This is a genomic window from Allokutzneria multivorans, assembly GCF_039537405.1.
GTDB classification, from domain to species: Bacteria; Actinomycetota; Actinomycetes; order Mycobacteriales; family Pseudonocardiaceae; genus Allokutzneria; species Allokutzneria multivorans.
The window spans coordinates 1-56910 of sequence record NZ_BAABAL010000006.1; the positions used below are offsets into that span (position 1 = coordinate 1).

At 69.9% G+C, this 56910-nt stretch carries 54 protein-coding genes, 1 tRNA gene and 1 pseudogene (1 of these 56 only partly in view); 33 read left to right on the forward strand and 23 right to left on the reverse strand.

Going from position 1 to position 56910, the window contains the following annotated elements; translation table 11 throughout:
• Positions 1-315: 315 nt before the first annotated feature.
• The 6 genes from glpX (at position 316) to ABD798_RS09725 (ending at position 5982) form a co-directional block, all read left to right on the forward strand.
• Entirely contained in the window at positions 316-1362 is a 1047-nt protein-coding gene (gene glpX, locus ABD798_RS09700; RefSeq protein ID WP_086819498.1) for a class II fructose-bisphosphatase, read from the forward strand.
• A 144-nt stretch (positions 1363-1506) separates the two neighbouring features.
• On the forward strand, positions 1507-2268 hold the full coding sequence (locus ABD798_RS09705) for a S1 family peptidase (RefSeq protein WP_344872973.1): 762 nt from the start codon (positions 1507-1509) through the stop codon (positions 2266-2268).
• Between the two features lie 172 nt (positions 2269-2440).
• Entirely contained in the window at positions 2441-3205 is a 765-nt protein-coding gene (locus ABD798_RS09710; protein ID WP_344872975.1) for a S1 family peptidase, read from the forward strand.
• 220 nt (positions 3206-3425) lie between these two features.
• Complete coding sequence (locus ABD798_RS09715; RefSeq protein ID WP_344872977.1) at positions 3426-4190, forward strand: S1 family peptidase; 765 nt, start codon at positions 3426-3428, stop codon at positions 4188-4190.
• Positions 4191-4389: 199 nt separating this feature from the next.
• A complete protein-coding gene (locus tag ABD798_RS09720) occupies positions 4390-5178 on the forward strand; it encodes a S1 family peptidase (RefSeq protein ID WP_344873950.1) in 789 nt (262 codons plus the stop codon).
• Positions 5179-5361: 183 nt separating this feature from the next.
• Complete coding sequence (locus ABD798_RS09725) at positions 5362-5982, forward strand: L,D-transpeptidase (protein ID WP_344872979.1); 621 nt, start codon at positions 5362-5364, stop codon at positions 5980-5982.
• 48 nt (positions 5983-6030) lie between these two features.
• Here ABD798_RS09725 and ABD798_RS09730 read toward each other — a convergent pair whose 3' ends face one another.
• On the reverse strand, positions 6031-6978 hold the full coding sequence (locus tag ABD798_RS09730) for an NAD(P)/FAD-dependent oxidoreductase (protein WP_344872981.1): 948 nt from the start codon (positions 6976-6978) through the stop codon (positions 6031-6033).
• Between the two features lie 65 nt (positions 6979-7043).
• On the opposite strand from ABD798_RS09730, the gene ABD798_RS09735 reads away from it, so the two are divergent.
• Positions 7044-8441 (forward strand): class II fumarate hydratase, encoded by a 1398-nt coding sequence (locus tag ABD798_RS09735; RefSeq protein WP_344872983.1) that lies wholly within the window; start codon positions 7044-7046, stop codon positions 8439-8441.
• Here ABD798_RS09735 and ABD798_RS09740 read toward each other — a convergent pair.
• On the reverse strand, positions 8380-9306 hold the full coding sequence (locus tag ABD798_RS09740; protein WP_344872985.1) for a DMT family transporter: 927 nt from the start codon (positions 9304-9306) through the stop codon (positions 8380-8382). The genes ABD798_RS09735 and ABD798_RS09740 overlap by 62 nt on opposite strands.
• A 46-nt stretch (positions 9307-9352) precedes the next feature.
• Between ABD798_RS09740 and pdxR the strand changes: the two genes are divergently transcribed.
• The 6 genes from pdxR to ABD798_RS09770 all read left to right on the forward strand — a co-directional run bounded on the left by pdxR (position 9353) and on the right by ABD798_RS09770 (position 15513).
• A complete protein-coding gene (gene pdxR, locus ABD798_RS09745) occupies positions 9353-10753 on the forward strand; it encodes a MocR-like pyridoxine biosynthesis transcription factor PdxR (protein WP_344872987.1) in 1401 nt (466 codons plus the stop codon).
• A 46-nt stretch (positions 10754-10799) separates the two neighbouring features.
• Entirely contained in the window at positions 10800-12314 is a 1515-nt protein-coding gene (locus ABD798_RS09750; RefSeq protein ID WP_344872990.1) for an ATP-dependent DNA ligase, read from the forward strand.
• 123 nt (positions 12315-12437) lie between these two features.
• Complete coding sequence (locus tag ABD798_RS09755) at positions 12438-13316, forward strand: DUF4097 family beta strand repeat-containing protein (protein WP_344872992.1); 879 nt, start codon at positions 12438-12440, stop codon at positions 13314-13316.
• Positions 13313-13522, forward strand: a complete 210-nt coding sequence (locus ABD798_RS09760; protein ID WP_344872994.1) for a hypothetical protein — start codon at positions 13313-13315, stop codon at positions 13520-13522. Before ABD798_RS09755 ends, ABD798_RS09760 begins: the two co-directional genes overlap by 4 nt.
• Before the next feature lie 13 nt (positions 13523-13535).
• Positions 13536-13835: a DUF4288 domain-containing protein gene (locus tag ABD798_RS09765; protein WP_344872996.1), complete on the forward strand. Its 300-nt coding sequence runs from the start codon at positions 13536-13538 to the stop codon at positions 13833-13835.
• Between the two features lie 238 nt (positions 13836-14073).
• On the forward strand, positions 14074-15513 hold the full coding sequence (locus tag ABD798_RS09770) for a GuaB1 family IMP dehydrogenase-related protein (protein WP_344872998.1): 1440 nt from the start codon (positions 14074-14076) through the stop codon (positions 15511-15513).
• Positions 15514-15570: 57 nt separating this feature from the next.
• On the opposite strand, the gene phoH2 is transcribed toward ABD798_RS09770, so the two are convergent.
• The 4 genes from phoH2 to ABD798_RS09790 form a co-directional block, all read right to left on the reverse strand.
• Positions 15571-16848 carry an RNA 5'-3' helicase PhoH2 gene (gene phoH2 / locus ABD798_RS09775; protein ID WP_344873953.1) on the reverse strand — a complete coding sequence of 426 codons (1278 nt, stop codon included), beginning with the start codon at positions 16846-16848 and terminating at the stop codon, positions 15571-15573.
• Positions 16849-17303: 455 nt separating this feature from the next.
• Entirely contained in the window at positions 17304-18236 is a 933-nt protein-coding gene (locus tag ABD798_RS09780) for a PfkB family carbohydrate kinase (RefSeq protein WP_344873000.1), read from the reverse strand.
• A complete protein-coding gene (locus ABD798_RS09785; RefSeq protein ID WP_344873002.1) occupies positions 18226-19461 on the reverse strand; it encodes a DUF885 domain-containing protein in 1236 nt (411 codons plus the stop codon). The genes ABD798_RS09780 and ABD798_RS09785 overlap by 11 nt, the downstream gene beginning before the upstream one ends.
• Positions 19462-19476: 15 nt before the next feature.
• Complete coding sequence (locus ABD798_RS09790) at positions 19477-20265, reverse strand: isoprenyl transferase (RefSeq protein WP_425549203.1); 789 nt, start codon at positions 20263-20265, stop codon at positions 19477-19479.
• 61 nt (positions 20266-20326) lie between these two features.
• Between ABD798_RS09790 and ABD798_RS09795 the strand changes: the two genes are divergently transcribed.
• The 3 genes from ABD798_RS09795 to ABD798_RS09805 all read left to right on the forward strand — a co-directional run bounded on the left by ABD798_RS09795 (position 20327) and on the right by ABD798_RS09805 (position 22252).
• The gene (locus ABD798_RS09795) at positions 20327-20743 is read left to right on the forward strand and encodes a CoA-binding protein (RefSeq protein ID WP_344873006.1); all 417 of its coding nucleotides are present in this window, start codon (positions 20327-20329) and stop codon (positions 20741-20743) included.
• A 486-nt stretch (positions 20744-21229) separates the two neighbouring features.
• Complete coding sequence (gene trhA / locus ABD798_RS09800) at positions 21230-21904, forward strand: PAQR family membrane homeostasis protein TrhA (RefSeq protein ID WP_344873956.1); 675 nt, start codon at positions 21230-21232, stop codon at positions 21902-21904.
• 18 nt (positions 21905-21922) lie between these two features.
• Positions 21923-22252 (forward strand): hypothetical protein, encoded by a 330-nt coding sequence (locus ABD798_RS09805; protein ID WP_344873008.1) that lies wholly within the window; start codon positions 21923-21925, stop codon positions 22250-22252.
• On the opposite strand, the gene ABD798_RS09810 is transcribed toward ABD798_RS09805, so the two are convergent.
• Positions 22253-22852 carry a hypothetical protein gene (locus tag ABD798_RS09810; protein WP_344873010.1) on the reverse strand — a complete coding sequence of 200 codons (600 nt, stop codon included), beginning with the start codon at positions 22850-22852 and terminating at the stop codon, positions 22253-22255.
• Positions 22853-22963: 111 nt separating this feature from the next.
• Positions 22964-24970 carry a thioredoxin domain-containing protein gene (locus ABD798_RS09815; protein WP_344873012.1) on the reverse strand — a complete coding sequence of 669 codons (2007 nt, stop codon included), beginning with the start codon at positions 24968-24970 and terminating at the stop codon, positions 22964-22966.
• 100 nt (positions 24971-25070) lie between these two features.
• Here ABD798_RS09815 and ABD798_RS09820 point away from each other — a divergent pair.
• Positions 25071-25787 (forward strand): annotated as a pseudogene (locus tag ABD798_RS09820) (metallophosphoesterase); the annotation flags it as partial.
• Between the two features lie 23 nt (positions 25788-25810).
• Here ABD798_RS09820 and ABD798_RS09825 read toward each other — a convergent pair.
• Both ABD798_RS09825 and mca read right to left on the reverse strand, forming a co-directional pair.
• Complete coding sequence (locus ABD798_RS09825) at positions 25811-26092, reverse strand: hypothetical protein (protein WP_344873014.1); 282 nt, start codon at positions 26090-26092, stop codon at positions 25811-25813.
• Complete coding sequence (gene mca, locus ABD798_RS09830; protein ID WP_344873016.1) at positions 26089-26970, reverse strand: mycothiol conjugate amidase Mca; 882 nt, start codon at positions 26968-26970, stop codon at positions 26089-26091. The genes ABD798_RS09825 and mca overlap by 4 nt, the downstream gene beginning before the upstream one ends.
• 157 nt (positions 26971-27127) lie before the next feature.
• Between mca and ABD798_RS09835 the strand changes: the two genes are divergently transcribed.
• Positions 27128-27565: a DUF4307 domain-containing protein gene (locus ABD798_RS09835; protein WP_344873018.1), complete on the forward strand. Its 438-nt coding sequence runs from the start codon at positions 27128-27130 to the stop codon at positions 27563-27565.
• Positions 27566-27744: 179 nt separating this feature from the next.
• Complete coding sequence (gene greA, locus ABD798_RS09840) at positions 27745-28242, forward strand: transcription elongation factor GreA (protein WP_344873020.1); 498 nt, start codon at positions 27745-27747, stop codon at positions 28240-28242.
• A gap of 130 nt (positions 28243-28372) precedes the next feature.
• On the opposite strand, the gene ABD798_RS09845 is transcribed toward greA, so the two are convergent.
• Complete coding sequence (locus ABD798_RS09845) at positions 28373-28864, reverse strand: Lrp/AsnC family transcriptional regulator (protein WP_425549195.1); 492 nt, start codon at positions 28862-28864, stop codon at positions 28373-28375.
• Positions 28865-29013: 149 nt separating this feature from the next.
• Between ABD798_RS09845 and hppD the strand changes: the two genes are divergently transcribed.
• Entirely contained in the window at positions 29014-30213 is a 1200-nt protein-coding gene (hppD, locus tag ABD798_RS09850; RefSeq protein WP_344873022.1) for a 4-hydroxyphenylpyruvate dioxygenase, read from the forward strand.
• 300 nt (positions 30214-30513) lie between these two features.
• Here the strand turns inward: hppD and ilvA are convergent, their stop codons facing one another.
• Complete coding sequence (gene ilvA, locus ABD798_RS09855; protein WP_344873024.1) at positions 30514-31725, reverse strand: threonine ammonia-lyase; 1212 nt, start codon at positions 31723-31725, stop codon at positions 30514-30516.
• A 115-nt stretch (positions 31726-31840) separates the two neighbouring features.
• Here ilvA and ABD798_RS09860 point away from each other — a divergent pair, with 115 nt between their 5' ends.
• The gene (locus tag ABD798_RS09860) at positions 31841-32095 is read left to right on the forward strand and encodes a hypothetical protein (RefSeq protein WP_344873026.1); all 255 of its coding nucleotides are present in this window, start codon (positions 31841-31843) and stop codon (positions 32093-32095) included.
• 58 nt (positions 32096-32153) lie between these two features.
• Here the strand turns inward: ABD798_RS09860 and ABD798_RS09865 are convergent, their stop codons facing one another.
• The 3 genes from ABD798_RS09865 to ABD798_RS09875 all read right to left on the reverse strand — a co-directional run bounded on the left by ABD798_RS09865 (position 32154) and on the right by ABD798_RS09875 (position 36307).
• Complete coding sequence (locus ABD798_RS09865; protein ID WP_344873028.1) at positions 32154-33293, reverse strand: cystathionine gamma-synthase; 1140 nt, start codon at positions 33291-33293, stop codon at positions 32154-32156.
• A 323-nt stretch (positions 33294-33616) separates the two neighbouring features.
• Positions 33617-34825: a hypothetical protein gene (locus tag ABD798_RS09870; protein WP_344873030.1), complete on the reverse strand. Its 1209-nt coding sequence runs from the start codon at positions 34823-34825 to the stop codon at positions 33617-33619.
• 111 nt (positions 34826-34936) lie between these two features.
• Positions 34937-36307: a cystathionine beta-synthase gene (locus ABD798_RS09875; RefSeq protein WP_344873032.1), complete on the reverse strand. Its 1371-nt coding sequence runs from the start codon at positions 36305-36307 to the stop codon at positions 34937-34939.
• Between the two features lie 246 nt (positions 36308-36553).
• On the opposite strand from ABD798_RS09875, the gene ABD798_RS09880 reads away from it, so the two are divergent.
• The 3 genes from ABD798_RS09880 to ABD798_RS09890 all read left to right on the forward strand — a co-directional run bounded on the left by ABD798_RS09880 (position 36554) and on the right by ABD798_RS09890 (position 39162).
• The gene (locus tag ABD798_RS09880) at positions 36554-37495 is read left to right on the forward strand and encodes an SGNH/GDSL hydrolase family protein (protein ID WP_344873034.1); all 942 of its coding nucleotides are present in this window, start codon (positions 36554-36556) and stop codon (positions 37493-37495) included.
• A gap of 52 nt (positions 37496-37547) precedes the next feature.
• Positions 37548-38768, forward strand: coding sequence for an acetyl-CoA C-acetyltransferase (locus tag ABD798_RS09885; RefSeq protein ID WP_344873036.1), 1221 nt, complete (start codon positions 37548-37550; stop codon positions 38766-38768).
• 64 nt (positions 38769-38832) lie between these two features.
• A complete protein-coding gene (locus ABD798_RS09890) occupies positions 38833-39162 on the forward strand; it encodes a hypothetical protein (RefSeq protein WP_344873038.1) in 330 nt (109 codons plus the stop codon).
• 138 nt (positions 39163-39300) lie between these two features.
• On the opposite strand, the gene ABD798_RS09895 is transcribed toward ABD798_RS09890, so the two are convergent.
• The gene (locus tag ABD798_RS09895; protein ID WP_344873039.1) at positions 39301-40083 is read right to left on the reverse strand and encodes a Bax inhibitor-1/YccA family protein; all 783 of its coding nucleotides are present in this window, start codon (positions 40081-40083) and stop codon (positions 39301-39303) included.
• A 387-nt stretch (positions 40084-40470) separates the two neighbouring features.
• On the opposite strand from ABD798_RS09895, the gene ABD798_RS09900 reads away from it, so the two are divergent.
• Together ABD798_RS09900 and ABD798_RS09905 are read left to right on the forward strand one after the other, a co-directional pair.
• Positions 40471-41895 (forward strand): hypothetical protein, encoded by a 1425-nt coding sequence (locus tag ABD798_RS09900; RefSeq protein WP_344873040.1) that lies wholly within the window; start codon positions 40471-40473, stop codon positions 41893-41895.
• Entirely contained in the window at positions 41895-42641 is a 747-nt protein-coding gene (locus ABD798_RS09905; RefSeq protein WP_344873041.1) for a class F sortase, read from the forward strand. Before ABD798_RS09900 ends, ABD798_RS09905 begins: the two co-directional genes overlap by 1 nt.
• A gap of 46 nt (positions 42642-42687) precedes the next feature.
• On the opposite strand, the gene ABD798_RS09910 is transcribed toward ABD798_RS09905, so the two are convergent.
• The gene (locus ABD798_RS09910; protein ID WP_344873043.1) at positions 42688-43668 is read right to left on the reverse strand and encodes a PQQ-dependent sugar dehydrogenase; all 981 of its coding nucleotides are present in this window, start codon (positions 43666-43668) and stop codon (positions 42688-42690) included.
• A gap of 225 nt (positions 43669-43893) precedes the next feature.
• Here ABD798_RS09910 and pqqA point away from each other — a divergent pair, with 225 nt between their 5' ends.
• The 5 genes from pqqA to pqqB all read left to right on the forward strand — a co-directional run bounded on the left by pqqA (position 43894) and on the right by pqqB (position 47018).
• On the forward strand, positions 43894-43983 hold the full coding sequence (gene pqqA / locus ABD798_RS09915) for a pyrroloquinoline quinone precursor peptide PqqA (RefSeq protein ID WP_086819453.1): 90 nt from the start codon (positions 43894-43896) through the stop codon (positions 43981-43983).
• Positions 43984-44061: 78 nt separating this feature from the next.
• A complete protein-coding gene (pqqC, locus tag ABD798_RS09920; protein ID WP_344873046.1) occupies positions 44062-44766 on the forward strand; it encodes a pyrroloquinoline-quinone synthase PqqC in 705 nt (234 codons plus the stop codon).
• Positions 44753-45031: a pyrroloquinoline quinone biosynthesis peptide chaperone PqqD gene (gene pqqD / locus ABD798_RS09925; protein ID WP_344873048.1), complete on the forward strand. Its 279-nt coding sequence runs from the start codon at positions 44753-44755 to the stop codon at positions 45029-45031. The genes pqqC and pqqD overlap by 14 nt, the downstream gene beginning before the upstream one ends.
• The gene (gene pqqE / locus ABD798_RS09930) at positions 45019-46107 is read left to right on the forward strand and encodes a pyrroloquinoline quinone biosynthesis protein PqqE (protein WP_344873051.1); all 1089 of its coding nucleotides are present in this window, start codon (positions 45019-45021) and stop codon (positions 46105-46107) included. The genes pqqD and pqqE overlap by 13 nt, the downstream gene beginning before the upstream one ends.
• Entirely contained in the window at positions 46104-47018 is a 915-nt protein-coding gene (gene pqqB, locus ABD798_RS09935; RefSeq protein ID WP_344873053.1) for a pyrroloquinoline quinone biosynthesis protein PqqB, read from the forward strand. Before pqqE ends, pqqB begins: the two co-directional genes overlap by 4 nt.
• Before the next feature lie 251 nt (positions 47019-47269).
• On the opposite strand, the gene ABD798_RS09940 is transcribed toward pqqB, so the two are convergent.
• The 4 genes from ABD798_RS09940 to ABD798_RS09955 form a co-directional block, all read right to left on the reverse strand.
• Positions 47270-47346, reverse strand: a tRNA-Leu gene (locus tag ABD798_RS09940).
• 111 nt (positions 47347-47457) lie between these two features.
• Positions 47458-48654 carry an ATP-grasp domain-containing protein gene (locus ABD798_RS09945; RefSeq protein WP_344873055.1) on the reverse strand — a complete coding sequence of 399 codons (1197 nt, stop codon included), beginning with the start codon at positions 48652-48654 and terminating at the stop codon, positions 47458-47460.
• Between the two features lie 320 nt (positions 48655-48974).
• Positions 48975-50300, reverse strand: a complete 1326-nt coding sequence (locus ABD798_RS09950) for an NAD(P)/FAD-dependent oxidoreductase (RefSeq protein ID WP_344873057.1) — start codon at positions 50298-50300, stop codon at positions 48975-48977.
• 347 nt (positions 50301-50647) lie between these two features.
• Entirely contained in the window at positions 50648-51379 is a 732-nt protein-coding gene (locus ABD798_RS09955) for a uracil-DNA glycosylase (protein WP_344873059.1), read from the reverse strand.
• Positions 51380-51466: 87 nt separating this feature from the next.
• Here ABD798_RS09955 and ABD798_RS09960 point away from each other — a divergent pair, with 87 nt between their 5' ends.
• Positions 51467-52972 carry a S10 family peptidase gene (locus ABD798_RS09960; RefSeq protein WP_344873061.1) on the forward strand — a complete coding sequence of 502 codons (1506 nt, stop codon included), beginning with the start codon at positions 51467-51469 and terminating at the stop codon, positions 52970-52972.
• A 52-nt stretch (positions 52973-53024) separates the two neighbouring features.
• Here the strand turns inward: ABD798_RS09960 and ABD798_RS09965 are convergent, their stop codons facing one another.
• Together ABD798_RS09965 and ABD798_RS09970 are read right to left on the reverse strand one after the other, a co-directional pair.
• On the reverse strand, positions 53025-53978 hold the full coding sequence (locus tag ABD798_RS09965) for a Ppx/GppA phosphatase family protein (protein ID WP_344873063.1): 954 nt from the start codon (positions 53976-53978) through the stop codon (positions 53025-53027).
• Positions 53979-54034: 56 nt separating this feature from the next.
• The gene (locus ABD798_RS09970; protein ID WP_344873065.1) at positions 54035-55297 is read right to left on the reverse strand and encodes a lytic transglycosylase domain-containing protein; all 1263 of its coding nucleotides are present in this window, start codon (positions 55295-55297) and stop codon (positions 54035-54037) included.
• A gap of 230 nt (positions 55298-55527) precedes the next feature.
• On the opposite strand from ABD798_RS09970, the gene ABD798_RS09975 reads away from it, so the two are divergent.
• Positions 55528-56910, forward strand: partial view of an acyl-CoA dehydrogenase family protein gene (locus tag ABD798_RS09975; RefSeq protein ID WP_344873067.1) — the 5' portion only. The gene runs 237 nt beyond the window's last position; the window shows 1383 of its 1620 coding nt (coding positions 1-1383); it begins with the start codon at positions 55528-55530; its stop codon lies off the right edge, out of view.

The window sequence follows — 56910 nt, forward strand, 5'->3', positions numbered from 1 at the left end:
CGCACTCAACGGCCAACCACCCGCCAGCCGCGTTCCCAACCTCTCGGGCCAGTACAACTAGCCGGGGTCCCCCGTAATCGATTCTTCCAGCGACATCTGACGCCGTGGGCACTCCGGGAGGAGTTGTCCACAGGTTTGTCCACACCTGGGGGAGCTATCCACAGGGGTGTTGGATTGGTCACCATCGGGGCCCACCACCTGGTTCGCGGCTGACTCGGAAGGTGTCTGATCTGCGAGGATCGTTCGTGCGCGGTGTTCGATCCACCGCGCTGGCAGATCAACGGAGATCCGCTGCACCCACCAGGGAGGCGCGATATGAGCACCAGTTCGGCCCGTCGTCGGGAAGCCCCCGACCGCAACCTCGCCCTTGAGTTGGTCAGGGTCACCGAGGCCGCCGCGATGGCAGCGGGTCGCTGGGTGGGGCGCGGCGAGAAGAACCGGGGTGACGGAGCCGCCGTCGACGCCATGCGCAAGCTGATCGGCACCGTGTCGATGCGCGGCGTCGTGGTGATCGGCGAGGGCGAGAAGGACGAGGCGCCCATGCTCTACAACGGCGAGGAGGTCGGCAACGGCGACGGCCCCGACTGCGACGTCGCGGTCGACCCGATCGACGGCACCACGCTGATGAGCAAGGGCATGCCCAACGCGCTCGCGGTGCTGGCCGTCGCCGAGCGCGGCGCGATGTACGACCCGTCCGCGGTGTTCTACATGGAGAAGCTCGCGGTGGGCCCGGAGGCCGCGGGCGTGGTGGACCTGGAGGCGCCGGTCGCGGAGAACATCCGCAGGGTGGCCAAGGCGAAGTCCACCGACATCTCCGACGTGACCGTCTGCATCCTGGACCGGCCGAGGCACGAGCGGCTGGTGGACGAGGTGCGCAGGGCGGGCGCGCGCATCCACTTCGTCAGCGACGGCGACGTGGCGGGCGCGATCTCCGCCGCGAGGTCGAACACCGGCGTGGACATGCTGCTGGGCATCGGCGGCACCCCCGAGGGCATCATCGCCGCGGCCGCGCTGAAGTGCGTCGGCGGCGAGATCCAGGGGCGGCTGTGGCCCAAGGACGACGAGGAGCGGCAGCGCGCCATCGACGCGGGGCACGACCTGGACCGGGTGCTCACCACCGACGACCTCGTGCGCGGCGACAACATCTTCTTCTGCGCGACCGGCGTCACCGACGGGGACCTTCTCCGTGGAGTCCACTACCGTTCGGGGGGTTGCACCACGCAGTCCATCGTGATGCGTTCCAAGTCGGGCACGGTGCGCTTGATCGACGGTTACCACCGGTTGACCAAGCTGCGCGAGTACTCCTCGGTCGACTTCGACCGTGCTGAGGACGAGGACCAGGAGGCCCTGCCGCTGCCCTGACGGGCGCAGGTGTCCGGCCCGAACGGTCCACTCCGGAAGTCCGTTCGGGCGGATACCTCCAGCGGGTTACCCCGAAAGGATTAAAGAAGCACGCTCATTGTGACTCCTGGCAGAGGGCGCCAGGGGCGGAATGAGGAGTGATCAGTGCGTACTCGTTCTCTGATCGTCGGGGTCCTCGCAGCAGCAACCGCCATCGGCGGTCTCACCCTGCCCGCCGTCGCGGCGGCAACCCCACAGGACGACGTCTCTTCCCGCATCATCGGCGGCAAGCCCGCCAGTGAGGACTACTCGTTCATGGCTTCCCTTCAGGGGAGCTCCGGCAAGCACTCCTGCGGTGCTTCGCTGATCAAGGCCGACTGGGTCGTCACGGCCAAGCACTGCGTCGGTTCCGGCGCCACCGGCATGCAGTTCCGGATCGGCACCAAGACCCACAACGCCGGGGGCACCGTGGTGAAGGCCGCCAAGGTCGTCACCCACGCCTCCATCGACATCGCGCTGGTCAAGCTGGCCAGCCCGGTGCAGGAGAAGACCATCGCGGTCGCCGACTCGGCGGGCGCGGACGGCACGGACACCCGGATCATCGGCTGGGGCCTGACCTGCCCGACCCGTGGCTGCGGCGACGTGCCCGTGCAGCTGCAGGAGCTGGACACCAAGATCCGGCCGGACAGCGCCTGCACCGGCATCACCGGCGCGCAGGAGATCTGCACGGACAACCCCGGCGGCAACTCCGGCGCCTGCTACGGCGACTCCGGCGGCCCGCAGGTGAAGAAGGTCGGCGGCACCTGGCAGCTCATCGGCGCCACCAGCCGGGCAGGCAACGGCAACCCGACCTGCGCCACCGGCCCGTCGATCTACGTCGACGTGACCACCTTCAAGGACTGGATCGCGCAGAACACCGGCGCCTGACGCGCCGCTGAGTCTCGGCCCCGCCGTCCCCCGCGACGGCGGGGCCGAACCCCCTCCCGGTGACGGTGGGTAGCCCCGCCCAAAGTAGGTGTCCGGACGAACGCGAGCGCTGTTTACCTTTTCGTGACCCTCCCGGCAGAGGGCGCCGGGAGGCGCGAAAGGAGAGAGAACAGTGCGTACTCGTTCTCTGATCGTCGGTCTCCTGGCCGCGACCGCCACCGCGGTCGGCGGCTTCTCCCTGCCCGGTGTCGCGGCCGCGTCACCGGACGGCGATGTCAGCACCATGATCGTCGGCGGCGGCAACGCCACCGAGACCTACTCGTTCATGGTGTCCCTGCAGCGCAATGGTGGGCACTTCTGCGGCGGTTCGCTGATCAAGGCCAACTGGGTCGTGACGGCCAAGCACTGCGTCCAGGGCACCAGCGCCGCGTCGATCCAGGCCCGCATCGGCACCACCAACCGCACCAGCGGCGGTCAGGTGCTGGGCGCGAGCCGGATCGTGCTGCACCCGAGCGTCGACCTGGCGCTCGTCCAGCTCTCCGGATCCTCCACGCAGCGCCCGGTGTCCATCGCGGACAGCTCGGGCGCCGTGGGCACCAGGACCCGGATCATGGGCTGGGGCCAGACCGTGGCCAGCGGCCCCGGCTCGGCGCCGATCACCCTGAAGGAGCTGAACACCTCCATCCGCTCCGACGGCGACTGCCGTGGCATCAACGGCCCCGCCGAGATCTGCACCGACAACACCTCGGGCAACCAGGGCGCCTGCTACGGCGACTCGGGCGGCCCGCAGGTGAAGGGCAGCGCGGGCAACTGGACGCTGATCGGAGCGACCAGCCGCAGCGGCAACGGCAGCTCGATCTGCGCGACCGGCCCGTCGATCTACGTGGACGTCCCGGCTCACCGCAGCTGGGTCTCCTCGAACACCGGCGGCCTGTAGAACGAGCACGGGAGCCCCTTTCCGTCACGACGGAAAGGGGCTCCTTGGCGTTCTCAGAAACATTGATCCGAATTGGTGAAAGGGTGAGGAATTATGCCGCCGAGTGCCACGGAGTTGTACATCCAGGACGCTGCCATCAGGCGGTACTGGGAACGTGTCGTGGATCACTAGCTTCATTCTCAGCTCCGGCAGAGGGCGCCGGGGCGAGAGGAGCACTTCCGTGAAGATTCGCGCACTTCTCGTCGGTCTGCTCGCCACCGCGGCCACCGCGCTCGGCATGGCCGGGACGGCGGGGGCCACCCCCGCGGGCCCGGACGACGTCGGCACGATGATCGTCGGCGGCGGCAACGCGACCCAGACCTACTCGTTCATGGTGTCCCTGCAGAACACCTCGGGCGGGCACTTCTGCGGCGGCTCGCTGATCAAGGCCAACTGGGTCGTGACGGCCAAGCACTGCGTCCAGGGCAAGACCCCGGCCTCGATCCGCGCCAGGATCGGCACCACCAACCGCACCAGTGGCGGCAGCTACGTCGGCGCGGCCGCGATCCACACCCACCCGAGCTACGACATGGCGCTGGTGCGCCTGGCCAGCTCGGTGACGCAGACGCCGATCAAGGTCGCGGCCAGCTCAGGGGCGGTCGGAACGGCGACCCGCATCATCGGCTGGGGCCAGACCTGCCCGAGCCCCGGCGGCTGCGGCGCGCCGGTCACCCTGCAGGAGCTGAACACCTCGATCGTGGCCGACGGCTCGTGCAGCGGGATCTACGGCTCGGTGGAGATCTGCACCAGCAACCCCGGCGGCTCCGCGGGCGCCTGCTACGGCGACTCCGGCGGCCCGCAGATCAAGATGGTCAGCGGCCAGTGGCAGCTGATCGGCGCCACCAGCCGTTCCGGTGGCGGCTCGACCTGCGCCGTCCGCCCGTCGATCTACGAGGACGTCCCCGCCTTCCGCAGCTGGATCAGCGGTATCGCGGGCGCCGTCTAGAAACGGTGATGACCGGGCGGCCCGTCGCACTTCGGCGGGCCGCTCCTCTACTGCGTTCGGACCATCACGGCCGCGCTATGGGCCGTTGGAGGGACGACGCATTCAATTCCCCTTTTGCCGGTACCACCCAATTAGGAACGAGCGTTTACTTTCCATTCATCCCGGTTGAGGGCACCGGGGTGGAAGGGGCGTGAACACCATGAAAATGCGTTCTCTGCTCATCGCGGCGACCGCCGTCGCCGTCACCCTGTTCGGCCAGGGAATGGCCGCCGCGACTCCCGCAGGAGACGTGGGTTCGAAGATCGTCGGCGGCGGTGACGCCACCGAGGCCTACTCGTTCATGGCGTCGATGCAGGCCAAGGCCACCGGCGCGCACCGCTGCGGGGCCTCCCTGATCGCACCGCAGTGGCTGGTCACCGCCGCGCACTGCGTGGCCCAGCAGAACCCGGCCGACTACCAGTTCCGCATCGGCAGCACCAGCCGCACCGGCGGCGGTGAGCTGGTCGGGGCGGACAAGTTCGTCCAGCACCCCTGGTACATCCCGGTCTTCCTGGGCTGGAACGACATCGCCGTCGTGCACCTGAGCGCGCCGGTCAGCGCGGAGCCCGTCAAGATCGCCGACGCCTCACCGGACGCGCAGACGGCCGCCAGGATCATCGGCTGGGGCCTGACCTGCCCCGAGCGCGGCTGCGGTCAGCCGCCGGTGACGCTCCAGGAGTTGAACACCAAGATCGAATCTGACAGTTCCTGCTCGGCGATCCCCTTCGACGCGCAGCACGAACTGTGCGTGGACGCGCCGAACAACACCGCCAGCGCCTGCTTCGGCGATTCCGGCGGGCCCGCGCTGCTCAAGGCCGACGGCGCGTGGCGGCTGGCCGGGGCGACCAGTCGCGGGCAGAGCCTGCGCTGCACCTCGGGCGACACGATCTACAGCGACGTGACCAGTCACCGCGACTGGATCAACCAGCAGCTGGGATCGATCCGGTAGGGCCACACGGACGGCTGGGGCCCGCAACCCTGCGGCGGGCCCCAGCCCATTTCCGGTTTGCTGATTGATCATTTCGGGTAAATCTCCCGTGAAGGCAACCAAGGCCGGATGAGTCGCGTCATGGAATACGAGCCAACAAGTGCGGCTCGTGGTGCCGGTTCCGGCAGACCTTGGGGGTGCGACGTGTACGTGCGCAAGACCGTGATGGCCATGGCGACGCTGACAGCGGCGGGGCTGCTGCTGACAGCCTGCGGCGGCACGAGCGACGTGCAGAACGCCGCGCAGCAACAGCCGATCCCCAGCTCCTCGAGCGTCCAGCCGACGACGACGGCTCCGACGACGACGACGACGCAGCCCACCACCACCCAGCCGACGACGACCACGCCGCCGACCTCGTCGGAGAAGCCCAAGCCGAAGCCGGACCCCAAGCCCGAGCCGAAGCCCACGGCCGAGGCGCCGTGCACCAACGTCGCGGCGAAGGCGTGCATCGACCTCTCGGCGAACAAGTCCTGGCTGATGGACAACGGCAAGGTCGTCTACGGGCCTGTGCCGATCACCCACGGGCGCAAGGGTTACCGGACGCCGCCGGGCACCTTCAAGGTGTTCCACAAGAACAAGAACCACAAGAGCAGCATCTTCAACAACGCGCCGATGCCGAACTCGGTGTTCTTCAACGGCGGCATCGCCTTCCACCAGGGCAGCCTGCGCCAGACCTCGCACGGGTGCATCCACCTTTCGCCCGCGGCCTCGCAGAAGTACTTCAGCTACCTCGGCTACGGCGACACGGTCCAGGTCGTTCCGTAAGCGCGGCAACACTTCGGAAGGGCGTCTCCCCACGCGGGAGGCGCCCTTTCACATGTTGCTGGAGTGCCCGGGGAACAGGTGCGCGGCGGGGTCGAGCGCGACCGCGATGTTGTTCACCGCCGTCGCCGCCTCGCCGAAGCCCGTGGCGATGAGACGGACTTTTCCTTGGTACTGGGCGACATCTCCGGCCGCGTAGACGAGCGGGCGCGAGGTCTTCCCTGTGGAGTCGGTGAGCACGGTGCGCTTGTCCAGCGCGAGCCCCCACGTCTCGATCGGGCCGAGGTCGGCGGTGAACCCGAGCGCGGCGACGACGGCTTGCGCGGGCAGCTCCGAGGTCTCACCGCTCTTGGCCCTGAGCCGCACCGACGCGAGGGGATCACCGACGAGCTCGGTCACCTCGGTGTCGACGATGATCGGCACGCCCAGTTCGCCCACCTGGCGCACTGTTGCCTGATGAGCCCGGAAAACCGCTCTGCGGTGCACGATCGTGACGCTGCGCGCGATCGGGTGCAGCGCGAGCGCCCAGTCGAACGCCGAGTCCCCACCGCCGACGATCACCACGTCCTGTCCACTGTGGACTGCCAGCTCCGGGACGAAGTACACGACGCCGCGCTCCCCCGCTGGCAACGGTCGCGGCTTGAACTCGCCGAGCCCTGCGGTGACCAGGACCGCACGCGTCGAAACCGAGCTGCCGTCCGCCATCCCGACGAGCAGCCGACCGTCCACATCGGACAGTGTTCGCGCCTTGCGGCCGAGCAGGTAGGCCGGTTCGTACTGCGCCGCCTGCTCGACGAGGCCGGAGATCAGGTCGCGCCCGCGCACGGCGGGGAACCCGGCCACGTCGTAGATCATCTTCTCCGGGTACATGGCGGTGACCTGACCGCCCGGCTCGGGCAACGAGTCGACGAGCGCGACCCTCAGATCCCGGAAACCCGCGTAGTAGGCGGCGAACAGCCCCGTGGGTCCCGCACCGACGATCAGCAGATCGGTGTCCATGCGATCCGACAGTACGTGCTGCTCCTCACGCTGCCCACTCAAGACGATCGGAGAACACTGCGGGTATGGCTGAGCACGAGTACCGGATCGAGCACGACACGATGGGCGAGGTGCGAGTCCCCGCGCAGGCGCTGTGGCGCGCGCAGACGCAGCGCGCGGTGGAGAACTTCCCGATCTCCGGCCGGGGTCTGGAGCGGGCGCAGATCCGGGCGCTCGGCCTGGTCAAAGCCGCGTGCGCGCGGGTGAACGGGCGGCTCGGCGTACTCGACGCCGACCTTGCCGAGGCCATCGCCACTGCGGCGGACGAGGTCGCGGAGGGCCTGCACGACGAGCACTTCCCCGTCGACGTCTTCCAGACCGGCTCCGGCACGTCCTCCAACATGAACGCCAACGAGGTCATCGCGACGCTGGCCACACGCGCGCTCGGGCAGGACGTGCACCCCAACGACCACGTCAACGCCTCCCAGTCGTCCAACGACGTCTTCCCCACGACGATCCACCTCGCGGCGACCGAGGCGGTCACGGCCGAGCTGCTGCCGTCCCTGGGCCACCTCCTGACCACGTTGGAGCGCCGCGCGCAGGACTGGGCCGAGATCGTCAAGGCAGGCCGCACGCACCTGATGGACGCCGTCCCGGTGACGCTGGGCCAGGAGGTCGGCGCGTGGGCCACCCAGGTCCGCCACGGCATCGAGCGGCTGCGCGAGTCCGTGCCCCGGCTCGGCCAGCTCGCGATCGGCGGCACGGCCGTGGGCAACGGGCTGAACACGCCGGACGGATTCGGGGCCGCCGTGGTCGCGGAGCTGGTCGAGCGCACCGGGCTGGACGTGCGCGAGGCCCCCGACCACTTCGAGGCGCAGGGCTCGCGGGACGGCCTGGTGGAGGCCTCCGGCCAGCTCCGCACGGTCGCGGTGAGCCTGTTCAAGGTCGCCAACGATCTGCGGTGGATGGGCAGCGGGCCGCGCACCGGCCTCGCCGAGCTGGCCCTTCCCGACCTCCAGCCGGGTTCGTCGATCATGCCGGGGAAGGTGAACCCGGTGATCTGCGAGGCGACGATGATGGTGGCGGCGCAGGTGATCGGCAACGACGCCACCGTCGCCTTCTCCGGGACGCAGGGCAACTTCGAGCTCAACGTGATGATGCCTGTGATGGCGCGCAACGTGCTGGAGTCGACGCGCCTGCTCGCCTCCGTCGCGACGTTGTTGGCGGACAAGGTCCTTGAAGGCGCGGAGCCGGACGTCGAGCGCACGCGGGAGTACGCGGAGTCCTCGCCGTCGATCGTCACGCCGCTGAACCGCTACCTCGGCTACGAGGAGGCGGCCAGCATCGCGAAGCAGTCCTTGAAGGAGCGCAAGACGATCCGCGAGGTCGTGGTGGAGCGCGGACACGTCTCCGACGGACGGATCACAGAGGCGCAGCTGGACGAAGCTCTGGATGTTCTTCGGATGGCTCGCGGCGGTCACTGACGTCAGACGGGGTGCGTGACGTGCGGAGGCCGACCACGCACCCCGTCGCCACGACGAGCGCGCCGAGCACCGCGACCGCGGTGAACTCCTGTCTGCCGAGCGCGACCGTGGCGAGCAGACCGAACACCGGTACCAGTCCGACCATCACCGCCGCGTTCGCTGCGCCGAGCACGGAAACGCAGTAGTACCAAACAACGAACGCGACCGCAGTCACCATCACCGCGAGGAACAGGATCGCGAACAGTTCGGCGCCTGTAGGCATCGGCCAACTGCTCCACAGTCCGATGAACGCGGAGCCGATCGCGGCCACTACGCACGAATACGCCGATACAGCAACGACTCCGAGCCGCGCGATGGCTCCGACCGCGAACAGCGTGAAGGACGCTTCACCAAGCATCGCGAGCAGCGCGAGGACGAGCCCCGGCCCGTGCCACGCACCTCCGCCGGTCAGGATCGCCACGCCCAGCACCACAAGTGCGGCCCCAGAGACCGCCTTCGCGACCGGACGTTGTCTTACAAGCAGCGGCGCGGCGATCGCGACCACTAGTGGGCTGCCACCGATGACAGCGGCGACGAAACCGCCTTCTGCGTAATCCTGTGCGTAGAGCACCGCAGCGCTGAAGCCGACCATTCCGGTCACCGCAGTGGCGATCAGCGCGAGCACATCGCGGACTGACGGGCGCGGTAACGGCCTTCGGCGCAGCACCATGAAGGTGAGCAACAGAAGTGCCGCGATGGCGTAGCGGATGGCCTGGGCCGGGAACAACGGATAGTGAGCGAGCAGTGCGGTCACCGGCACCATGCTGCCGAGCAGCACGGCGGTCGCGACTCCGGCGAGCACTCCGCTGGTCCGAGAACGTGTCATGCGATCAGCCTGCAACCGAAGTGGTCCAGGATTAAGCTCCACTTTAATGGCGCAGAACTGGACCACTTTACGAGAACTGCTGCTCCCGGCCCTGGACGGCTCGGCGCGGGCGACCGAGCGTGCACTTCGAGCGGCAGTGCGCTCAGGAGGCCTGCGCGCGGGCACCAGGCTGCCGTCGAGCCGAGATCTGGCGACGCAACTCGGTGTCTCGCGCGGCACCGTGACCGCCGCGTACGAACAGTTGATCGCAGAGGGCTATCTGATCAGCAAGCGCGGTTCGGGGACCCGTGTCGCTAACGCGGTGAACACGGCCGTGACACCACAGGACGCTCCGGCCGCGCCTATAAGGCAGTGGCGCTACGACTTGCGCTCTGGACTACCCGCGTTAGGCATGTTTCCCAGAGCCGCATGGTTGGCCGCTGCGAGGTCCTCGCTCGCCGAACTACCTGATGCCGCGTTGGGGTATCCAGACCCCGCAGGGCTTGCCGAGCTTCGTGAGGAGCTAGTCGGCTATTTGGGCCGTGTTCGTTCCGTGGTCGCAACGCCGAACGACGTGCTGATCACGCACGGAGCTTCCGAGGGCATGGCGTTGCTCGCAAACGTCTTGCACCGCAACGGACACACGAGCATCGCGGTCGAGCATCCGAGCCACGAGGGGCAGGCAAACCTCCTGCGCTCACACGGCTTGAATCCGGTCCCGATCGCCGTGGACGAGCACGGACTACGTGTGGCGGACCTTGAGGCCACGGACTGCCGTGTGGCGCTTGTGACTTCCGCGCATCAGTTTCCGCTCGGTGTCGCACTGAGCCCGGAAAGGCGGCACGCATTGCTCGCGTGGGCGCGTGCGCGCGATGGCGTGGTGATCGAGGACGACTACGACGCCGAACACCGCTACGACCGGCCCGCAGTGGGCGCGATGCAGGCGATGGACCCCGCGCGCGTGGTGTACCTCGGCAGCGTCAGCAAGACCCTCGCGCCCGCGCTGCGCCTGGGGTGGCTCGTCGCGCCGAGCCCCATCACACAGGCGCTGGTGACACGGAAGCTCATGCACGACTTGGGTTGTGGTCCCCTGCCTCAGGCGACGTTCGCACGGTTCCTGCGCGAAGGCGGATACGACCGGCACCTGCGGCGGACCCGGCTCGTCTACCGGGAGCGGCGGGACGCACTGCTGTCCGCGATCCGCGCGCACTTCCCGTCCTGGGAGGTCGTGGGCATCGCGGCCGGGCTGCACCTGGTCGTCCGGCTGCCGGAGCGGATGGACGACGACGAGGCCCAAGATCGTTTGGCGGCAAGGGGAATCCACGCGCTGGCGCTGTCGAAGCACTCGTGGGGACTGCCCTCGCCGTACCCGGGGCTCGTGCTCGGCTACGCGGCGCTGAGCCCCGATCGACTCCGTGCGGCAGTGGCAGAAATGGGAGAAGCGCTCGGAAACAACCCGAACGGCTGACGGCTGAGCGAGGCAGAGTGTCAGACCCCCGATTCATGATGGGTCCATGTTGCTCGCCGAGGTCGTCACCACGTCAGCGGCGGTGGGCGCCACCCGCTCCCGCCGCGCGAAGACCAGCGCGCTCGCCGATCTCCTGCGCGCGGCGCTCAGCCCCGCCTTCGCCGGGCTGGTCGTCGCGCTGCTGATCGGCGTGCCACGCCAGGGGAAGATCGGCGTCGGCTGGCGCCAGCTGTCCGAGCTGGAGGTGCCGCCGGCGCCGGGGCCGAGCCTGTCACTGTCCGATGTGGACAGTTATCTGGACCGCATCGCCGAGGTCTCCGGCAAGGGCTCGACGGAGCGAAGACGGGTCCTGCTGACGGAGCTGTTCTCGCGCGCGACCCAGGCGGAGCAACAGTTCCTGTTCCGCCTGCTCGTCGGCGAGCTGCGCCAAGGCGCGCTGGAGGGCGTCATGGTGGACGCGGTGGCCGCCGCCCACGAAGTGCCCGCCGAAGCCGTGCGGCGGGCACTGATGCTCAGTGGAGACCTTGTGGCGACAGCGGTTGCGGCACGCGCCGAGGGCGAGGCGGGCCTGGCCGCGTTCCGTTTGCGGCTCGGCAGGCCGGTGCGACCGATGCTGGCCTCGCCCGCCGAGTCGCTGGACGCGGCCGTCACCGACCAGGGCTCGTCCAGCGTGGAGTACAAGCTCGACGGCGCGCGCATCCAGGTGCACCGCGACGGCGAGGAGGTGCACGTCTACACGCGGACCCTGCGCGAGATCACCGCGAGCGTCCCAGAACTGGTCGAACTCGTGCGGGGACTGCCGTGCCGTTCGGTCGTGCTGGACGGCGAGACGCTCGCGCTGACCGACGACGGCAGGCCGCGTCCGTTCCAGGAGACGATGAGCCGGTTCGGCGCGACGGACCCGCGAGAGTTGTTGCTGCGCCCGTACTTCTTCGACGTGCTGCACCTGGACGGCGTCGACCTGCTGGACGCACCGCTGCGGGAACGCTTGGTGGCGCTGGACAAAGTCGCTGGCGAGCACCGAATACCGTCCACAGTGGACCCCACGGCGGAAGAAGCGTCGGCGCTGCTGGACGACGCGCTCGCGGCCGGGCACGAGGGCGTGATGGTCAAGGCGCTGGACTCCGGCTACGCGGCGGGCAGGCGCGGCAAGGCGTGGCAGAAGGTGAAGCCGGTGCACACGCTCGACCTGGTCGTGCTGGCGGCGGAGTGGGGGCACGGCAGGCGCACCGGCTTCCTGTCCAACCTGCACCTCGGCGCGCGCGATCCGGACGGCGGGCCGCCGATCATGGTCGGCAAGACCTTCAAGGGGCTCACCGACGAGCTGCTGGCCTGGCAGACGGCGGAGTTCCAAGAACGGGAGGCGGGCAGGGACGACCACACCGTGCACCTGCGGCCGGAACTGGTGGTGGAGATCGAGCTGGACGGCGCCCAGGTCAGCTCGCGCTACCCCGGTGGAGTCGCGCTGCGCTTCGCGCGGGTGCTGCGCTACCGACCGGACAAGGACCCGGCCGACGCCGACACCATCGACGCGGTCCGAGCCCTCCTCGTCGGCGGCTGACCCACCTCGGTCGGGGGTACGGGAAACCCCCGCACAGGATCGGGGGCTTCCCTGATCCCGCCGGGCGTGCTCGGCGGGCAGAGTTGTCGACGACGGAGACCAGCCCATGCGCAGGAGGATCACGTGGCACGCACCAGGGGGGCCATGACCGCGGTCGCGGTGGCTGTGGGAGCGCTCGCGCTGGTCGCGTGCGACACGCGGCCGCAGATGAACGGCGCGGAGCCCCCCGCGACGACGACGTTCCAGTTCCCCGGTCCCGAGCTGCGCGTGCACGTGCAGGACAAGGGCGACATCAGCTTCGAGCCGGGCTCGGAGAAGTCCCTGGAGGTCACCCGGCACCGGATCGGCGGGGGCGTCCAGCGCACCAACCGGCTCGCACTGGAGAACTCCGACCTGTGGCTGGACGACGGCTGCCGGGAGACCGTGCGCGGCGCCTGCGACAACCGCTACGTCGTCAAGGTCCCGCCGAAGGTGAACCTGGTGGTGACCGTCGTGGACGGCGACGCACGAGCGGAGCGGCTGGACGGAGCGCTGGATCTCAAGGTGGAGCACGGCGACGTCCGCGTCGACCAGGCCGCCGGGAGCCTCAAGATCGCCACGCGGGACGGCGACGTCTCGCTCACCGGGCTGACCGGCCCCCAGGCCGAGGCGAGCTCCGATCACGGCGACCTCCGGGTGGACCGGGCGACCGGCACCCTCAAGCTCACCGTGAAGGACGGCGACATCTTCCTCGACGGGCTCAGCGGTGCTCAGGTCGAGGCGAAGACCGAGAACGGCGACCTCCGGGCGACGTTCTCCGCACCGCCCACCAAGGTCGACTTCCAGCTGGCGCACGGCGACGCGCGGGTCGACCTGCCCGCGGGCCAGGAGCGCTACCGGCTCGACGTGCGCACGGACAGCGGTGATCTCAGCTCCAGCGTCGACAACGACGCGACCAGCGAGCGCTCCGTCCGCGTCGTCGCGGGGGCGGGCGACATCTCCCTGGGCCGGGGGCGGGGATGACCAGGCTCGTCCCGATCGCGGTCCTCGGGGCGGTGCTCATCGGCGCCGGACTCATTGGCACCGGACTCATCGGCGTCGGTGCGGCCGACGGCGAGCCTGACCGGCCACGGGTCGAGGTGGTCGAGTCCGGCGTGATCATCAAGGTCGACCTGCAAATGCCGGTGGCAAGGGCTGCTGGCACCATCCTTGCCCACGCGACAACGTGATCAGGAGGACGGCATGAGCCTGATGAGTGGCACATCCAGCTACCGCGCGGTCGTCGTACTGGTCTCCTCCTCCGATCACGAGGGCCACCAGCCCGAGTACGAGCGGATGGACCTGGTGCTCAACGCCTCCTCGCCGGAGGAGGCCTACGACAAGGCCGAGCGGCACGGCAAGGCCATGAGCACCGTGACGCGCGGCCCGGACGGCCCGGTCCTCTGGTCGCTGCTGCGCGTGCTCGACGTGTGCGAGCAGGACTCGGTGCCCGCCGACCGGCCGCAGTACGCGGTCCCGGCGGTGCCAACGCACGTCGCGTAGGAGCTTGCTCGCGACAACGGCGAGAATGCGCTCGCCGAGGCCGGGTGTCTTCAAGGCCAGCAAACCCCCTCGTCGATCATCGTCAACCGCCCCCAACCCCGATGCGGCCGAGGGTTTGTCGTGGTTGGAGACCGTGGGGCCGGGGGTTCGGGGGACTTGAAGACCAGCGAACCCGGCGTGCAGGAGCTTGCTCGCGACAACGGCGAGAAGGCGCTCGCACGAGTACGCTCACCTCTTCGTGCGCTTCCTCGACGGGCATGAGCCCCGCTACGACCTGACCTACGACGACGTCTTCCTCGTACCGGGTCGCTCCGGTGTCGAGTCGCGGTTCGACGTCGATCTGTCCACTGTGGACGGCACGGGGGCCACGATCCCCATCGCGGTCGCCAACATGACCGCCGTCGCCGGCCGCAGGATGGCCGAGACGGTGGCCCGCCGCGGCGGCCTCGTGGTGCTGCCGCAGGACGTCTCCCCCGAAGCCGTCGCCGAGATCGTCGGGTGGGTCAAGGCCCGCCACCCGGTCTGGGACACCCCGCTCGTGCTGCACCCGCACGACGCCGTCGCCGACGCGGTCAACCTGCTGCCCAAGCGCGCCCACCACGCCGTGGTCGTGGTGGACGACGCGCAGCGCCCGGTCGGCATCGTCACCGAGGAGTCCTGCACCGGGGTGGACCGCTTCACCCGCCTCGGCGAGGTGGCCGATTCCGACCTCGTCGCGCTGCCGCTGGACACCGCGCCGCGCGAGGTCTTCGAGGCGCTGCACGGCCGCTCCGGGCGGCTCGCCGTCGCCGTGGACGCCGACGGCAGGCTGGCGGGCGCCCTGACGAGCGTCAGCGCCCTGCGCGCGGAGATCTACCGCCCCGCGCTCGACGGGAACGGCCGACTGCGCGTGGCCGCTGCCGTCGGGGTCAACGGCGACGTGGCCGCGAAGGCCCGCGAACTGCTGGAGGCGGGCGTCGACGCGCTGATCGTGGACACCGCGCACGGCCACCAGGAGAAGATGATCAGCGCGCTCAAGGCGGTGCGCTCGGCCGCCCCGGACGTGCCGGTGGTGGCGGGCAACGTGGTGACGGCGGAGGGCGTGCGCGACCTCGTCGACGCGGGCGCCGACGTGATCAAGGTCGGCGTGGGGCCGGGCGCCATGTGCACGACGCGGATGATGACCGGCGTCGGCCGCCCGCAGTTCTCCGCCGTCGCGGAGTGCTCGGCGCAGGCGCGGCGGCTCGGCAAGCACGTGTGGGCGGACGGCGGCGTGCGGCACCCGCGCGACGTCGCGCTGGCGCTGGCCGCCGGTGCCGCGTCGGTGATGGTCGGTTCCTGGTTCGCAGGCACCTACGAGTCGCCGGGTGACCTGCTGCGCGACGAGGCCGGGCGCGCGTACAAGGAGTCCTTCGGCATGGCGTCCAAGCGGGCCGTCAGCGCGCGGACCCGCACCGACAACGCCTTCGACCGGGCCCGCAAGGCGCTGTTCGAGGAGGGCATCTCGACCTCGCGGATGCGCTTGGACCCGAACCGGCCCAGCGTCGAGGACCTGCTCGACTCGATCTGCTCCGGGCTGCGCTCCTCGTGCACCTACGCGGGCGCGCACACGCTGGAGGAGTTCCACGAGCGCGCCGTGCTCGGCGTGCAGTCCGCAGCGGGCTTCGCCGAGGGCCGCCCCCTGCCGGGAGGCTGGTGACACAACGCGGAAGCGGCTCCCACCGGTACCGGTGGGAGCCGCTTCCGCGTTGGTGCGTCAGGAAATGATGTCACCCTCCAGGAGGTCGGTGACCAGCGCCGCGATCGGCGAGCGCTCCGAGCGGGTCAGCGTGACGTGGGCGAACAGCGGGTGCCCCTTGAGCTTCTCGATCACCGCCGCGATGCCGTCGTAGCGGCCGACCCTGAGGTTGTCGCGCTGGGCGACGTCGTGGGTGAGCACCACCCGCGACCCCGAGCCGAGCCGGGACAGCACCGTGAGCAGCACGTTGCGCTCCAGGGACTGCGCCTCGTCCACGATCACGAACGAGTCGTGCAGCGACCGCCCGCGAATGTGGGTCAGCGGCAGCACTTCGAGCATCCCGCGGTCCATCACCTCGTCGATGACGTCCTTGCCCGCCAGGGAACCGAGCGTGTCGAAGACCGCCTGCGCCCAGGGCTGCATCTTCTCCAGTTCGGAGCCGGGCAGGTAACCCAGTTCCTGGCCGCCGACCGCGTAGACGGGCCGGAACACCACGACCTTGCGGTGCTGACGGCGCTCCATCACCGCCTCCAGACCCGCGCACAGCGCCAGCGCCGACTTGCCGGTTCCGGCCCGGCCGCCGAGCGAGACGATGCCGATGTCCGGGTCCAGCAGCAGGTCCAGCGCGATCCGCTGTTCCGCCGACCGGCCGTGCAGGCCGAAGGCCTCCCGGTCACCGCGCACCAGCCGCACGCGCTTCTCCGGGGTCACCCTGGCCAGTGCGCTCGCCGAGCCCGAGAGCAGCCGCAGGCCGGTGTGGCACGGCATGTTCCTGACCTCGTCGTTGTCGATCACGCTCTCCTTGAAGAGCGAGTCGATCGTGCCGGGGTCGACCTCCAGGTCGGCCATGCCGGTCCAGCCCGACGGCGTCACGTCCTGGGCGCGGTACTCGTCCGCGTCCAGGCCGACGGCACCCGCCTTGACCCGCAGCGGCATGTCCTTGGTGACCAGCGTGACCGCCAGCCCCTCGGCCGCCAGGTTCAGCGAGCACGCCAGGATCCTGGCGTCGTTGGAATCGGTGCGGAACCCCTGCGGCAGCACCGAGGGGTCGGAGTGGTTGAGCTCGACGTGCAGGACTCCGCCCTGCTCGCCGACCGGCACCGGGGTGTCCAGTCGACCGTGCAGCAACCGCAGTTCGTCGAGCAGGCGCAACGCCTCTCTCGCGAACCAGCCCAGTTCGGGGTGGTGTCGCTTTCCCTCCAACTCCCCGACGACGACGAGCGGCAGGACGACCGCGTGCTCGGCGAAGCGGGTTATCGCCCAGGGATCGGACAGGAGCACCGAAGTGTCGATCACATAGGTGCGCTTGGGGACGGCGCCTTCGGCCCCGTCCTGCTTCGGTGTGGTCCTGGAAGTGTTGGAGGAACTGTTGTTCGCCTGCGCCTGGGAACGTCGTGCTGTCACGGCAACTCCCTCACGAACGCGGCGTCCGCGTCCGCTTACCTCGGTGGGCCGGGCATCCGCCCCTGGTGCTTCCTCGGTGCGTGGAACCGGAGGTCCGGTTTCACACCCCGCGGTCGCGAGGGCCGGGCGCCGGCCCCCTCGGGTGTCGTGTGGACGGAATGACCGTCACGCAGTTGACAACCAAGACCAGGGCCTCCCGGGGCAGGCCGTTCGGACACGACCTACCACAACGGAAGTTACCCCCGAACACCGCCCCTACGCAGACAGCCACACAGGTGATTCGCTAGATCGTCATCGCAACGCTACGTACCGCTTACACAGCGGCCGCGCACCGCGAGAGCCCCTGCTCAGAGCGTCCGGACCGGACCCAATTCAACTACGGAGGGTAACTTATCCAGCCAGGTTCGCGGCCCCGCGCTCTGCACTCTGACGCTCGCGACGCGGGTGGCAAACGCCAGGTGATCAGCCACTTTTCCCCCGTCCCAGGCCCCGGCGGCCACCGCGTGGGCGAAGGCCCCGTGGAAGACGTCACCGGCACCGAGCGTGTCCTGAACCGATACGACCGGCACTGGAACCTCGCCGCGGAGCTCGTCGCGCCACCACACGATCGGATCATGCCCACGGGTCATGGCACCCACCGCCACCCGTTCGGCGAGCGCCCGAATTGTCCGTTCTTCCTGCTCACAATTCGGTAACCGGTAGTCCCCGGAGCACACCGCGACGTCCACCCAGTCCAACAACTGCTCGTGGTGCGGCTTGTAGCGGCCCGCGTCGAGGACCACCACGACGCCGAGCCGGGCCGCCGTCTGCGCCGCCGCGAGCGCGAGCCGGGGGTGGTGGCCGTCGATCAGCAGCACGTCCGCCGAGGACACCAGCTGCGTCAGCTCGGCGGGCGGGCACGGGTCGACACCACGGGCGTCGGCGGAGACGACGCTGCGCTCCCCGGTGCCCTCGTGCACCGTGACCGCGGAGACCCCGGGCGCGTCCACGCGGTCGGGAGTCGCGTCGCGGACGCTGATCCGGAACGCGGTCAGCTCGTCGCGGACGGAGTGCGCCAGCGGGTGCGTGCCGAGCGCCGTGAGCAGCGTGACCCGCGAGCCCAGCGCGGCGGCGGTGACGGCCGCGTTCGTGGCCGGACCGCCTGCGGCCACGTCCTGGCGAGTCGCGGTGAGCTTGCTGTTGGCTCCGGGGAAGGCCGGGACGCGGTGCACCACGTCAACCGTCGCCAGGCCGACGCACAACACCGATCCGGCCGGTGTCTCAGCCTGTTCAGCCGCCACGCGAGACCACCGGAACGGCCGCGGCGAGCTCCTCGCGAACGGTCACCGGCACCAGCGGCTCGTCGAGCAGCCTGCCGTAGCGCTCCGCGAGGCCCTGGCCGGTGGGGCGGGCGTCCAACCACGCGCGCAGCAACCGGTAGCCCTCGACGTAGGTGGTCGTGTACGCGCGCCACAGCGGATCGGACAGGAACCGCAACATCTGCTTGGCCCGCGCCTCGTTCACCAGCAACCAGCGCTGGAGGAACGCCGAGACCTCGTCCGGGTCGGCGCCGTGGTGGTGCAGCATCAGCGCCGCGTCCTGCCGCACGGAGATCAGCCCGCCGAGCGCACCCTCCATGCGCTCGACCTGCTCGCCCTCCATGTGCAGCCCGAAGTCGCCGAGGATCTCCTGCGTCCACGGCCCCCACCCCGCGCCGACCAGCGCGTGCAGGCCGAGGTCGGCCAGGCCCTCCGCCATCAGGCACTGCGGGGTGTTCACCAGGAAGATCGTCTGCTCGGCTTGGCCCTGCTTGCCGACGAGACCGGACTCCTTGCGGCAGTGCTCGGTGTGGTGGCCCGGGTAGGACTCGTGCGCGATCAGGTGCGGCAGGTTGGCCATGCGGTGGCCGAGGTCCGCGTTGATCGCGACCTTCGAGCGGTAGTCGCCGAGGTAGTAGTTGAAGCCGCTCCAAGGCTTGTCGGTGACGACCTCGTACTCGACGGTCTCCTGCTCCGGCAGTCCGAAGACAGTGCGCGCCTTGTCCCGCAGCACGCTGGAGAGCGCGTGCACGCACGGCTCCAGCTTCTCCGCCGGAACTTCGTCGCGTTTGCGGAAGGCGCTGAGGCGCTCGCCGAGCGACCCGTCACCGGGCAGCAGGCGGTCCAGCTCGCGGTGGGACTCGCGGTAGCTGTCCTCCTCGCCACGGGAGATGCGGACCTGGAAGTACGCCTCGACCTCGTCGACGAAACCGACGTCCTGGCCGGCGAGCTTGCGACCGGAGCACTCCAGCGCGACGAGGTGGGCATCGAGGAAACGGACGCGCTCGGGCGCGAGGTCGATCCCGGCGAGCTCACCGCGCAGGTCCCTGGCGCGGGCGGCCAGTGCGGCCGGATCGGGCTTCGGCTCGTTCTCGATCTGCCTGCGCAGCGCGGGATCTCCCGTGTACGCGTCGACGAATCCTTCGACCAAGCGGTCGAACCGCAGACCGAGCAGCAGGTACTCGCGAACGAGCTGGGTTCCCTCCACGGAGAGGGAGCCTAGCTAGTTGCCGAAACGACGGTGTCGCGCGCCGAACTCGCGCAGGGCGCGGAGGAAGTCGACTCGGCGGAAGTCCGGCCAGTACGCGTCGCAGAACCAGAACTCCGAGTGCGCGGACTGCCAGAGCAGGAAGCCGGACAGCCGCTGCTCGCCGGAGGTGCGGATGACCAGGTCCGGGTCGGGCTGGCCCGAGGTGTAGAGGTGCTCGGCGATGTGGTCGACGTCGAGGACCTCGGCCAGTTCCTCGATGCTGGTGCCCGCTTCGGCGTGCTTGAGCAGCAGCTTGCGCACCGCGTCGGCGATCTCCTGGCGCCCGCCGTAGCCGACCGCGATGTTGACCTGCATGCCCGTGCGGTTCTTGGTGCGCACGGAGGCGGCGGAGAGCCGGTGCGCGATCTCCTCCGGCATCTTGTCCAGCGTGCCGACGATGCGGACCTGCCACGGGGTCTCCGGTGCGGCCAGCTCGTCGACGACGCCCGCGATGATCTCCAGCAGCGGCTTGAGCTCGGACTCCTCGCGGTTGAGGTTGTCGGTGGAGAGCAACCAGAGCGTCGCGACCTCGACCCCGGCGTCCTGGCACCAGTTCAGCAGGTGCGCGATCCGGCTGGCGCCGACGCGGTGGCCGTCGTTGACGTCGACGAGCCCGGCCTCGCGAGCCCATCGGCGGTTGCCGTCGAGCATGACGCCGACGTGCCGGGGGTGCTGCTGGCCGACGATGGCCCGGCTGAGCCGCCACTCGTAGCCCTTGTAGACGATGTCCCGGGCCCGTTTCCACAACCGCGTATCACGCACACCCACGTCTGAAAAGGGTACGCGCGGTGGAAGGGCCACTCGAACCGGCCACACTCGACACATGAGCGGACACGGAGAGTCAACGATGATGGAGCAGGTCCTGCGGTCCATGCGGACGATCGCCGTTGTCGGCGCGAGCGACCGCCCCGAGCGAGCCAGCCACGGCGTCGCGAGCTACCTCCAGCGCGCCGGGTTCCACGTGATCGCCGTCAACCCGAAGCTGTCGGGCGAGCTGTTCGGCAACCCCGTCCACGCCGCGCTCGAAGACATCCCCTCGCCGATCGACGTCGTCGACGTGTTCCGCCGCCCCGAGGACGTGCCGCCCGTCGTCGACTCCGCGATCCGCGTCGGCGCCAAGGCCGTGTGGCTCCAGCTCGGCATCACCCACCCCGAAGCCGAGGCCAAGGCGCGCGCGGCCGGCTTGGCCGTCATCTCCGACCACTGCCTCAAGGTCGAACACGCCCGCCTCGTCCCGTGACCCTCATCCCCCGCGCTCGCCAACGGCCCCTTTGGTGCGCTGAACGCACTGAACGACCCGTTCAGTGCGTTGGGGGCCCTGAACGACCCGTTCAGTGCGTTCAAGTACCTCAACGGGTCGTTTGGTGCGCTCAACCACCCCAATGACCCGTTCAGTGCGTTGAGGTAGCTGAATGACTCATTCAGGACGCTCAAGTACCTCAATGACTCATTCAGCGCGTTGAAGTACCTCAATGACTCATTCGGTCCGTTCAACCACATGAACGAGTCATTGAGGGCGTGACGGCGATGGCAGAGGTTGGGCGAGGGCGCGACGGCGAGGGTGTGAGGGCGGAGGCTGGCGAGGGTGCGACGGCGGGCAGAGGGATGATGCGGAGGGATGCGGTGGAGAGCGGAGTGCGGGGACGCGGAGTGTGGGGGAACACTGTGAGATCGACCAGGGTTACTTGCGCGTAACCTACGGTGCCGTAACCTTGGGGGTGTGACCATGGAATCCCTTGCCACCACGGTGGAACCCGACTTCGAGAAGCCGCGGATGCGGGGCTGGATCCACTTCTGGTCCTTCTGGACCTCCTTCGCCACCGGCGCCACGTTGATCGCGCTCGCCGCGTCGACGGTGGGCGCGAAGGCCGCGCTCGGCACCTCCGTCTACGCGGTGACCGTGCTCGGCCTGTTCGGGATCAGCGCGCTCTACCACCGCCGGGACTGGCTGACCAGCCAGGCGCGGGTGTGGATGAAGCGGCTGGACCACTCGATGATCTTCGTGTTCATCGCGGGCACGTACACGCCGTTCTCGCTGCTGGCCATGCCCCCGGCGACCGGGAACACGGTGCTTGCGGTGGTGTGGGGCGGCGCCATCGCGGGTGTCGCGCTGAAGCTCGCGTGGCCGACGGCGCCGCGCTGGCTGGGCACGCCGATCTACATCGCGCTCGGCTGGGTGGCGGTCTTCGTGCTGCCGGACATCCTGGCCACCGGCGGTGTCACCGCGTTGGTGCTGCTGCTCGTCGGCGGCGGTTTCTACACGATCGGCGGCGTGCTCTACGCGACGTCGTGGCCGAACCCGTGGCCGAAGACCTTCGGGCACCACGAGTTCTTCCACGCGGCCACCGTGCTCGCGGCGATCTGCCACTACGTAGCGATCTGGTTCGTCATGTACCCCTAGCCGCATAGGGTTCCTGGCGTGAAGGTCACCAAGCACCTCGACTGCTGCAAGGCTCCCGCTTTGGAGCGACTGCGCGTCTTCGAGCAGTCGACACACGACCTGGAAGCCGTCATGCGGTGCACCGCATGCGGCTCCCACTGGTTCTACGTGTTCCACGAGTACACGAACTGGGCCACCGGGGACGACGACCTGACCAGCTTCTTCGCCCCGCTCACCGAGGCCGAGGGCACGCGACTGCTGGCCGCCACCGACCGCGCCGCCGCCGACCTGGCCTTCCTCGGCACGCGCGCGAGCTGGATGGACGACAACGGGAAAGTCAGCCGCGTCAAGGGTTTGCCCCGCTACTAGCTAGCTCGTGGGGCCCTTGGCGCGCAGCTCGTCCACCTTCGACATGGCCTCGCGCAGCTCGCCGAGCCAGCTCTCCGCGTGCTCGCCGACCAGCCGGACCGCCCACGCCAGCGCCTCGGAGCGCGACCGCGCGACCCCGGCGTCGACGAGTGTGTCCAGCACCAAGCGCTCCGGCTGGCGCAGCCGCGTCATCACCGGAACGGACAGCGTGGTGAACAGCTCCTCGGTGTCCCCGAGCCGCGCGCCCCACGCGACCTTGCGCCCGTAGCGGTGCTCGGCCTGGCGCGCGATCTCGATCCGCTCTTCCCTGGTCTGCTCGCGGAAGCGCGCGATCCGACCGGCCTCCGCCGCCGCGCGCCCGGCCTCGTCGGGCTGGTCACCGTCGAGCGAAGGCAGCTCGCCGACCACCACGATCTCCTCGCGGTCCACGGTCACCACGGGCGCGCCGGTGAACCAGCCGTCGGGCAGCCGCCCGGCGAACCAGCCCGCCGCGTCCTCGGCCGAAGGCAGATCAGCCTGCTGCCAGCCACCTCGGCCGCGTCCGCCACCGCCGCCCCATCCGCGCCGATCCCTCGCCGTGAGTACGAATCTTCCGTGCATCACCGTCTCCTTTGATTACATGATTACACCTCTACGAACGTAACACCGACTACGCCTGTTCCCGGGCATGAAAAACGCCCCCGGGCGAACCCGGGGGCGTTCGGAAGATCGCTACGCGAGCGCGCTCGTCACCTCGTCGACGCTGGTCACAGGCCTGTCGCAGACGTAGCCACGGCACACGTAAGCCGCAGGCGCGCCGTCCACCAGCGGCCTGTTCGCCAACAGCGGACCGCCGTCCGGCTCCCCCACGAGCAGCAACGCACCACCCGGCAGCGCGCTCAGCGCCGCCCGCGCCAGCTCCTGCCGTCGCTCGTCGCCGTCAGCGCCGACGATCGCGACCTGGAGCGGTCCGCGCTCCCGCGCCTCAGCCACCGCGAGCCACCACCCGGCGAAACGCGGCGCACGGGCGGCCAACAAGCCGGCGCGGGCGATCGCGTGCTCCGCAGCGTCCCGGTAGCGCGCCGCGCGATCGGCTCCGGCCAGCGCGGAAGCCGCCAGCAGTGCACCGGCGAGCGACGAGCTACCGCACGGGCTCGCGTTGTCGGAGACGTCAGACGGGCGGCGGACGAGCTTCTCCGCGTCGTCGGCCGTGTCGTAGAAGACGCCGACATTGGCCGCGTCGGCGAAGTGCTCAAGCGCGGTGTCGAGCAGGTGCGTCGCGACGTGCAGCCACTTCGGCGTGGTGGTCGCCTGGTACAGCGCGAGCAGGCCCTCGGCGAGGCACCCGTAGTCCTCAAGGACTCCCACCGCGCGGCCCGCGACACCGTCGCGCGAACTCCGCAGCAGCCGACCTTCCGCGTAATGCTTGCTCAGCAACAGATCTGCGGCGGACACGGCCGCTTCGATCCACTGTGGACGGTCAAGGGCAGCGCCCGCGTCGGCCAGCGCGGCGATGGCCATGCCGTTCCACGCCGTCACCACCTTGTCGTCGCGGCCCGGCTGCGGACGACCAGCGCGAGCACCGAGCAGCTGGGCACGCACGCGCTCCCACCGCTCGTCGTCATCGGGGTTCTCGCGCAGCTGGAGCGTGGACATGCCGTCCTCGAAGGTCCCCTCCTCGGTGACCTCCAACAGCTGAGCCGCCCACGAACCGTCTTCCGCTCCAAGGACTTCGTTCAGCTGAGCGGGAGTCCAGGCGTAGGTGAGCCCTTCGACGCCGTCGGTGTCCGCATCCAGCGAGGCGGCGAACCCGCCCTCCGGCGTGAGCATCTCGCCGATCAGGAACTCGGCCGTCTCCGCAGCGACCCTGCGCGCGAGCGAGGAACCCGTGCGGCGAGCCAGGTGCGCGTAGCCGCGAAGCAGCAAAGCGTTGTCGTACAACATCTTCTCGAAGTGCGGCACCACCCAAGACGCGTCGACGCTGTAGCGCGCGAAGCCGCCCGCGAGCTGGTCGTACATGCCGCCGCGGGCCATCGCCTCGAAGCTGTCCTCGGCCATGGTCAGCGCCTCGACCGAGCCCGTGCGCTCGTGGTGGCGCAGCAGGAACTCCAGCACCATCGACGGCGGGAACTTCGGCGCGCCACCGAAACCACCGTTGTTCGCGTCGAAGTCCGTCATCAACCGCGAGACGGCTCCCGAGAGCACTGATTCGTCCACAGTGGACACAGGAAGCGGTGAAGCCTGTTCGGCGAGCTGGATGACGATGCGCGTGGCGGCCTCGCGGACCTCGTCACCTCGCTCGCGCCACGCTTCGCCGACGGCGTTGAGCAGCTGCGTGAACGACGGCATCCCTTGACGTGGCGCGGGCGGGTAGTAGGTGCCGCAGTGGAAGGGCTCGCCGTCCGGAGTGAGGAAGCACGTCATGGGCCAGCCGCCGTGGCCGGTCATGGCCTGCGTCGCCTCCATGTAGACCGCGTCGACGTCCGGGCGTTCCTCGCGGTCGACCTTGACGTTGACGAAGTTCGCATTCATCAGCTCGGCGGTGGCCTCGTCCTCGAAGGACTCGTGCGCCATCACGTGGCACCAGTGGCACGCCGCGTACCCGACGGACAGCAGCACCGGGACGTCGCGGCGGCGCGCCTCGGCGAAGGCCTCCTCGCCCCACGGCCACCAGTCCACGGGGTTGTCGGCGTGCTGCAACAGGTACGGACTGGTGGATTCGGCGAGCCGGTTCGGCATCGGCGTCCCTTCGCTGCTGGGCCGGAACTGTCTTGATACCCGTTTTGGCACAGTAGCGACCATGACCCAGTCCTCCAGGATCGTCCGCCCCGAAGAGCGCGGCCCCTTCGACGTGATCGGTGACGTGCACGGCTGCCAGGAGGAACTGCTCGCGCTGCTGGAGACGCTGGGCTACGAACTGGTCCGCGACGCGAAGGACCGCCCCGTCGACGCCGCGCACCCGGAGGGCCGCAAGGCGGTGTTCGTCGGCGACCTGGTGGATCGCGGCCCGGACACGCCGGGCGTGCTGCGCCTGACGATGGGCATGGTCGACGCCGGGAACGCGCTGGTGGTGTGCGGCAACCACGACCTGAAGCTGGCGCGGGCGCTGCGCGGGGACAAGGTCACGGCGCGGCACGGGCTCGCCGAGTCCCTGGAGCAGCTGGCCAAGCACTCCGAGGGTTTCCGCGAGCGCGCGCTGGACTTCCTGCTCGACCTGCCGGTGCACCTGGTGCTCGACGACGGTCGGCTGGTGATCGCGCACGCGGGCCTGCCGGAGCGGTTGCACGGTGTGGAGTCCGGACGCGCCAAGTCGTTCGCGCTCTATGGGGACACCACGGGCGAGACCGACGCCAACGGGCTGCCGGTGCGCCTGCCGTGGGCGGAGCAGTACCGGGGTGCGGCCACCGTGCTCTACGGCCACACCCCGGTCACCGAGGCAACGTGGGTCAACAACGCGATGTGCCTGGACACCGGCTGCGTCTTCGGCGGCAAGCTCACCGCGTTCCGCTACCCGGAGCAGGAGATCGTCGACATCGCCGCGCGCCGGGTCTGGTACCGGCACGCGGTGTACGGCGCGCTCTACTGAGCCTGCTTGTCCTCGCCCGCCGCGACTTCGGCCTTGGCCAGCACGCTGGACTCCGCAGTCTCAGCGGTCTCGTCGGGCTTGTCGAAACTCGCCGGGAGCTTGCGCAGGTGCTTGTTCATCGACCTGGCCAGGAAGGCCACGGCGACGAAGAACAGGATCAGCAGGAGCAGGCCGACCGGGGCCGCCTTGCCGAAGTCCTCGCCTCGGCCGCCCGGGTCGTCCGGCTGGGGTGGCGCCTGAGCGACCAGCGCCACCGTTGCTTCGTAACCAGTCACGCACTGACCTTCTCATGCACCCCGGAGAACAGGTCGTCCTCGGGCAGCGTGGTGTCCACCAGCGAGCGCGCCAGCTCGTACTCCTCGGTCGACCACAGCTCGCGCTCCAGCTCACGCGGCATCGCGAACCAGCGGCTGGTCGGGTCGATCTGGGTGGCGTGCGCGATCAGCGCGTCGTCGCGCTGCTGGAAGTACGCGCCGCACTCGATCTGGGTCGTGACCCGCTCCATCACGTCCGGGCTGTCGGAGGACCAGCGCTGCAGCCACTCGCCGTAGGGCGACTCGCCGTCCCTGGCCAGCAGCGCCTCGTGGAACTTGGTCATCTTCGCCCGGGAGAAGCCGTGCGAGTAGTACAGCTTCAGCGGCTGCCAGGGCGCTCCGGCGTCGGGGAAGCGGTCCGGGTCGCCCGCCGCGTCGAAGGCGGCGACGGAGACCTCGTGGCAGCGGATGTGGTCCGGGTGCGGGTAGCCGCCGTTCTCGTCGTAGGTGATCACCACGTGCGGCCGGAACTCGCGCACCACGCGGACCAGCTCCTCGGTGGAGACCTCCAGCGGGACCAGCGCGAAGCAGTCCTCCGGCAGCGGCGGCAACGGGTCGCCCTCGGGGAAGCCCGAGTCGACGAAACCCAGCCAGCGGTGCTGGACGCCGAGGATCTCGGCGGCGCGGGCCATCTCGCCCCTGCGCACCTCGCCCATGTTGGCCTCGACCTCGGGGCTCTCCATCGCGGGGTTGAGGATGCTGCCCCGCTCGCCGCCGGTGCAGGTGACCACCATCACCTCGTGCCCCTCGGCGACGTAGCGCGCCGTGGTGGCCGCGCCCTTGCTCGATTCGTCGTCCGGGTGCGCGTGCACCGTCATCAGACGCAGCTTCTCGGCCATAGGTAGCTGTGGTCCCTCCTGCTCACAGTCGTCGGGCGAGGGCGGACGCTGAGGTCGGCCCCCACTGTGTCCACCTGCCTGGGATACTCAACTCCGACGAGCACGCCCATTGTTCCTAACGGGACTGACAATCTTGGCGCGGGGAGGCCGGTCCGAGGTGAGTGATCAGGCACTTCCGCAGGGGCGCTACGGCCGCGACCGGGACAGCGGGATGTCCCGGCGGACCCGGATCTCACTGCTCGTGCTCTTCCTGTCACTGGGCGTCGCCGCGACGGTGGTCGGCTTCCTGAACCTCGGCACCCAGCCGATCAGCACCGAGCGGACGGCCTTCACGGTCGTCGACGACGCCAACGTCAAGATCGACTTTCAGGTGATCCGCGACGAGCCCGACCGGGCCGCGGTGTGCGTCGTGCGGGCCCGTTCGGCCGACGGCACCGAGGTCGGCCGGAAAGAGGTCTACGTGCCTCCCGCGCGGGATCTTTCTTTGCGAACAACGGTTATCCGCACTTCGAAACGACCCGTTACCGGTGAGGTATTCGGCTGCTCATACCAGGTCCCCGAGTATCTGGCACCTACCCCACGGCCAAGTGGGTGAACTGGGATAACGAGCACCCGGCCACCCGGAAAACACGGGCGTCGGAGGGCACTTCCGTGCTACCCTCGGTCGATGGCACGGCCTCTTTCGCGAGGCCGTGTTTTTCCGTTCTCGCCCACAAGCCTTAGGGCGGGAATGCTGCCGGCCGCACATCCGTGGGGCCCGGGAGGAGACGAGGAGTGGTAACCGTGACCGAGACCCCGGTGACTTGGCTGACCCAAGACGCGCACGACAGGCTCAAGCAGGAGCTTGACGAGCACATCGCCAGGCGCCCGGTGATCGCCGCGGAGATCAACGCCCGCCGGGAGGAGGGCGACCTCAAGGAGAACGGTGGCTACCACGCCGCCCGCGAGGAGCAGGGCCAGCTGGAGGCGCGCATCCGCCAGCTCCAGGAGCTGCTGCGCGGCGCCAAGGTGGGCGAGGCGCCGAGCGACTCCGGGGTCGTGCAGCCCGGCATGGTGCTGACCGTGCGCTACGAGGGCGACGACGAGACCGAGACCTTCCTGCTGGGCGCCCGCGAGGAGGGCTCGCACGGCGGGCTGGAGACCTACTCGCCGAACTCGCCGCTGGGCAAGGCGCTGCTCGGCGCCAAGAAGGGCGAGACCCGCGAGTACGAGCTGCCCAACGGCAACAAGGCCGCGGTCACCCTGACCTCCGTGAAGCCCTACACCGGCTGAACGCGCTGACGCGAGACCCGGTCGCCAACGCGGCCGGGTCTTTTGCGTGTCAGGGGGCCGTCCCGCACTCACCGAGTTCGCTGGTCTTCACGACCCGCAAACCCTGACCGAGGGCCGGGGCCGCCGCGTGTCAGGAGTCGGTGAGCAGGCGTTCCAGCAGCGGTCGCACGCGCGGCGCGATCGGCGTGGACAGCGCTATGGCGGTGGAGGTGCGCTGCACCCCGGTCGCCCCGACGACCTCGTCGATGACCCGCTGGAGATCGTCGTTGTCGCGCGCCACCATGCGCACCAGCAGGTCGCCCTGGCCGGTGGTGGCGTGCACCTCGCAGACCTCGTCGATGGCGGTGAGCCGCTCGGCCACCTCCTGCCTGCGGCCCTGGGCGATCTCCAGGATGGCGAAGGCGGTCAGCCCGTAACCCATCGCGGCCAGGTCCAGCGCGGGCGGGAAGCCTCCGAGCACACCGCGGCGCACCAGCCGGTCCAGCCGCGCCTGCACGGTCCCCCGCGCCACCCCGAGTCGCCGCGAGCACTCCAGCACGCCCAGCCGGGGCTCGTCGGTCAGCAGGAGCAGCAACCGCGCGTCCAACGCGTCGAGCGGGTCCTCCACGACTGGCTCAGTCATCGCACTTCTCCTGGGCAGGCTGCTCGATCTGACGGCTTTTCCCGTGATCATACTGGGCAATCTGCATAGCAAACTGACTGACTGTTGCTCACAGTGTCCTGCGCACGCATTCTCGGATCACCGAACTGACGCCGAGGCGAGGAGGGGTCATGACCGAGACTCTCGACCAGGGCAAGCCCATGGACGACGTGAGCTTCGACCAGCTGCGCCAGCTGGTCGGCCTGGTGGACTACGACTCCTCCAGCGACCCGTTCCCGGTCAAGTCGATGGACGCCGTGGTCTTCGTGGTGGGCAACGCCACCCAGACCGCGCTCTTCTACCAGACCGCCTTCGGCATGGAGCAGATCGCGTACTCCGGCCCGGAGACCGGCAACCGCGGTCACAAGTCCTACGTGCTGAAATCCGGCTCGGCGCGCTTCGTGATCAACGGCGGGGTGGCCCCGGACAGCCCGATGCTGGACCACCACCGCGCGCACGGCGACGGCGTGGTGGACCTGGCTCTGGAGGTCGGCGACGTCGACCGCTGCGTCGAGCACGCGCGGTCCCAGGGCGCCACGGTCCTCGACGAGCCGCACGACGTCTCCGACGAACACGGCACCGTGCGCATGGCGGCCATCGCGGCCTACGGCGAGACCCGGCACACGCTGATCGACCGCTCGCGCTACACCGGCCCGTACCTGCCCGGCTACGTGGCCAAGGCGGGCGTGTACCGCAAGCCCGAGGGCGCGCCGAAGCGCTTGTTCCAGGCGGTCGACCACTGCGTCGGCAACGTCGAGCTCGGCAAGATGGACTACTGGGTCGAGTTCTACAACCGCGTCATGGGCTTCGTGAACATGGCGGAGTTCATCGGCGACGACATCGCCACCGACTACTCCGCGCTGATGAGCAAGGTCGTCGCGAACGGCAACCACCGGGTCAAGTTCCCGCTCAACGAGCCCGCAGTGGCGCAGCGCAAGTCGCAGATCGACGAGTACCTGGAGTTCTACGGCGGCGCCGGGTGCCAGCACATCGCGCTCGCCACCAACGACATCCTGTCCACTGTGGACGCGATGCGGGCGGCGGGCGTGGAGTTCCTGGACACCCCGGACTCCTACTACGACGACCCCGAGCTGCGCGCCCGCATCGGCGAGGTCCGCGTGCCGATCGAGGAGCTGAAGAGCCGCAAGATCCTGGTGGACCGGGACGAGGACGGCTATCTGCTGCAGATCTTCACCAAGCCGACCGGCGACCGGCCGACGGTGTTCTACGAAATGATCGAGCGGCACGGCTCGCTCGGCTTCGGCAAGGGCAACTTCAAGGCCCTCTTCGAGGCCATCGAGCGCGAGCAGGAGCGCCGCGGCAACCTCTGACCCGAGTTGGATGAAGTGTCGCCGGGTTCGCCGAACCTGGCGGCACTTCTACTTGCGCAGCGCGAGGGCGATCAGGACGGCGGGCCCGGCAGCCCTGACCCGAGGATCGCCGGCGTCGCACTAAACATACACACGCGCATGTATGCCAATCGCCGCAGGTCAATCCACACCCCACGGGCACTCCGAGGCTCGCCCCCACGCCCGATCACGAAAGTCCCGTTTGACGCGTTGAGGGCACTGAACGGGTCGTTCAGCGCCCTCAACGCACCAAACGACCCGTTCAGGGCTTAAACGGCGTGGTCAGAGTTGGCGGGAGACGGTGTAGCCGACCTGGCGGAGGGTGGTCACGACCTGCTGGCAGTGTTCGGCGCCGCGCGTCTCCAGGTTCAGGGCGACGACGACCTCGCCGAGCGCCAGCGCTCCGGAGACGCGAGTGTGCTCGACGTCGAGCACGTTGGCGCCGAGCGCACCGATCCTGGTCAGCAGCGCCCCGAGCGAGCCGGGCTTGTCGGGCACGCGCACGCGCAGCGACAGGTAGCGGCCCGCCGCGTTCAGGCCGTGCTGGATGACGTGCAGCAGCAACAGCGGGTCGACGTTGCCGCCGGAGAGGACCACGGCGACCGGGCCGGGGAAGCGCCCGGGGTGGTCGAGCACGGCCGCCATCGCCGCAGCGCCTGCCGGCTCCACGACGAGCTTCTGGCGCTCCAAGCACATCAGCAGCGCCCGCGACAGGGACTCCTCACTGACCGTCAGGATGTCGTCGACCAGCTCGGAGACGTGCGCGAAGGTCACTTCGCCGGGGATGCCGACCGCGATGCCGTCGGCGATGGTGTGCATCTCCGGCAGCTTCAGCGGGGAGCCGTGGGCCAGCGACGGCGGCCAGGTCGCCGCCTGCTCGGCCTGCACGCCGATCACCCGGCAGTCCGGCTTGATCGCCTTCACCGCCGCGGCCACCCCGCCGACGAGGCCACCGCCGCCGCAGCCGACGAGGATCGTGCGGACCTCGGGCAGCTGCTCCAGGATCTCCAGGCCGATGGTGCCCTGCCCGGCGATCACGTCGACGTGGTCGAAGGGGTGGATGAACTCGGCGCCGGTCTTCTCCGCGAACAGCTTCGCCTCGTGCAGCGCCTCGTCGACGGTCGCCCCGTGCAAGTGCACCTCGGCGCCGTACGACCGGGTCGCGGCGAGCTTGGGCAGCGGTGCACCGGTCGGCATGTAGACGGTCGCCTGGCAGCCGAGCAGCGACGCCGCGAGCGCGACGCCCTGCGCGTGGTTGCCCGCGCTCGCGGCGACAACACCCCGCGAGCGCTGCTCCTCGGAGAGACCGTGGATGCGCACGTAGGCGCCCCTGAGCTTGAACGAACCGGTGCGCTGGAGGTTCTCGCACTTGAGGTACACCGGCGTTCCGTGCAGCCGCTCCAGCACGCCGGAGAGCTCAAGCGGGGTGTGCCGAACCACGCCCGCCAGCAACTTCCGCGCCGCGTGGATGCGGTCGAGACTGACCAGCTCCATGCCGGGAGATCCTGCCAGGCGTTCAGCACTCCGGGACACGGCTCGGCCGGGCGGGTACCCTGATCCGCAGGCCCGATCGTGGCCGAGAAGACCCTGGAGCGAGCAGATGGCCCACATGACGCGCAGCGGTGGGACGCTCTCCCTGATCGCGGCGCTGGCCGCGGCGGGAGCGCTGACGTTCACCGCGGTGTACACCGTCGTGCAGACGGGCTGCACCGATCAGGGGGAGATCGTCCAGCGCGGTTCGGTGCTGGAGCTCGTCGGCGGCTGCGTGGAACACGGCGACCTGCCGGTGGGACCGCAGCACCCCAAGAACGCGGGCTCCGAGCAGGCCGAAGGCAAGCACACGCCCGGCAAGATCCGCCCCTGACGCACTTACGACGAAGGGCGCCCAGCTCGACGGTGGGCGCCCTTCGCGTTCGTCAGGCTCAGCCCAGCGCGGCGCGCAGGTCCTCGACCAGGTCGTCGCCGTCCTCGATGCCCACGGAGACCCGGACCAGGTCGGCCGGGACCTGGAGCAGGGAGCCCGCGGTGCTCGCGTGGGTCATCCTGCCCGGGTGCTCGATCAGCGACTCGACGCCGCCGAGGGACTCCGCGAGCGTGAACAGCCTGGTGCGCGAGCAGATGTCCATCGCCTCCTGCTCACCGCCCGCGACGGTGAAGGAGATCATGCCGCCGAAGCGCCGCATCTGCTTCGCCGCGACCTCGTGCCCCGGGTGCTCCGGCAAGCCGGGGTAGAAGACCTTCGTCACCTTCGCGTGCCTGGTCAGCATGTCGACGACGCGCTCGGCGTTGTCGCTGTGCTTCTCCATGCGCAGCGCCAGGGTCTTCACCCCGCGCAGCGTCAGCCACGCGTCGAACGGGCCGGGCACCGCGCCGCCGCCGTTCTGCAGGAACGCGAACTGCTCGGCCAGCTCGTCGCTGTTGGTCACCAGCGCGCCGCCGACGACGTCGGAGTGGCCGCCGACGTACTTGGTCGTGGAGTGCAGCACCACGTCGGCGCCCAGCTCCAACGGGTTCTGCAGGTACGGGGACGCGAAGGTGTTGTCCACCACCAGCTTCGCGTCGGCGCCGTGCGCAACCTGGGCCAGCGCGGCGATGTCGGCGATGTTCAGCAGCGGGTTGGTCGGCGTCTCGACCCAGACGAGCTTGGTGGTGGGCCGGATCGCCGCGCGCACCGCGTCCACGTCGGCCAGCGGGACCGGCGTGTGCTCGATGCCCCACTGCGAGAGCACCTTGTCGATCAGCCGGAACGTGCCGCCGTAGGCGTCGTTCGGGATGACGATGTGGTCCCCGGGACGGCAGATCGAGCGCAGCGCCACGTCGGAGGCCGACATGCCGGAGGCGAACGCCCTGCCGTGCTTGCCGCTCTCCAACGCGGCGAGGCAGGTCTCCAGCGCCGTCCGCGTCGGGTTGCCGGTGCGGGAGTACTCGTAGCCCTGGCGCAGCCCGCCGACGCCGTCCTGGGCGTAGGTCGAGGTGGCGTGGATGGGCACGATGACCGACCCGGTGTGCGGGTCGGGTTCCTGTCCGGCGTGGATAGCCCTGGTCGCGAAGCCGTCACTCATGCGATGAGCGTACGCACTCCCCCACCCCTGTCGATGCCGATGTGCGCCACACGGTCCACCCGTCGAGACGAACGGCACTGACCCGATCGGACCTACTGACCAGGCCGTCCCCGAGTCTGCCCCCACTGCTGCTGGAACTGCGGCGGCGGGCCCCACTGCGGGTGCGGCGGAAGCGGGCCGTAGCCCGGCTGCGGCTGCCAGTGGAACGGGTGTTGTGGACCGGTCACCACGTTCCCCCCTTGGTTCGACGGTGAAACGGCGCCAGCCCCCGGCGGTGTGCCGGGGGCTGGCGCGGTGGAACGACTCAGTTCGAGCGGCTGGGCCTACTGCTGGCCCGGCCACCCCTGCTGCTGACCCGGCTGGCCGGGCTGCTGCTGACCCCACTGCTGCTGGGGCTGCTGCGGAGCCTGCTGGCCCCACTGGCCCTGCTGGGGCTGCTGCTGGCCCCACTGGCCCTGCTGCGGCTGCTGCTGGCCCCACTGGCCCTGCTGCTGGCCCCAGCCGCCCGCCTGCGCGGGCTGCATCCCGGCCTTGGCGCGGACCTCGGCCACCGTCATCGGCAGGAACCAGAGCACGGCGAGACCGGCGAAGAGCAGCATCGCGAAGATCGACGTCGCACCGGCGGCGACGACGATCATGGTGATCAGACCGGAGAGCGCGACGGCACCCGCGCCCACGCCCGCGCCGAGCCGGGCCCATTCCTTGCCCTGCTGCCCGGCGAACCAGCCGCACGCGGCCGTGGCGGCGGAGCCGACCAGGATCACGATGGCGAGGATCAGCGCGAAGACGAGCGTGCCCGAGCCGGGACCGGCCGACGGGGTGGGAATGCGTCCGCCGAACTGGCGCGACAGCTCACTGAGCGAGCTCTGCGCCTTGCTCACGTACGAGAACGCCTCGATGGTGTTGATCAGCGAGACGATGCCGAGGATCGTGAACAGACCACCGATACCGATGCTGGCCCACATCGCGATCAGCAGCATCGGCGGAGCGCCGCCGCCCTGCTGCTGACCCCACTGCTGCTGGGGCTGGCCCCACTGGCCCTGCGGGTGCTGCTGCTGGCCCCACTGGCCCTGCGGCTGCGCGCCGGGCTGCTGCTGGGCGCCCCACGCGGGCTGCTGGAAGCCACCGGAGGGCGTGCCCGCCTGCGGCTGCGGGGGCTGCTGGCCCCACTGCTGCTGGGGCTGCTGGGCACCCCACTGCGGCTGCTGCGGCTGGCCGGGCTGCTGTTGCGGCTGTTGCACGGGGGAACCACCTCCGACGACCTGCGTTGCGTCCGCGGCCCCCGGGACCGCCTGCTGCGGGGTGGACGGCGCGACGACCTGGGTCGCGTCGGCCGAGTCGCCGGATCCGCCGAGCGCGGAGCTGATCCCCTGCGCGCCCTCCTGGCCGGCGCCATGCGTTGTCGTCGGGAGATCTCCCGCCGAGGACGGTGTCGGCTGTTCCGCCACGGCCCCTCCCTTGTCCTCGTTGTTCTCGCCTGGTGCCTGCTGGCCGCCCTGGTTCTGGTTGCTGGGCGGCTGAGGAGCGGTCATCGGGTTCCTACCCCCTTGGCCTGGCCGGTAAGTCCGTGTGCGGCAACGCTAGCGGATGCTCCGAACGGACCAGAGGCGCAGTGGCTGTGGTGTTTGTGTCGATCTTCACGGTCAACGGCCTGCGAGGAAACCCAGCACGTCCTGCCGGGTCACCACACCTGCCGGTTTGCCATCCTCCAGCACCATGGCGCCGTCCGCATCGGACAGTGCCTTCATCGCGGTGCTGATGGCCTCACCGGCGCCGATGGTCGGCAGCGGCGGGGACATGTGCTGTTCGACGCGGTCGGTCAGCTGGGCGTTCCCGGTGAACAGCGCGTCGAGCAGATCGCGCTCGTTGAGCGCTCCGGAGACCTCGGCCGCCATGACGGGCGGTTCGGCGTTCACCACGGGCATCTGGGAGACACCGAACTCCCTCAGCACCGCGATGGCGTCGGCGACGGTCTCGTTGGGGTGTGCGTGCACGAGCTCGGGGAGCGTGCCGTCCTTGCGGCGCAACACATCCCCGACGGTGTGGCTGTTCTGGTCCGGCGGAAGGAAGCCGTAGGAGGACATCCACGAGTCGTTGAAGACCTTGGACAGGTAGCCGCGCCCGCCGTCCGGCAGCAGCACGACGACAACGGCGTCCGGCCCGAGCTTGGCAGCAACCCGCAGCGCCGCCGCCGCAGCCATCCCGCAGGAACCTCCGACCAGCAGGCCCTCCTCGCGGGCGAGGCGGCGGGTCACGTCGAAGGAGTCGCCGTCGGAGATCGCCACGATCTCGTCGCAGATCTCGCGGTCGTAGGTGGTCGGCCAGAAGTCCTCGCCGACGCCCTCGACCAGGTACGGGCGCCCGGAGCCGCCGGAGTAGACCGAGCCCTCGGGGTCGGCGCCGATGATCTGGACCGCGCCGCCGGAGATCTCCTTGAGGTAGCGCCCGGTCCCGGAGATGGTCCCGCCGGTGCCGATGCCCGCGACGAAGTGGGTGATCCGCCCCTGCGTCTGCTTCCACAGCTCGGGGCCGGTGGAGTGGTAGTGGCTCTCGGGGTTCTGCGGGTTGGCGTACTGGTTGGGCTTCCAGGCGCCGGGGATCTCGCGGACCAGTCGGTCGGAGACGTTGTAGTAGGAGTCCGGGTGCTCCGGCGCGACGGCGGTCGGGCAGACCACGACCTCGGCGCCGTAGGCCTTCAGGACGTTGCGCTTGTCCTCGCTGACCTTGTCCGGGCAGACGAAGACGCACTTGTAGCCCTTGCGCTGGGCGACGAGCGCGAGGCCGACACCGGTGTTGCCGGAGGTGGGCTCGACGATGGTGCCGCCGGGCTGCAGCTCACCGGAGCGCTCCGCCGCCTCGACCATGCGCAGCGCGATGCGGTCCTTCACGCTGCCGCCGGGGTTGAAGTACTCGACCTTGGCCAGCACGGTCGGCGCCAAGCCCTCGGCCAGCGAGTTCAGCTTGACCAGGGGGGTGTTGCCCACGAGGTCGACAATGTGTTCGGCGTACTCCACCGGTGCTTCCCTCTCAGCTGTCTGCGCGACCGCACGGGGGTGGTGCCCACCGGAGCGGCCTGTGGCGTGCCGAGGGTAGTCCCAGCCGCCACCAGCGCGAAGTCCGGTATGGGCGGTCGCGGCGAGCAGGTGGGGAGAACGCACCCGATGCGGAACAATCGGCGGTGAGTTCTGCGTCTTCTGGGGGAGCCGTCCGATACTCGTCCAGCGTGGTCGAGCGACGGGTGGCGGAAGGAGGTCCTCGCGGTGGCAGGTCTGCGCGCACTGCGGATCGCGGCGGCGGCCGCTGGAGCCCTCGGCGGGCTCTCCGGCGCCGTGTACAGCCTGTTGAACGAGCAGTCGCGGCGGGCGCGGCTGATCATCGGCCTGCCCGCGGCGCCACCGCCGAGGGCGGACGGCGTGTACCTGCCGACCGGTGAGGGACCGCTCGCGCCGGAGGACCCGGCGGTGGGCGAGCCGCCGGTGCTCTTCGCGATGATCGGCGACTCGATCGCGGCCGGGCTCGGGGTGGAGACGGCGGCCGAACTGCCCGCCGTGCTGCTGGCCAAGGCGCTCGCCGAGGAATCGGAGCTGCCGGTCCAGCTGACCACCCACGCGGTGAGCGGCTCGACGAGCAGGGACCTGGAGGGCCAGGTGGACCTGGCGCTGCGGCAGCCGCCCGACCTGGCGCTGGTGATCATCGGCGGCAACGACGTCACCACGCAGATCCCGATCACGACCTCGGCGGCGCTGCTGGAGAAGCACGTCGGCAGGCTGCGCGCGGCCGGGGCCGCCGTGGTCGCGGGCACCTGTCCCGATCTGGGCGCGGTGCGGCCGATCCCGCAGCCACTGCGCTCGCTGGTGCGCTCGTGGAGCCTGCTGCTGGCCAAGACGCAGCACCGCGCGATCGAGCGCGCGGGCGGAGTGCCGGTCCCGCTCGCCGACCTGCTCTCGCCGGAGTTCCTGACCCGGCCCGCCGAACTGTTCAGCGCCGACCGCTTCCACCCGTCGGCGGCGGGCTACCTGATCTCCGTCGAGGTGCTGCTGCCCGCGCTGTGCAGTGCGATCGGCGTGTGGCAGGGCGGACCGATCGCGGACCCGCCGACGCGTTCGGCCGCCGCTGAGGCGATGCGGCCGAGCCGCAGGATCGCCGCGCGCATCGAGGCCGCGCGGGCCAAGCGCGCCACGAGGTTCCCCCGCCACAATTAGGGTTACCCGCGAGTAGTCTCGGGCTAGCCCCCTCGGACGAAGGAGTCCCGCGATGCCAGAAGCCGTGATCGTCGCAGCAGCCCGCTCCCCCATCGGCCGGGCGGGCAAGGGCTCGCTCGTGGACGTCCGCCCGGACGACCTCGCGGCTCAGGTGATCACCGCCGCCCTCGGCCAGGTCCCGCAGCTCGACCCGCGCGAGATCGACGACCTGATGCTGGGCTGCGGTCTCCCCGGCGGCGAGCAGGGCTTCAACCTCGGGCGCGTGGTGTCGGTGTTGCTCGGCCACGACCACCTGCCCGGCTGCACGGTGACCCGCTACTGCGCGTCCAGCCTGCAGACCACGCGAATGGCCCTGCACGCGATCAAGGCGGGCGAGGGCGACGTCTTCATCAGCGCGGGCGTGGAGACGGTCTCGCGCTTCGCCAAGGGCAGCTCCGACTCGTGGCCCGACACCCACAACCCGCGGTTCGCCGACGCCGAGGCCCGTACGCAGCGCGTCGCGGAGCAGGGAGCGGACGAGTGGCACGACCCGCGCGAGGACGGCGCGGTGCCGGACGTCTACGTCGCAATGGGGCAGACGGCGGAGAACTTGGCTCTGCTCAAGGGAATCAGCCGCGAGGAGATGGACCACTTCGGCGTCCGCTCGCAGAACCTGGCCGAGCAGGCGATCGCGAACGGCTTCTGGGCGCGCGAGATCACGCCGATCACCAAGCCCGACGGCTCCGTGGTGAGCGCCGACGACGGCCCGCGCGCCGGGGTCACCTACGAGAAGACCGCCACGCTCAAGCCCGTGTTCCGCCCGGACGGCCGGATCACCGCGGGCAACTGCTGCCCGCTCAACGACGGCGCGGCGGCACTGGTGATCATGAGTGACACCAAGGCGAAGCAGCTCGGCATCACCCCGCTGGCCAGGGTCGTCTCCACCGGCGTCTCCGGGCTCTCGCCGGAGATCATGGGGCTCGGCCCGGTCGAGGCCTCGAAGCGGGCGCTCGCGCTGGCCGGCCTGTCGATCGGCGACATCGACCTCGTCGAGATCAACGAGGCCTTCGCCGCCCAGGTCATCCCGTCCTACCGGGAACTGGGCGTCGATCAGGACCGGCTCAACGTCAACGGCGGGGCGATCGCGGTCGGCCACCCGTTCGGCATGACCGGGGCCAGGATCACCACCACGCTGATCAACTCGCTGCGCTTCCACGACAAGCAGTTCGGCCTGGAGACGATGTGCGTCGGCGGCGGCCAGGGCATGGCGATGGTGCTGGAGCGCCTGAGCTGAGGCCGGTGTTTCAGGCTCGGCTGTAGCGGTGGCGCGTCGCCGGGGCCGTCGGCACACTCCGATGATGATCTTGAAGAAGCACCCGGCACGGTTCGGCCTCGCCGCGCTCTGCGGCGTCCTGCTCCCCCTTGGCGGGATGGCGCCCGTGAGCGCGGCGGAGCGGGCGCCCCAGGTCTGCGGCGAGGGCCCGAACAGCACGTTCGAGGGCGAGTACACCTCGTGCGGCGAGTGCGAGGCCGTCGCGCGGTCGTACCAGGACGCGGGTGGTGGGCCCGGCAAGGTCGGCTACGTCTGCATCCCGATCACCGGCGGCAACGGCAGGCACAGCCTGGGCATCTGCGGCCACGGCGGAAAGATCACGGTCAAGGGCCGCACGTTCCGCGAGTGCACCTGATCCGACGCGGCTGCCGGGTTTGCCTTGGTCAGCGACCGCTGGGGCGGGGGTCCGGCGTGCTTGAAGACCGGTGAACCCCAGAACGCCGAACGGCCCCGGTCGAGGTGACCGGGGCCGTTCGCGCGTCGTGCGGGTGGCTCACTCCTCGCGGAGCAGGGCCAGCAGGCGCAGGATCTCGACGTAGAGCCACACGAGCGAGGCCACCAGCCCGAAGGCGGTGAACCAGGCCCACTTGGCCGGGTAGCCGGCGCGGACCATCTCGTCGGCCTGGTCGAACTCCAGCAGCAGCGTGAACGCCGCGATCACGATGAACAGCAGGCCGATACCGATGCCCATCCAGCCCTGGCGGATGCCGAGGCCGCCGGGGACGAAGAAGCCCACCAGCAGGTTGGCCAGCATCAGCACACCGGCGCCGATGACACCGGCGACGATCATCTTGGTCAGCCGCGGGGTGACCCGGATGGCGCCCGTCTTGTAGACGATCAGCATGCCGAGGAACACCGCGGCCGTGCCGATGAGCGCCTGGACGCCGATGCCCTTGAGCTGCGGAATGCTCTCGAACAGCCCAGTGAGGGCGCCGAGGACGACACCCTGGGCCGCCGAGTAGATCAGCGTCAGCGCGGCGCTGGGCTTGGGCCGGAAGCACATGAAGATCGCGATACCGATGCCGACGAGCGCGGCGGGCAGCGCGAGGGCGTACATGGCCCCGCCGCTCATCGCGGTGAGGACACCGGCGACGATCACGACGGCCAGCGAGGCCGCGGTCTTCATGACCACGTCGTCGACGGTGATCGGCCGCTCCGCGGTGGGAGGCGCCGACGGGTAGGGGTCGTAGCCGGCGGCCTGACCGCCGTGCTGGAACGAGGCGTATCCGCCGCTGCTCGGCAGGTTGCGGAACGCCGGGTTGCTAGAAGTGCGCACCTCAGTCCTCCAGGAACGTGTTTCACACCGTCCGCCGAGTACAACGTCGGTCGACGCGCTGGGGTTCCCGGGACGGTTAAAGCCTGACTTTACTCTTCGCCGTCGTCACCGACCCCGAGGTCCGGCGAATCGGGACCGATCTTTATTCTTCGATGTCGACCACGCCACATACCGGCGGTACGTGACGATCTCCAGCGGCCATTCGTGGATCTTGATACGACTGGGTGTACCAGCGGATTGACCCGAATGTGCTAATTCACCAACGCAACGCGCACGTTGTCCTCCTCGGGTTGTCGCCCCGACGGTGGCTTGTGACCTGTCCGGGGCGCGGAAACCATCGTCGGGTGCCGTACACGTGATCGGCATCAAGATCAACCGAGGAGCCATATGTCTGGCCAACGGCTGGGCCACCGCAGGCTGCTCGCGGGTGTTGCCGCGAGCGCACTGCTCACCATCGCCGGATCGCTGGCACTGCCGGCCGTCGCGGTCGCGTCCGGAGAGAAGCTGGGGCAGCACACCGAAGCCCAGCCCTACAAGAACAACCCCGAGCCCAAGGACTGGCTGGGCTCCTACGACTGGCGCGGCAAGCAGGTGTGGTGCGTGCGCTTCGGGCTCAACGTGCCCGACGACGGCATCGAGTACACCCAGGCGAACGGGCCGCTGACCAACAAGTGGGGCGAGCCGCTCGGCAAGGACGTCCCGGCGAAGATCTCCTACCTGCTGCTCCGCTACCAGGACACCGCTGCCGCGCACGAGGCCGCCGCGCTGGCGCACGTGCTGCACGTGTGGACCTCGGGCACCACCGACGCGGGCAGGCTCGACCCGTCCAACGCCTTCGACACCGTCGGCTACGACGAGAAGTTCCACTTCGACCGGCTCTCCGACGAGGCCAAGACCTCGGTCGGCGCGCTGCGCGAGGACGCCGACGCGCACTTCGGGCCGTGGAAGGTCCAGCTGACCGCGCCCAAGGACGACCAGATCATCGGCAAGGCGGGCAAGTGGCAGCTGAGCGTGGTCTCGGCGACGGGCAAGCCGGTCGGCGACGTCCCGGTGAAGCTCGCGGCCACCGACGGCACGCTGGGCGGCGGGGAAGCCGCCCGGACCCCGAAGGACGGCAAGCCGCTGAGCATCGCGCTGACCCCGACCGGTGAGGCGCCGAAGCTGACCGCCTCGGTGGAGAACCCCAACGCCGACCCGGTGCTGCTGATCCCGTCGAACCCGAAGGCGCAGCAGATCATCACCACCGGCGGGCAGAGCACCGCGAAGGCCGAGGCCGATGCGAAGGCCCGCACCGCCCCGGGCATCGTCAAGCTGAGCAAGGTCGACGCCGCCACCGCGAAGGGCGTCGCCGGAGTCGCGCTGCGGGTGACCGCGGCCGACAAGACCTCGGCGCTGGAGAAGCAGGACGGCTCCAAGCTCGTCGGCGCGGACGGCAAGCCGGCGGTGCTGCAGACCGGGCAGGATGGGCTGGTGACCATCGCCGACCTGAAGACGCCGCAGGAGGCGTGCCTCATCGAGGTGGCCCCCGCTCCCGGCTACGAGGAGGGCTTCGACCCCTCGGCGCCGCCGACCGTGTGCGGGAAGCTGACGCCGGGGGCGACGCTCGCGCTCACCCTGACCAACAAACCGAACACGCCGAAGATCACCGTGCCGAAGACCATCCCCGCCGGTGACCTCGGCGAGCTGGCCCTGGTCAGCGGTGCCACGACGACCAGCGTGAGCACCGCGGCGCTCGCGGGCACCGGTGTCCTCGGCGCGACGGCCGGGGCGCTCGTCCTGATGGTGCGGCGCGGCAGGGGCGCCCGCCGGTGATGGCGAAGGAACAGTCGCTCTACCCGAGCCGGGCCGGTCTTGGTGGTCGCACCAAGGCCGGCATCGGCCTGTTCGTCGTCGCCGCGGTCGCGGCAGCGATGGGGGTCGCCGGGCTGGACCTGCGGACCTCCGTCACCGGTGAGGCCGTCGACTCGGCCGAGCGGCCGCCGGTGCAGCTGCTGCCGGGCACGGACCTGAGCGACTCCAGCACGAGCGTGCGCCGTTGGGGCCTGCCCGGCGGCGTGATCAGTGCTCCGGCTCCGCCCGCTCCGGTCTCCCCCGAGCAGCCGTCCGGGCAGAAGCCTGGCACGGTGCGGCTGCCCGGTGGTGGCACGGCGACGTTGGTGCGCAAGGAGATCGGGCCCGACGCGACCCTCCCGGTGCCCGAGGGCGTCCGCGAGGCGACGTGGTGGGGTGCGGGGCTCGGCGCTCCGAGCGGGGCGACGCTGCTGGCGGGCCACGTGAACTTCCGCGGCTCCGTCGGTCCCTTCAACGAGCTGTGGAAGGCCGAGCAGGGCCAGGACGTCACGGTCGCCGAATCGAGCGCCGCGGGCGGCAAGGTGTTCCGCTACAAGATCAACGAGATCATCACGCTGCACAAGAACGAGCTGCCCGAGTCGGCCGATCGGCTGTTCTCGCAGCAGGGGCCGCACCGGCTGGTGCTGGTGACCTGCGGGGGCCGGTGGGTCGGCGGCGATCTCGGCTACAACGAGAACCGCATCGTGGTGGCGACACCGCAGGTGTGACGACGGGCCGGAGTCCACTGCGGACTCCGGCCCGCTCGCGCCGGCGTCAGTTGCCGTCGGCGCGGTGGATCGCCGTCGGAGTGATCACGTACAGCGAGCCGTCCGGCGCGGCCTCGACCGCGCGGGTCCTGCCGAGGCCCGTGTAGAGCTTCGAGCCCGCGCCCGAGGTGGTCAGCTTGTACGTGCCGCCCTTGAGCGAGGCCATGTACAGGCTGCCCTTGAAGTACTCCAGCCCGCTGGGCGTCGCCGCCGAGGTGGCCCAGCTCTTCACCGGGTTGGTCATGCCCGCCGTGGAGCAGGCGCCCTCGCAGGTCGGCCAGCCGTAGTTCTTCCCGGCCTCCACCTTGTTCAGCTCGTCGAGCTTGCTGGCCCCGATGTCGCTGACGTAGAGCTGGTCGCCGGCCCATGCCAGGCCCTGCACGTTGCGGAATCCCTTGGCGTAGACCACGGAACCCGGTTTCGGGTTGCCGGGCGCGGGCTTGCCGTCCTTGGTCATCCGCAGCACCTTGCCCGCGAGCGAGGCGTCGTTCTGCGAGTTGGAGCCGTTCTGCGCGTCGCCGGTGCCCGCGTAGAGGTGGCCGTCCGGACCGAACTCCAGCCTGCCGCCCTGGTGGTTCTGCGCACCCCTGGGGATGCCGGTCAGGATCGGCTGCGGGGTCTGCCCGAGCTTGAGCTTGGCGATGCGGTTGTCGCTGGTGGTCGTGTAGTAGACGAACACGGTCTGGTCGGTGGCGTAGTCGGGCGAGACCGCGATGCCGAGCAGGCCGCCCTCGTTGCTGGTGGTCACCACCCCGGGGATCTTCTGGACCTCGCTGAGCTTGCCCGCCTTGTCGAGCTTGCGGATCCTGGCGTTGTTGCGCTCGGTGAACAGCGCGCTGCCGTCGGGGAGGAAGTCCAGCCCCCACGCCTGGCTCAGCCCGCCCACGATCTGGCTGATCGCCCTCGGCTCCTCGGCGCTCGCGTGCGCCGCCGTGCCGAGCGCGAGGGCCGCGACGACCCCGACGACCGCGCCACTCCTCTTGTTCATCTTCTCTCCTCGCTAGCCACACCAGCCGCGCGGATTGCGCAGGGACGGATTCATGTACATAAACTTCAATGCGAATCCGGAGAACCAGGGAAGCGCTATCCCGAGAGGTGCGTCAAGAGGTAAAGGTAGTTTCCGAAACGTACCTCCAGGGTCTGGCGTTTCCCGGCGAACGGCCCTACGGTTGTGACGTCCACCACGCCCAAGTTGATCGATGAGGAGTGGTCCGTGGAGAACACCGAACACCTTGAGTGGGTCATGCCCGACTTCGTCGAGTACGACACTCCAATGGAGGTCACCGCCTACGCGGCACGGTGACGACGAGCGCCGTGCGTTGCGACCTGAACTGGCGGCGGTCTGGTCGCAACGCACGGTTTTTCTGCTGTTAGGAGTTCGGTGAGCACGAAACCGCGGTCGGAAGAAGAATTCGTAACCGCATTACGCGGACTGGCGCCGCACTACTGGGGGTCACATCCTTTTCACCGCAGACTGCATTCGGGTGAACTGAGCCGGGACGAGTTGCGGAGATGGGCGGCGAACCGCTGGTACTACCAGTGCGTGCTGCCACAGAAAGACGCCGCGATCATTTCCAACTGCCCGCTGGCCGAGGTCAGGCGACTGTGGGTGGACCGCATCGTCTACCACGACGGGGCCGCCGACGGAGAGGGCGGCGCGGAGAAGTGGCTGCGGCTCTGCGAGGCCGTCGGGCTGAGCAGGGACGAGGTGCTCGACCAGCGGCACGTGCTGCCCGGAGTGCGCTTCGCCGTGGACGCCTACGTGGACTTCGCCCGGCGCAAGCCGTGGGTCGAGGCCGTCGCGTCCGGGCTGACCGAGATGTTCTCCGGGCACCTGATGCGGCGCAGGGTGACCGACATGCTGGCGAACTACGACTGGATCGACCGCGCGGACCTGGCGTACTTCACCACCCGAATCGAGGCGGTCTCCGGCGAGGGCAAGCAGACCCTGGACCTCGTCGTGAAGCACTGCGTGACGCGTGAGCAGCAGGACCTCGCGGTGCGGGCGCTGTCGTTCAAGTGCGATGTGCTGTGGAGCATCCTCGACGCGCTCGAACTCGCTGGGGCACAACGTGATCAGCGCTGAGCAGCGACCACGGCACCGGCGCGGGGTGCGCCTGAGCTTCGACCGCGTCCGGCAGGCCCACGTGTTGTTGTTCCCGGAGGGCGTGCTCATGCCGAACGCGACGGCGGTGGCAGTGCTCGAACTCTGCGACGGCGAGCGCACGGTCTCCGAGATCGTCTCGGCGCTGTCCGAGACCTACAAGGGCGTTCGGATCGAGGACGTGCAGAAGGTGTTGGCGCGCTTCGTGGAACGGCACGTCGTGGAGGTGGCCCCGTGCCGGACGTAGCCGCACCCCTTGGCCTGCTCGCCGAGCTGACGCATCGCTGCCCCCTGCACTGCCCGTACTGCTCCAACCCGCTCGAACTCATTGCGCGCCAACAGGAACTGAGCACCGAGCAGTGGTGCTCAGTGCTCGACCAAGCACGCGATCTCGGCGTCCTGCAGGTCCACCTCTCCGGCGGAGAACCGTTGGCGCGCAACGACCTCCCCGAGATCGTCAGCCATGCCAGGAGCCTCGGCTGCTACGTGAACCTGGTGACCTCGGGCGTCGGACTGACCACGCCGCGCCTGGCTGATCTCGTCGAGCGCGGCATCGACCACGTGCAGCTCTCCCTCCAGGGCGCTTCGGAGAGCAGCAACAACGCCATCGCGGGCGCGCGGGTGTTCAAGCACAAGCTCGTCGCGGCGGAGGCTGTGGCCGAGGTCGGGGTGCCGCTGACCGTGAACACCGTGCTGCACAGGCGAAATCACGGCGAGATCGCCGAGTTGATCGCGACGGCGGAACGGCTCGGCGCGGAACGGCTCGAACTCGCCAACACCCAGTACTACGGCTGGGCCCTGCGCAACCGCACGGCGTTGATGCCCACGCGGGAACAGCTCGACGCGGCGGAGCCGATCGTGCGCGAGGCGACCGAGCGGCTCGCGGGCACGATGCAGATCGTCTACGTGGTGGCCGACTACGCCGACGCGCACCCGAAGCCCTGCATGCACGGATGGGGCGCGCGTCAGCTCACCGTCGCGCCGGACGGCACCGTGCTCCCCTGCCCCGCCGCCACCGCGATCACCACGCTCGAACTTTCGTCCATTGTGGACACTCCGCTCGCGGACATCTGGTACTCCTCCAGTTCCTTCAACGCTTTTCGTGGAACCGACTGGATGAGCGAGCCGTGCAGGGGCTGCCCGCGCAAGGACACCGACTTCGGCGGCTGCCGGTGCCAGGCGTTCCTGCTGACCGGGGACGCCACCGCGACCGACCCGGTCTGCTCGCTCTCGCCCAACCGCGGCGTGGTCGACCAGATCCTGGCCGAGCAGCCGCCGGTCGAGGTCGAACTCACGATGCGAGCGCCCGGGAGAGTCCGATGAAGGTGGTCCTGCTCGGAACGGCGGCGGGCGGCGGCTTCCCGCAGTGGAACTGCGCGTGCCGGATGTGCGCCGCGTGCCGCGCTGGGGAGGTCACGGCACGCACGCAGGACTGCATCGCGGTGAGCCCGACCGGGCGCGGGTGGTTCCTGGTCAACGCCTCCCCCGACATCCGCGCGCAGATCGTGTCCACGCCGGAGTTCACGCCAGGCCCCGGCCCGCGTGACACCCCGCTGAGCGGAGTCCTGCTCACCGACGCGGAGCTGGACCACACGCTCGGCCTGCTGATGCTGCGCGAGGGCGGCGGCCTGCGCGTGTGGGCTCCTCCCGCCGTCGCGCACGCGCTCGAACACGACTTCGGCGTGCGCGGCGTGGTGGCGCGCTATCGCCAGTGGGACTGGGAGATCGCCGAGCCCGGCGCGGAGTTCGAGGTCGTCGAGCCCGGCGGCGCCCGGCTGCTGGTGACCGCGATCCCGGTGAGCGGCAAGCGCCCGCGCTACGCCGCCGAATCGACCGCTGAGGGCCCCTGGGTGTGCGCGTACCGGATCAGCGACCCGGTGACCGGCGGAGCGCTGCTGTACGCGCCCTGCCTGGCCTCGTGGCCCGAGGGCTTCGACGAGCTGGTGGCCGGCGTGGACTGCGTCGTCCTGGACGGCACCTTCCACTCCGCGCAGGAGATGCCCGGTGCCACGGGGAGCGCGGTCGGCGGCGGGGAGCAGAAGTCCATGGGGCACATCCCGATCAGCGGCCCTGAGGGCAGCCTGGAGGTGCTGCGGGCCCATCGGGGGACGCGGCGGATCTACACGCACCTCAACAACACCAATCCGGTGCTGGACAAGGGTTCCGCGGAGCACGCCGAGCTGGCGGCGGTGGGCGTCGAGGCTCCGGCGGACGGAACCGCCTTCGAACTGTGACCTGCCGGAGTCGTGATCGAGATCACCGGGCGGCGACCGCCGCACCTTTCGCGCCCGTCCGAACCCGGTGATCATCCGAGCCGGGCTCACGATCCGTGGTCGGCGCACCCGGACGAGTGCTCGACCAAGATCATCAGCGCGCGCTCGGTGCTACGTGCAGTGATCGTGAAAACTGGCCGCTGACCAGCGGCGAAAGGATTCTGCTAGGGTTCTGGACGATCTTGGTCCGGCGTTTCGGACCGGCGACGCGATGGTGCCCCCGATCGGATTCGAACCGACACTCTGACCCTTTTAAGGGGCCTGCCTCTACCGATTGGGCTACGGGGGCAGCGGGCAGCCTAAACAATCAACCCCGCTTTGCGGGAGCCGTACGTGACAAGTCGCCCATGAGGCCCAATTTCTGTAACGCCGCCGACCGGCCATCCGGCGGAGGACCCGATCAGCGCGTGCCTCGTGCGGCGCCCAGCTCGGCGAACCTCGTCGCGACCCAGTCGTGCACGGCCTCGGACACCTCGGAGCTGCCCGCCCGGTGCTCGAACCAGCGCCAGTCGCAGCTGACGTTGACCTCGAGGAAGACGTGCTCCGAGCCGGTCACCAGCAGGTCGAAGGCCGCGACCTGGACCCGCCAGTGCCGAGCCAGGGCGCGCAGCCGCTGAGCCAGCGCGTCCGGGATCTCCGCCCTGGTGACCGTCACCGCGTCCGGGTCGACCCACAGCTGCGCCGGGTCGAGCTTGTCGACGCGGTAGGCGATCAGCTTCTCGCCCACCACGAAGACCCGCAGCTCGCCCTCGGAGGACACGTACTGCTGCACGATCACCGGAGCGGGCTCGGGAACGTCACCGGCCCTGCTGGTGTCCAGCGGACGAGGGAAGAGCCCGTGCAGCGCGCCGGGCCTCGGTTCGAGCAGGTGGTGCCCCGCGGTCTTGACGATGCACTGGCCGCCACCGGGCCTGCTGCGCCCGGGCTGGGTGGTCACGGCGGTCCTGGGCACGCGCAAGCCGAACGCCTGGGCGTCGGTGAGCTGGGTCAGCCGGTCCAGGTGGCAGGTCGCCCGCGTCGGGTTGACGTGCTCCCAGTCGGTCCGGCCGGAGAGCCAGTTGGCGACAGAGCGCCACTGGTCCACCGAGTACGACCCGTTGATCGTGCGCGGGTCGACCGGAACGGCGGTGAGGTCGAAGTGCCTGCGCCACACCAGCATCGGCCGCAGCAGCCGCTGGTCGAGCTCGATCAGCGGGGCGTCGGTGTAGACCGTCAGCGCCAGGTTGAGGCAGCGGTCGGCGTCCACGCGGGCCATCCGGATGCCGCGCTCGGCCAACGCCAGGGAGAGCTCGTTCATCTCCATGTCGGCGGCCCTGGCGAGCACCAGCACGCACGGCACCGGGTCCCCGTCGTCGTCGACGAGGCCCATCTCGTGCACCCGCTCCTGGAAGTCCAGGCAGGTGTTCGGGGACCGGTAGTAGTAGTCCTGGCCCTGCAACAGCAGCGGAGCGGGCCGTGGTGAGGTCGTCGCAGGAGCGGGAGTCACCGGAGAGGGAGCCGCGGGTGCGGCGGACGTGGTCGCGGGTGCGGCGGGCCCTGCGGCCGGCTGGTGGGGTGGGAACAGGGCGCCCTCCTGCTCCCACCCGACACTCGACATCTCTAGTCGTCCTTCTTGCGGAAGACCTTCCGCGCCTTGGCGTACTCCGAGGCGTAGTCGGCGAGCGCGCTGTCGTCGGCTCTGCCCTGGCGGACCAGGGCGGCCAACTCCTCGATCGACATATGCGGTCACCTCTTCTCCGGTGTGATGCCTCACACGTTCAGGTGATGCACCTCGCGTAGTCTCGGTTTCAACCTAACGCAATGTCAAGGCAACCTTAAATTACCGTCCACTGTCCGGGCTGTCGACGCGAGCCGTTCGGACCACCGTGACACCGGGTGCCTTACAAGATCGCTACCGGGCCGTACCGGGCGCTCTAGTCAGCTCCTAGCTGCGCGAACGAAATCCGCCTTCGGATCGTTGATCTGCCCGAGCGAGACGACCTCGCGCCGGAACAGCAGCGCCAGGGTCCAGTCCATAACGATTCGGAACTTGCGGTTGAAGGTCGGCATGCGGCTCATGTGGTAGGTCCGGTGGATGAACCAGGCCGGGAATCCCTTGACCCGCACGCCGAACAGCTCCGCGACGCCCCGGTAGAGGCCGAGGCTGGCGACCGACCCGACGTGCTTGTGGCGGTAGGGCTTCGGCTGCTTCCCGCGCAGCACCGCGACGATGTTGTCGGCCATCTGCCGGGCCTGGCGGACCGCGTGCTGGGCCGACGGGCTGCACATCGCCTGCGGGTCCTGCTCGACCTTGGCCAGGTCCGGGACCGCCGAGCAGTCACCGGCCGACCACGCGTCGCGCAGTCCCTCGATCTGGGTAGTGGAGGTGCAGCGCACCCGGCCCCGCGAATCCCTCGGCAGGTCGGTGTTCTCCAGCACCGGGTTTGCCTTCACCCCGGCCGTCCAGATGATCGTCTCCGAGTCGAACTCGGTGCCGTCGTCGAGCACCACGTGCCCGTCGACCATGCTCTTCACCCTGGTGTCGAGGTAGACCTGGATACCGCGCTCGGCGAGGCGCTCCACCGTGTAGACGCCCATCCTCGGGCTCACCTCGGGCATCACGCGGCCGGTCGCCTCGACCAGCACCCAGCGCATGTCCTCGGGCTTGATGTTCTCGTAGTAGCGGGTCGCGTAGCGCGACATGTCCTCGAGCTCGGCGAGCGCCTCGATGCCCGCGTAGCCGCCGCCGATCACCACGAAGGTCAGCAGCCTGCGGCGCAGCTCGGGGTCGAGCGTGGTCGCCGCGAGGTCCATGCGCGAGAGGACGTGGTTGCGCAGCAGGATCGCCTCGCCGACCGTCTTGAAGCCGATGCCCCGCTCGGCGAGGCCCGGGATCGGCAGGGTCCTGGCGACCGAGCCGAGCGCGGACACGAGCACGTCGTAGCCCAGCTCCTCGACGTGGCCGTCCGGCAGCTCGACCGTGGCGACCTTGTCCGCGTGGCTGATCTTGGTGACCCGGCCGGTCAGCACGTGGCAGCGCTTGAGCGCCTTGCGCAGCGGGACCACGACGTGCCGGGGCTCGATGGAACCAGCCGCCGCCTCCGGGAGGAAGGGCTGGTAGGTCATGTGCGGCTGGGGGTCGACGACGGTGACCGACGCTTCACCGGCTTTCAGCTTGGACTGCAGCCGCAGCGCGGTGTACATGCCGACGTAACCGCCGCCGACGACCAGAATGCGAGTGGGTTGAGACCTCACAGCAGCCATACGCGAATGGTCGCACCCAGGCGTGCGCGACGCCGGGCAAAACGCACGTGTCCTGCCCCTCAGGGCAAGGGAAACCGCAGGTCGTCCCGCGAACGTGGCCAGGCGCACACCCTCACTCGAACACCTCGACCGCACCCCCTTCGCCAGCGGTGATCACCCCACCACCCCGAGTCACCGCGACCGTTGTTCCCCGCATGACCCCTTCAGGTGCTTGGTGGCCCTGAACGACCCGTTCAGTGCGCTCAACGCACCAAACGCGGCGTTGGTGGTGCGGCGTGTGCCCAGGCGTTCCGCACATCGGGGTGTTCCGCGTTGCGCGGAACGCGCCGTTTTGCGGAACGGCCTGGTCAGGCGAGGCCTGCGGTGTGCTTCGCGGCGGTGAGGACGGCTTCGACCATCGCGGGGGTCAGGCGGCCGGACATCGTGTTGCGCTGGCTGACGTGGTAGCAGCCGAACAGGGTCAGCGGCGGGCCGCCGTCGGTGGCGGGGAGGTCGACGCGGGCGCCATGGCCGAACTTGGGGCGCGGCACGGGCACGGTCCACGACGAGGACGCCAGGACGGGGAGCAGCGCCTGCCAGCCGAAGGCGCCGAGCACGACGACGGCGCGCAGGGTCGGGCGGAGCAGGCGGAGTTCGGCGCTGAGCCAGTGGCGGCAGTTGTCGCGCTCGGCCGGGGTCGGCTTGTTCTCCGGCGGCGCGCAGCGGACGGGGGCGGCCATGCGCGTGCCGATGAGGCGGAGGCGGTCGTCGCGGAGCCCGGTGGCGGGGTGGACGGCCTCGGCCTGGGTGGCGAGCCCGACGGCGTGCATGGCGGCGAACAGGACGTCGCCGGAGCGGTCACCGGTGAACATGCGGCCGGTGCGGTTGGCGCCGTGTGCGGCCGGGGCGAGGCCGACGATCCCCAGCGCGGCGTCGGCGGGGCCGAAGCCGGGCACGGGCCTGCCCCAGTACTCGTGGTCGCGGAAGGCGGCGCGCTTGACGACGGCGACCTCCTCGCGCCAGGCGACGAGGCGGGGGCAGGCGCGGCACGAGATCACGGCGGCGTCGAGCGCTTCGAGATCCGGAGGAACGGGGTCCACGCCGAACAGGGTGCCCGAGGTAACGGATGGGCAAAACAGTTGCTGAGTTCAACTAATAACTGGTGACGCGCGAGCTAAGGTCGCGTCATGCCAGCGAAAGACGCCAAGGAGCCGAAGGGCACCAGCGACAAGGAGCTCGACACCGAGACAGCGGCACCGTCTCGGCAGGACGAGCCGGTCGACGACCTGGTGACCACACGGCACGCCCTGACCATCAAGCGCCGCAAGCTGAACTACACCGCGACCGCGGGACGCGTCGTGCTCCGCAAGGAGGTGCACACCGACGGCACCTTCGACGGGCACAAGCCCAAGGCCGAGGTCTTCTTCACCTCCTACACCGTGGACGGCGGCGCGGCCGACCGGCCGGTGACGTTCGCGTTCAACGGTGGCCCGGGCTCGTCGAGCGTCTGGCTGCACATGGGCGTGCTCGGCCCCAAGCGCGTGCTGAGCGGCGACGCGGGCGATCTGACCCCGCCGCCCTACGGCCTCACCGACAACGCAGAAACCCTGCTGGCGCACAGCGATCTGGTGTTCATCGACCCCGTGTCCACCGGCTACTCGCGCGCGGCGGCCGGGGAGAAGCCGGGCGAGCACCACGGCTACACCGGCGACCTGGAGACAGTCGCCGAGGTGATCCGCCTGTGGACCTCGCGCAACGGCCGCTGGATGTCGCCGAAGTTCCTCGCGGGCGAGTCCTACGGCACCCTGCGCGCGGCGGGCCTGGCGGAGTACCTGCAAACGCGATTCGGCATGTACCTCAACGGACTCATGCTGATCTCGTCCGTGCTGGACATGGGCACGATCCGGTTCACCCCCGGCAACGACCAGCCGCACGCGCTGTTCCTGCCGACCTACGCCGCGATCGCGCACTACCACGGCCTGCACGGCGATCGGCCCCTCGCGGAGGTTCTCGCCGAGGCCGAGGAGTACGCCGCGGGCGACTTCCTGTGGGCGCTGGCCCGTGGCTCCAGGCTGACCGCCGAGGAGCGCGCGGAGGCCGTCCAGAAGGTGGCCTCGCTGACCGGTCTGTCCACCGACTACGTGGACCGCGTGAACCTGCGCATCGAGCACGTCCGCTTCTACACGGAGCTGCTGCGCTCGCGCGGGCTCGTGGTCGGCAGGCTCGACGGCCGCTTCACCGGCTGGGAGCGCGACGGCGGTGTCGAGGCTTACGGCTCCGACCCGTCGATGACCGCGATCACCGGCCCGTACTCCGCCGCGCTGAACCACTACGTGCGCACGGAACTGGGCTACTCCAACGACCTTCCCTACGAGGTCCTCTCGCGGGCCGTGCACCCGTGGTCCTACAAGGAGTTCGAGAACCGGCACGTGACCGTGTCCGGGAAGCTCGCGGAAGCCATGCGCGCCAACCCCTTCCTCAAGGTGCACGTGGCTTCGGGCTACCACGACGGCGCGACGCCGTACTTCGCGGCCGAGCAGGTGTTGGCGCAGCTGCAAATTCCTGACGAGCTGCGCGGCAACATCGAGGTGAAGTACTACGAAGCGGGCCACATGATGTACGTGCACGAGCCCTCGCGCATCCAGCAGTCCGCGGACTTGGCCGCCTTCGTGAAGGCCGCCTCGAACCGCTAGCCGGCGAAGCTGTTCGCGGGTTTTTCGTTGCCCGCGAACAGCTTTCCCGAAATCAGGCGAGCGAGAGCGCGATGCCGTCGAGGATGTCGTGCTCGCTGGCGATGAGTTCGGTGATGCCCGCGCGCTTGGCGAACTCGTCGGAGAGGGAGCGCAGCACGAGCGCCCCGCCGTTGATCACATCGACCCGGCCGGGGTGCATGGGGCCGAGGGCGGCGCGCTCGTCGTGGGGCATGGTGAGCAGGCGGTCGGACACCTGGTGCACGGTGTCGAGCGGCATGCGGTGCAGGTGCACGCGCTCGGAGTCGTACTCCGGCAGGTCCTGCGCGACGGCGGCGATCGTGGTGATGGTGCCCGCGACACCGACCCAGGTGCGGGCCTCGCGCACGTCCACGGCCTCGAAAGCCTCGGCGAGGATCTCGGCGACGACGCGTTCGGCCTCGGCGCGCTGCTCGGCGGTGGGCGGGTCCTCGTGCAGACAGCGCTCAGTGATCCGGACGCAGCCGACGTCGACGGAGCGGGCGGCGGTGATCTCGGCGCGCACGCCGTCCCACGTGCCGACAACGACTTCGGTGGAGCCGCCGCCGATGTCGGTCACGACGAACGGACCGTCCTCGGGTTCGAGGTCGCCGACGGCGCCGGTGAAGGACAGCCGGGCCTCCTCGTCGCCGCTGATCACCTCGGCCTCGGCGCCGAGCGTGGCGCGGACCATGCCGAAGAAGTCCTCGCGGTTGCTCGCGTCCCTGGTCGCTGAGGTCGCGGTCATCCGCACTCGCTCAGCGCCCTTGCGGCGCAGCACCGCGGTGTAGTCGGCGAGCGCGGCGCGCGTGCGCTCGATCGCCTCGGGCGCGAGCCGGCCGGTCGCGTCGACGCCCTGGCCGAGCCGGACGATCCGCATCTCCCGGTGCACGTCGCGCAGCCAGCGGCTGCCGTCCTCGCGCACGGTCACATCGGCGACGAGCAGCCGGATCGAGTTGGTCCCACAGTCGATCGCTGCGACCCGTGGCATGCCGAACCTCCTACGGTGGGCGGATTTCCGCGCCAACCGTAGCGTTCGTCAGCGGCTCAGCGCGGCGCCGAGGTCATGGCGGGCCCGGGCTGCGCCTTGGAGGTCGGCGGGATCGGGCTGGCGCACGGGTTGGTGATCGGCGCCGAGGTCGACGTGGTCGGCTTCGGCGGCGTCGTGGAGGTCGTCGTGCTCGTCGACGTTGTCGTCGTCGGGCAGGACGGCGTCGTGGTGGTCGGCTTCGGGGACGTGGTGATCGGTCGAGCCGACGTGGTCGTCCACGGGTTCGTGGTCGTGGTCGACGTCGTGGTGGTCGTGGTCGGCTGCTGGCTGCCGGGGTCCGGCCCGGGCGGCGGCTGGTTGGGGTCCGGCGGAGGCGGCGGAGGCGGGACGGGCGGCGGAGCGCCCTGCGCCAGCACGTCCGGCGGGATCGGCGTGGTGGGCAACGGGTTCACGCCGGTCGCGTACGCGGCGGCCCACAGCAGGACCTTCTGCACGTAGACGTTGGAGTGGTTGTAGCGGAACACCGCCTGCACGAGCTGTGACGGGTCGAGCAGGTTCAGCCCGCCGGAGCAGAGGTACTTGCCGCTGGCCAACGCCGCGTCGTAGACGTTGTGGGGATTGGAAACCCCGTCGTTGTCGCCGTCGGCGGCGTAGAGGGCCCACGTGCTGGGAATGAACTGCATCGGGCCGACCGCGCGGTCCCAGACGGTGTCCCCGTCGAGCCTGCCGCCGTCGGTGTCGCTGATCGCCGCCATGCCGGGTCCGCCGTTGAGCACGGGGCCGAGGATGCGGCTGGTGGTGTTGCCGCGCAGGTCCACCGAGGAGTTCGCGTGCCTGGACTCGATGCGTCCGATGCCCGCGAGCACCGACCAGTGCAGGCCGCAGCCGGGCATCGTGGCCTGGAGCGTGCGGTCGGCTCGCATGTACGCGTCGAGCACGGTGCCGGGGATGCCGAGGGTGCCGCCGTCCGGTAACTCGGCGAAGGGGTCGTCGCTGAGCTGGCCGGGGTCGCGGAGCGCGTCGAGCAGCGTGGGGCTGATCGAGTCGTTCTGCGCGAGGCGACCACCGACACCGAGGTCCCCGGGGTAGCCGCGGAGCTTGGCGAGCAGGTCGCCGAGGGCGTACGCGGAGTTCGGGTCGCTGGGCGTGGTGGACGGGAGCGTGCCGAGCCCGACGACTCCGGCGAGCGCGGGCGGGACGATGAGCACTGCGGTGGCGGTCGCGGCGGCGGCCATGCGCCTGGCCTTGGACTTCAGCACGCGGCGCCTGCGGGCCTTGCGGAGCGCGGTCCTGCCGAGCGGCGCGTTGGAGGCTTCCACCAAGCACCCTCTCCTCAGAGTTGTCGCATCCCGTTGTCGCATAGCGTCGTCGCGTGACCCGCAGGCTCACCGTACCTACAAGTAGGTCGGTTGTTGAGGACTGTTCGTTATCTCGTCAGCGATTTCCCACCGATGTATCAATTCACTTAACAACTGCTTCACGGGGTGCCGCGCGGCGGTCACTCGGCGTGCCCTTCTGCTCGGCCAACGAGGTGGTTACTGTCGAGTACATGCCGCACGGGGACTTCGCCACGCACCAGGTCAGCAACCAGCCGGCCGCACTCGCGGACTTCGACGCCCTGGCCTGCGACCCCGCTCTGACCAGCACGATCGCCGACACGAAGCTGCTCGAACAGCTGCACGGAGCCGGTCGGCTCGCGGGCTCGGAGCAGGCGCGCGAGCACGGCAGGCTCGCCAACGAGAACCCGCCCGTTCTGCGCACCCACGACCGCTGGGGCAACCGCGTCGACGAGGTGGAGTTCCATCCTTCGTGGCACTGGCTGATGGGCCATGCGGTGGAACTGGGATTGCACGCTGCCCCCTGGGGCACAGATGTCGGCCCGGACGCGCACCTCGCTCGGGCAGCCGCGTTCTACCTGTGGAGCCAGGCGGAGTCCGGCCACGGCTGCCCCATCTCGATGACCTACGCGTCGATCCCCGCGCTGCGCCACTCCCCCGAGCTGGCCGAACGCTTCGAGCCCGGACTGCGCTCGCGCGTCTACGACTTCGGCCTCCGCGCGCCCGAAACCAAGGCGGGCCTGCTCGCGGGCATGTCGATGACGGAGAAGCAGGGCGGCAGTGATGTCCGCGCGAACACCACGACGGCGAAGCCGCTCGCTGACGGCAGCTACGAGCTGGTCGGGCACAAGTGGTTCACCTCCGCGCCGATGAACGACCTGTTCCTGACGCTCGCACAGGCTCCTGGCGGGTTGACGTGCTTCGTGCTGCCACGCGTGCTGCCCGACGGTTCGCGCAACGCGATTCGCTTGCAGCGCTTGAAGGACAAGCTCGGCAACAAGTCCAACGCATCGTCGGAGATCGAGTACGCGGGTGCGATCGGCTGGCGCGTCGGCGAGGAGGGGCGCGGGGTCCCGACGATCATCGAGATGGTGTCGATGACCCGGCTGGACTGCGTGATCGGCTCGGCGTCGACGGTGCGCGCCGCCCTGACCGAGGCCGCGCACCACGTCGCGCACCGCTCCGCGTTCGGGTCGCGCTTGGCCGACACTCCGCTGATGTCGGCCGTGGTGGCCGATCTGGCGCTGGAGTCCGAAGCCGCGACGCGGGTGGCGATGCGCCTCGCCCGCGCGGTGGACGCCGGGGAGCGGTCGCTGCTGCGCTTGGCGTTGCCGGTGTCGAAGTACTACGTGTGCAAGCGCTGCCCCATCGCGGTCGCGGAAGCCTTGGAATGCTTGGGCGGCAACGGTTACGTCGAGGAGTCGGGGTTGCCCCGGCTCTACCGGGACGCGCCGCTGAACTCGATCTGGGAAGGCTCGGGCAACGTGACGGCCCTGGATGCCTTGCGCGCCATGGCAAAGGATTCGTCCACAGTGGACGCTTTGCTGGCCGAGGTCGATCTCGCGGCCGGAGTCGACGCGCGACTGGACGCGGGC

Coding starts and splice junctions, on each gene's coding strand:
- glpX (WP_086819498.1), top strand. CDS start 316: ATGAGCACCAGTTCGGCCCGTCGTCGGGAAGCCCCCGACCGCAACCTC.
- ABD798_RS09720 (WP_344873950.1), top strand. CDS start 4,390: ATGAAAATGCGTTCTCTGCTCATCGCGGCGACCGCCGTCGCCGTCACC.
- ABD798_RS09730 (WP_344872981.1), bottom strand. CDS start 6,978: ATGGACACCGATCTGCTGATCGTCGGTGCGGGACCCACGGGGCTGTTC.
- ABD798_RS09735 (WP_344872983.1), top strand. CDS start 7,044: ATGGCTGAGCACGAGTACCGGATCGAGCACGACACGATGGGCGAGGTG.
- ABD798_RS09740 (WP_344872985.1), bottom strand. CDS start 9,306: ATGACACGTTCTCGGACCAGCGGAGTGCTCGCCGGAGTCGCGACCGCC.
- pdxR (WP_344872987.1), top strand. CDS start 9,353: ATGGCGCAGAACTGGACCACTTTACGAGAACTGCTGCTCCCGGCCCTG.
- ABD798_RS09750 (WP_344872990.1), top strand. CDS start 10,800: ATGTTGCTCGCCGAGGTCGTCACCACGTCAGCGGCGGTGGGCGCCACC.
- ABD798_RS09760 (WP_344872994.1), top strand. CDS start 13,313: ATGACCAGGCTCGTCCCGATCGCGGTCCTCGGGGCGGTGCTCATCGGC.
- ABD798_RS09765 (WP_344872996.1), top strand. CDS start 13,536: ATGAGCCTGATGAGTGGCACATCCAGCTACCGCGCGGTCGTCGTACTG.
- ABD798_RS09795 (WP_344873006.1), top strand. CDS start 20,327: ATGAGCGGACACGGAGAGTCAACGATGATGGAGCAGGTCCTGCGGTCC.
- trhA (WP_344873956.1), top strand. CDS start 21,230: ATGGAATCCCTTGCCACCACGGTGGAACCCGACTTCGAGAAGCCGCGG.
- ABD798_RS09810 (WP_344873010.1), bottom strand. CDS start 22,852: ATGCACGGAAGATTCGTACTCACGGCGAGGGATCGGCGCGGATGGGGC.
- ABD798_RS09815 (WP_344873012.1), bottom strand. CDS start 24,970: ATGCCGAACCGGCTCGCCGAATCCACCAGTCCGTACCTGTTGCAGCAC.
- mca (WP_344873016.1), bottom strand. CDS start 26,970: ATGGCCGAGAAGCTGCGTCTGATGACGGTGCACGCGCACCCGGACGAC.
- ABD798_RS09845 (WP_425549195.1), bottom strand. CDS start 28,864: ATGACTGAGCCAGTCGTGGAGGACCCGCTCGACGCGTTGGACGCGCGG.
- hppD (WP_344873022.1), top strand. CDS start 29,014: ATGACCGAGACTCTCGACCAGGGCAAGCCCATGGACGACGTGAGCTTC.
- ilvA (WP_344873024.1), bottom strand. CDS start 31,725: ATGGAGCTGGTCAGTCTCGACCGCATCCACGCGGCGCGGAAGTTGCTG.
- ABD798_RS09860 (WP_344873026.1), top strand. CDS start 31,841: ATGACGCGCAGCGGTGGGACGCTCTCCCTGATCGCGGCGCTGGCCGCG.
- ABD798_RS09865 (WP_344873028.1), bottom strand. CDS start 33,293: ATGAGTGACGGCTTCGCGACCAGGGCTATCCACGCCGGACAGGAACCC.
- ABD798_RS09870 (WP_344873030.1), bottom strand. CDS start 34,825: ATGACCGCTCCTCAGCCGCCCAGCAACCAGAACCAGGGCGGCCAGCAG.
- ABD798_RS09885 (WP_344873036.1), top strand. CDS start 37,548: ATGCCAGAAGCCGTGATCGTCGCAGCAGCCCGCTCCCCCATCGGCCGG.
- ABD798_RS09890 (WP_344873038.1), top strand. CDS start 38,833: ATGATCTTGAAGAAGCACCCGGCACGGTTCGGCCTCGCCGCGCTCTGC.
- ABD798_RS09900 (WP_344873040.1), top strand. CDS start 40,471: ATGTCTGGCCAACGGCTGGGCCACCGCAGGCTGCTCGCGGGTGTTGCC.
- ABD798_RS09905 (WP_344873041.1), top strand. CDS start 41,895: ATGGCGAAGGAACAGTCGCTCTACCCGAGCCGGGCCGGTCTTGGTGGT.
- ABD798_RS09910 (WP_344873043.1), bottom strand. CDS start 43,668: ATGAACAAGAGGAGTGGCGCGGTCGTCGGGGTCGTCGCGGCCCTCGCG.
- pqqB (WP_344873053.1), top strand. CDS start 46,104: ATGAAGGTGGTCCTGCTCGGAACGGCGGCGGGCGGCGGCTTCCCGCAG.
- ABD798_RS09945 (WP_344873055.1), bottom strand. CDS start 48,654: ATGTCGAGTGTCGGGTGGGAGCAGGAGGGCGCCCTGTTCCCACCCCAC.
- ABD798_RS09950 (WP_344873057.1), bottom strand. CDS start 50,300: ATGGCTGCTGTGAGGTCTCAACCCACTCGCATTCTGGTCGTCGGCGGC.
- ABD798_RS09960 (WP_344873061.1), top strand. CDS start 51,467: ATGCCAGCGAAAGACGCCAAGGAGCCGAAGGGCACCAGCGACAAGGAG.
- ABD798_RS09965 (WP_344873063.1), bottom strand. CDS start 53,978: ATGCCACGGGTCGCAGCGATCGACTGTGGGACCAACTCGATCCGGCTG.